This window comes from Streptomyces similanensis (genome assembly GCF_039543625.1).
GTDB lineage: Bacteria > Actinomycetota > Actinomycetes > Streptomycetales > Streptomycetaceae > Streptomyces > Streptomyces similanensis.
Genome location: NZ_BAABKC010000131.1, coordinates 1 through 44,365, shown reverse-complemented (window position 1 = coordinate 44,365; position 44,365 = coordinate 1). Strand labels below are relative to the sequence as shown.

Annotated in this window: 41 protein-coding genes and 2 pseudogenes; 34 read left to right on the top strand and 9 right to left on the bottom strand. The window is 70.4% G+C overall.

The genetic code is table 11. The features are described 5' to 3' along the window. Positions 1-961 precede the first annotated feature (961 nt). The 3 genes and pseudogenes from ABEB07_RS35685 to ABEB07_RS35675 all read right to left on the bottom strand — a co-directional run bounded on the left by ABEB07_RS35685 (position 962) and on the right by ABEB07_RS35675 (position 4,736). The gene (locus tag ABEB07_RS35685) at positions 962-1,966 is read right to left on the bottom strand and encodes a recombinase family protein (protein WP_345672214.1); all 1,005 of its coding nucleotides are present in this window, start codon (positions 1,964-1,966) and stop codon (positions 962-964) included. Beyond that, positions 1,963-3,195: pseudogene (locus tag ABEB07_RS35680) on the bottom strand (MFS transporter); the annotation flags it as partial. The pseudogene ABEB07_RS35680 and the gene ABEB07_RS35685, both read right to left, overlap by 4 nt. Before the next feature lie 137 nt (positions 3,196-3,332). Continuing rightward, a complete protein-coding gene (locus ABEB07_RS35675; protein WP_345672213.1) occupies positions 3,333-4,736 on the bottom strand; it encodes an NAD(P)-binding domain-containing protein in 1,404 nt (467 codons plus the stop codon). Positions 4,737-4,846: 110 nt separating this feature from the next. On the opposite strand from ABEB07_RS35675, the gene ABEB07_RS35670 reads away from it, so the two are divergent. From ABEB07_RS35670 to ABEB07_RS35655, 4 genes are all read left to right on the top strand, one after another. Continuing rightward, a complete protein-coding gene (locus tag ABEB07_RS35670) occupies positions 4,847-5,908 on the top strand; it encodes a flavin-containing monooxygenase (RefSeq protein WP_345672220.1) in 1,062 nt (353 codons plus the stop codon). Between the two features lie 42 nt (positions 5,909-5,950). Next, positions 5,951-6,325: an ArsR/SmtB family transcription factor gene (locus ABEB07_RS35665; protein ID WP_345672212.1), complete on the top strand. Its 375-nt coding sequence runs from the start codon at positions 5,951-5,953 to the stop codon at positions 6,323-6,325. 25 nt (positions 6,326-6,350) lie between these two features. Then, the gene (locus ABEB07_RS35660) at positions 6,351-6,857 is read left to right on the top strand and encodes a GNAT family N-acetyltransferase (RefSeq protein WP_345672211.1); all 507 of its coding nucleotides are present in this window, start codon (positions 6,351-6,353) and stop codon (positions 6,855-6,857) included. Positions 6,858-7,006: 149 nt separating this feature from the next. Continuing rightward, positions 7,007-7,822, top strand: coding sequence for a sulfite exporter TauE/SafE family protein (locus ABEB07_RS35655; protein ID WP_345672210.1), 816 nt, complete (start codon positions 7,007-7,009; stop codon positions 7,820-7,822). Between the two features lie 72 nt (positions 7,823-7,894). Here the strand turns inward: ABEB07_RS35655 and ABEB07_RS35650 are convergent, their stop codons facing one another. Genes ABEB07_RS35650 through ABEB07_RS35640 form a run of 3 tightly spaced genes read right to left on the bottom strand, consistent with a single transcriptional unit; the run spans position 7,895 to position 10,367 of the window. After that, positions 7,895-8,953, bottom strand: a complete 1,059-nt coding sequence (locus ABEB07_RS35650; protein ID WP_345672209.1) for an ArsO family NAD(P)H-dependent flavin-containing monooxygenase — start codon at positions 8,951-8,953, stop codon at positions 7,895-7,897. Continuing rightward, a complete protein-coding gene (arsB, locus tag ABEB07_RS35645; protein WP_345672208.1) occupies positions 8,950-10,062 on the bottom strand; it encodes an ACR3 family arsenite efflux transporter in 1,113 nt (370 codons plus the stop codon). The genes ABEB07_RS35650 and arsB overlap by 4 nt, the downstream gene beginning before the upstream one ends. Next, the gene (locus tag ABEB07_RS35640; RefSeq protein ID WP_345672206.1) at positions 10,059-10,367 is read right to left on the bottom strand and encodes an ArsR/SmtB family transcription factor; all 309 of its coding nucleotides are present in this window, start codon (positions 10,365-10,367) and stop codon (positions 10,059-10,061) included. The genes arsB and ABEB07_RS35640 overlap by 4 nt, the downstream gene beginning before the upstream one ends. A gap of 95 nt (positions 10,368-10,462) precedes the next feature. Between ABEB07_RS35640 and ABEB07_RS35635 the strand changes: the two genes are divergently transcribed. Both ABEB07_RS35635 and trxB read left to right on the top strand, forming a co-directional pair. Beyond that, complete coding sequence (locus ABEB07_RS35635; protein WP_345672219.1) at positions 10,463-10,885, top strand: arsenate reductase ArsC; 423 nt, start codon at positions 10,463-10,465, stop codon at positions 10,883-10,885. Next, the gene (trxB, locus tag ABEB07_RS35630) at positions 10,882-11,856 is read left to right on the top strand and encodes a thioredoxin-disulfide reductase (protein ID WP_345672205.1); all 975 of its coding nucleotides are present in this window, start codon (positions 10,882-10,884) and stop codon (positions 11,854-11,856) included. Before ABEB07_RS35635 ends, trxB begins: the two co-directional genes overlap by 4 nt. 120 nt (positions 11,857-11,976) lie before the next feature. Here the strand turns inward: trxB and ABEB07_RS35625 are convergent, their stop codons facing one another. Beyond that, positions 11,977-12,996, bottom strand: a complete 1,020-nt coding sequence (locus ABEB07_RS35625) for a Tn3 family transposase (RefSeq protein ID WP_345672204.1) — start codon at positions 12,994-12,996, stop codon at positions 11,977-11,979. A gap of 65 nt (positions 12,997-13,061) precedes the next feature. Between ABEB07_RS35625 and ABEB07_RS35620 the strand changes: the two genes are divergently transcribed. Beyond that, positions 13,062-13,592 carry a hypothetical protein gene (locus tag ABEB07_RS35620; RefSeq protein ID WP_345672203.1) on the top strand — a complete coding sequence of 177 codons (531 nt, stop codon included), beginning with the start codon at positions 13,062-13,064 and terminating at the stop codon, positions 13,590-13,592. Between the two features lie 47 nt (positions 13,593-13,639). Here ABEB07_RS35620 and ABEB07_RS35615 read toward each other — a convergent pair whose 3' ends face one another. Next, on the bottom strand, positions 13,640-14,407 hold the full coding sequence (locus tag ABEB07_RS35615) for a site-specific integrase (protein ID WP_345672202.1): 768 nt from the start codon (positions 14,405-14,407) through the stop codon (positions 13,640-13,642). 6 nt (positions 14,408-14,413) lie between these two features. On the opposite strand from ABEB07_RS35615, the gene ABEB07_RS35610 reads away from it, so the two are divergent. From ABEB07_RS35610 to ABEB07_RS35595, 4 genes and pseudogenes are all read left to right on the top strand, one after another. Then, entirely contained in the window at positions 14,414-14,593 is a 180-nt protein-coding gene (locus tag ABEB07_RS35610; RefSeq protein ID WP_345672201.1) for a hypothetical protein, read from the top strand. Then, a complete protein-coding gene (locus ABEB07_RS35605) occupies positions 14,590-15,120 on the top strand; it encodes a MaoC family dehydratase (RefSeq protein ID WP_345672200.1) in 531 nt (176 codons plus the stop codon). The genes ABEB07_RS35610 and ABEB07_RS35605 overlap by 4 nt, the downstream gene beginning before the upstream one ends. 9 nt (positions 15,121-15,129) lie before the next feature. Further along, positions 15,130-16,293, top strand: coding sequence for a GNAT family N-acetyltransferase (locus ABEB07_RS35600; RefSeq protein WP_345672198.1), 1,164 nt, complete (start codon positions 15,130-15,132; stop codon positions 16,291-16,293). Between the two features lie 172 nt (positions 16,294-16,465). Next, positions 16,466-16,540, top strand: a pseudogene (locus tag ABEB07_RS35595) (hypothetical protein); the annotation flags it as partial. A 408-nt stretch (positions 16,541-16,948) separates the two neighbouring features. Here ABEB07_RS35595 and ABEB07_RS35590 read toward each other — a convergent pair. Then, positions 16,949-18,466 carry a hypothetical protein gene (locus ABEB07_RS35590; RefSeq protein ID WP_425589139.1) on the bottom strand — a complete coding sequence of 506 codons (1,518 nt, stop codon included), beginning with the start codon at positions 18,464-18,466 and terminating at the stop codon, positions 16,949-16,951. A 536-nt stretch (positions 18,467-19,002) separates the two neighbouring features. On the opposite strand from ABEB07_RS35590, the gene ABEB07_RS35585 reads away from it, so the two are divergent. From ABEB07_RS35585 to ABEB07_RS35475, 23 genes are all read left to right on the top strand, one after another. Then, a complete protein-coding gene (locus ABEB07_RS35585; protein WP_345672197.1) occupies positions 19,003-19,932 on the top strand; it encodes a conjugal transfer protein in 930 nt (309 codons plus the stop codon). Beyond that, positions 19,929-20,270 carry a hypothetical protein gene (locus ABEB07_RS35580; RefSeq protein WP_345672196.1) on the top strand — a complete coding sequence of 114 codons (342 nt, stop codon included), beginning with the start codon at positions 19,929-19,931 and terminating at the stop codon, positions 20,268-20,270. Before ABEB07_RS35585 ends, ABEB07_RS35580 begins: the two co-directional genes overlap by 4 nt. Further along, on the top strand, positions 20,267-20,833 hold the full coding sequence (locus tag ABEB07_RS35575; RefSeq protein ID WP_345672195.1) for a hypothetical protein: 567 nt from the start codon (positions 20,267-20,269) through the stop codon (positions 20,831-20,833). Before ABEB07_RS35580 ends, ABEB07_RS35575 begins: the two co-directional genes overlap by 4 nt. Then, on the top strand, positions 20,830-23,517 hold the full coding sequence (locus ABEB07_RS35570) for an ATP-binding protein (RefSeq protein ID WP_345672193.1): 2,688 nt from the start codon (positions 20,830-20,832) through the stop codon (positions 23,515-23,517). The genes ABEB07_RS35575 and ABEB07_RS35570 overlap by 4 nt, the downstream gene beginning before the upstream one ends. Next, positions 23,514-23,861: a hypothetical protein gene (locus ABEB07_RS35565; protein WP_345672191.1), complete on the top strand. Its 348-nt coding sequence runs from the start codon at positions 23,514-23,516 to the stop codon at positions 23,859-23,861. The genes ABEB07_RS35570 and ABEB07_RS35565 overlap by 4 nt, the downstream gene beginning before the upstream one ends. Position 23,862: 1 nt before the next feature. Then, complete coding sequence (locus tag ABEB07_RS35560; RefSeq protein ID WP_345672190.1) at positions 23,863-26,613, top strand: hypothetical protein; 2,751 nt, start codon at positions 23,863-23,865, stop codon at positions 26,611-26,613. 35 nt (positions 26,614-26,648) lie between these two features. Further along, the gene (locus tag ABEB07_RS35555; protein WP_345672189.1) at positions 26,649-27,761 is read left to right on the top strand and encodes a C40 family peptidase; all 1,113 of its coding nucleotides are present in this window, start codon (positions 26,649-26,651) and stop codon (positions 27,759-27,761) included. Beyond that, complete coding sequence (locus tag ABEB07_RS35550) at positions 27,758-28,402, top strand: hypothetical protein (protein WP_345672188.1); 645 nt, start codon at positions 27,758-27,760, stop codon at positions 28,400-28,402. Before ABEB07_RS35555 ends, ABEB07_RS35550 begins: the two co-directional genes overlap by 4 nt. Further along, positions 28,402-30,957 (top strand): ATP/GTP-binding protein, encoded by a 2,556-nt coding sequence (locus ABEB07_RS35545; protein WP_345672217.1) that lies wholly within the window; start codon positions 28,402-28,404, stop codon positions 30,955-30,957. The genes ABEB07_RS35550 and ABEB07_RS35545 overlap by 1 nt, the downstream gene beginning before the upstream one ends. A gap of 455 nt (positions 30,958-31,412) precedes the next feature. Then, a complete protein-coding gene (locus ABEB07_RS35540; RefSeq protein ID WP_345672187.1) occupies positions 31,413-32,009 on the top strand; it encodes a hypothetical protein in 597 nt (198 codons plus the stop codon). Further along, positions 32,003-32,854, top strand: coding sequence for an ATP/GTP-binding protein (locus tag ABEB07_RS35535; protein WP_345672186.1), 852 nt, complete (start codon positions 32,003-32,005; stop codon positions 32,852-32,854). Before ABEB07_RS35540 ends, ABEB07_RS35535 begins: the two co-directional genes overlap by 7 nt. Positions 32,855-32,875: 21 nt before the next feature. Then, on the top strand, positions 32,876-33,580 hold the full coding sequence (locus ABEB07_RS35530) for an SAF domain-containing protein (protein ID WP_345672185.1): 705 nt from the start codon (positions 32,876-32,878) through the stop codon (positions 33,578-33,580). After that, positions 33,580-34,410, top strand: a complete 831-nt coding sequence (locus ABEB07_RS35525; protein WP_345672184.1) for a hypothetical protein — start codon at positions 33,580-33,582, stop codon at positions 34,408-34,410. The genes ABEB07_RS35530 and ABEB07_RS35525 overlap by 1 nt, the downstream gene beginning before the upstream one ends. After that, positions 34,400-35,881 carry a CpaF family protein gene (locus ABEB07_RS35520; RefSeq protein ID WP_345672183.1) on the top strand — a complete coding sequence of 494 codons (1,482 nt, stop codon included), beginning with the start codon at positions 34,400-34,402 and terminating at the stop codon, positions 35,879-35,881. The genes ABEB07_RS35525 and ABEB07_RS35520 overlap by 11 nt, the downstream gene beginning before the upstream one ends. Beyond that, complete coding sequence (locus ABEB07_RS35515; protein ID WP_345672182.1) at positions 35,878-36,828, top strand: type II secretion system F family protein; 951 nt, start codon at positions 35,878-35,880, stop codon at positions 36,826-36,828. Before ABEB07_RS35520 ends, ABEB07_RS35515 begins: the two co-directional genes overlap by 4 nt. After that, the gene (locus ABEB07_RS35510; RefSeq protein WP_345672181.1) at positions 36,825-37,709 is read left to right on the top strand and encodes a type II secretion system F family protein; all 885 of its coding nucleotides are present in this window, start codon (positions 36,825-36,827) and stop codon (positions 37,707-37,709) included. The genes ABEB07_RS35515 and ABEB07_RS35510 overlap by 4 nt, the downstream gene beginning before the upstream one ends. 182 nt (positions 37,710-37,891) lie before the next feature. Further along, on the top strand, positions 37,892-38,071 hold the full coding sequence (locus ABEB07_RS35505; RefSeq protein WP_345672216.1) for a hypothetical protein: 180 nt from the start codon (positions 37,892-37,894) through the stop codon (positions 38,069-38,071). Further along, positions 38,071-38,496, top strand: coding sequence for a TadE/TadG family type IV pilus assembly protein (locus tag ABEB07_RS35500; protein WP_345672180.1), 426 nt, complete (start codon positions 38,071-38,073; stop codon positions 38,494-38,496). The genes ABEB07_RS35505 and ABEB07_RS35500 overlap by 1 nt, the downstream gene beginning before the upstream one ends. A 5-nt stretch (positions 38,497-38,501) precedes the next feature. Then, the gene (locus ABEB07_RS35495; RefSeq protein ID WP_345672179.1) at positions 38,502-38,954 is read left to right on the top strand and encodes a TadE/TadG family type IV pilus assembly protein; all 453 of its coding nucleotides are present in this window, start codon (positions 38,502-38,504) and stop codon (positions 38,952-38,954) included. Continuing rightward, positions 38,954-39,400 (top strand): pilus assembly protein TadG-related protein, encoded by a 447-nt coding sequence (locus tag ABEB07_RS35490; protein ID WP_345672178.1) that lies wholly within the window; start codon positions 38,954-38,956, stop codon positions 39,398-39,400. Before ABEB07_RS35495 ends, ABEB07_RS35490 begins: the two co-directional genes overlap by 1 nt. Then, positions 39,400-42,822, top strand: a complete 3,423-nt coding sequence (locus ABEB07_RS35485) for a hypothetical protein (protein ID WP_345672177.1) — start codon at positions 39,400-39,402, stop codon at positions 42,820-42,822. The genes ABEB07_RS35490 and ABEB07_RS35485 overlap by 1 nt, the downstream gene beginning before the upstream one ends. Positions 42,823-43,630: 808 nt before the next feature. Further along, on the top strand, positions 43,631-43,906 hold the full coding sequence (locus ABEB07_RS35480; RefSeq protein ID WP_345672176.1) for a hypothetical protein: 276 nt from the start codon (positions 43,631-43,633) through the stop codon (positions 43,904-43,906). Positions 43,907-43,935: 29 nt separating this feature from the next. Next, a complete protein-coding gene (locus ABEB07_RS35475; protein WP_345672175.1) occupies positions 43,936-44,256 on the top strand; it encodes an SH3 domain-containing protein in 321 nt (106 codons plus the stop codon). Positions 44,257-44,365: the final 109 nt, after the last annotated feature.

Genomic DNA, 44,365 nt, shown 5'->3' with positions numbered 1-44,365 from the left:
CCGAGGATCGCTCATGTGGTTGAAGCACCTCACCTCAACCACATGATCCGAACCTCAAACAGCCCCTAGGTGGCTCAACAGCTCTGCATCTATGAGTTTTTGGTGCGCTGCGTGTTTTAGGACAGGCTGGGTTTCCATCTCCATGTATGGCAGTAATGGCCGGGATATGATCCAAGGGGCGGTGCGGGCCGTAGTTCAGACGAAGCAGACTCCACCATTCCGGACAGTGGCTCTCGGGTTCGCGGTCTGCGCCGGGTGGTGCCGGTCTGTGCGGCATCGCATGCCGAAGGGCGAAGCTCGAGGCCATACGTCACGCGGACGCTTGTGATGCGGCTGCGTAACCCATCTTCCGCCGGATCGATCGCCCGGGCGCGTCGGTGGCAGCAAGTCAGAAACGAGGTGCCCCCGGGAGACGCCAGTCAGTTGGGGGCGGTGCGGGACGGCCACGGCTCAGCCAGCATGTCCACCAGCCCGGGGCGGATCCTCCTGACGAAATGTCCGGAAGAGACGTCTTGACGAGGCGGCGACCGAGCGCCGGACGGCGGCGCCCGCACTGAGTTCACGTGGCTACGTGTCGCTTGTCGTCCGCGGACGACAAGCGACACCACACCCGTCTTCTTGTCTCTCAAGCCATGAAAGTCGCCACTGCTGTGCGCTCGCGACCAGTGCCAGCCGGACGCTCACGGCGGCGTGCTCGCTGAGCATCGCCGCCAATACGGCCGTCTCGGTCTGCCCGCTGTTCCCCATGCCTGGCTCCCCCGCCCCAGTGAGGTTCCCACGAGATGCGGGAAGTGGTGACAGCAGGTCAGAGGGGGCTGCGGGCGCGGGGAGCACAGGGGCATGCGAGCCCATCGGCACGTGTACGTGGGACCATCCCCGCGGGCGCGGGAAGCACCTCACGCGCTTGGGGTCCGGGTGTGAGCAGTTGGAGTACAGGAAATCCCGGTGAGAACGATCATGGTTACGAGCTGAGCGCCACGGCGTCCGGACTGGGCCGGGGGGCGTCGCCGGCCTGGAGGGCGGCGAAGTCGGCGTGAGCTTGCTCGACGGCTTCGGGGTACGCCTCGCGCTTGGCGTGCTCGGCCAGCGCCCGGTAGATGCTGGCCACCGAGGGGTTCTGTCCCTTGCGCTTGCCGGTGGGGATGATCAGGTCGGGCTGGATCTGCTCGACGGACTCCCCGTTCGCCCGGCGCCGCAGCACGGTGTGGAGCATGTCCTCGGTGATGACGGGCGGCCGACCTCCGTGCTTGCCTTTGCGGGCCGCGGTGTCGAGCCCTTCGAGCGTCGATTCCCGGATGTTCTCCCGCTCGGTCTCCGCCATCGCGGCGAAGAACGCGAACAGCAGCTTCCCCGGACCTGTCGGGTCGTAGATTCCGGGCAGGGGCCCGGCCAGCATCTCCAGCACCAGGCCGTGCGCGGTGAGGTGATCGGCGAGCGCGGTCAGCTCGGCGGCGTCCCGCCCGAGCCGCTTCATCTCGTACACGGTGAAGATGACCCGGCAGTGCGGGGCGTGTGCCTTGACCTCCCGGGCCGTCCTCAGCGCCTCCTCGAACTTCGGGCGGACCCGCACCCGGGTGCTGATCTTCTCGCTGAAGATCTTGTCGCGGGGGATGCCGTGCCCCGCGAGCGCGTCGAGCTGGGAGTCGAGTTCCCGCCCGAGGGTCGAGCACCGCGCGTAGCCGATGCGGATGTCCGCGCTCGGCAGGTCCGGGTTGATCGGCGCTGGCGGCGGGGTGCCCGGCCGCCACGGGCGGCCTGGGCCTCGGTCGGCCGGGGTCGGCACCCGCAGCTCCTTCTTCAGCCGGGGCACCATCGTGAAGCGGCGGGTGTGGTAGGCGGAGGCGACCGCGCCGCCGCGCGAGCGGCACGGTGAGCCGGGCTGGGTGTCGCACTTCGGACAGGCGTGCTGCTCGACGTCGTCGGCGTCCGACCGGTGGTTCGGAGAGGGTGGCTGAGGGCCCGTCATGAGCCCAGATTTTCGCACAATGCAAGTCTCAGAAGGCGGTCCATCCCGCTTTTGAGCGAGAACAGGTTCTGAGAGCAAACCCGGATCCGGCGGCGGCCGGGCAGCCCGCAAGTGATCTTGCTCGCGCAAAGGACCGTTTGTGAGAGTTCCTCAGTGGCGTGCGACGGTGCCTGTCCATGGCGAGGCAAGGGCGGCGGCCACGGAGACGATGGCCAGAAGGAAGAACAGTGGCTCGTAGCCGCCGAGGGCACAGCCAGGGCGGCGCTGGCGAACGGCGCGAGGGCTGCGGCGGTGGTCGCTGGTGCTGCGAGGAGGCCGGAGAGGCGACCGTAGTGGGTTGCACCGCAGCGGTAGGTGATGGCGGTGGCCTGGAGCAGGGTGAGATTGCCGCGGACCATGCCAGCCACGACCGACACCGCGATGAGCAGGACGTACGGGCCGGGAACGGCGGCGAAGGCAGCGGTGGTCAGGCCGCCGAGCGCTATCAAGATCGTTGTGCGGGCCGTTGGGGTGGTGCGGCGGGCGAGGGCGGCGTACAGGGTGCGGCCGAGGGTCTGTCCGGCGCCGCCGATGCCGAGCGCCCAGGCGGCCTGGCTGGTGGTGTACCCGCGTTCCAACAGGAGCGGGACGAGCGCGACGACGACGGCGTACATCGCGAAGCCGGACAGGGTGACGGCGGCGGCGAGCAGCAGGAACGGCCGGCTGCGCCTGACCCCAGCAGCGCCTTCGGCCTTGTGGGCCGGGCTGGTGGGGGTATCGGGCCAGGGTGCGCGCAGTGCCAGGGCGTGAGCGGGGATGGTGACGACGGCGAGGATGGCGGCGAGCGCGAGGTAGGTGTGGCGCCAGGACAGGTGGTCGGCGAGGGCCGCGGTCAGGGGTGCGAAGACGGTGGAGGCGAGTCCGCCGGCGAGGGTGACGATGGTCAGGGAGCGGACGTGGTCGGGGGCCCACCAGCGGGTGAGGGCGGCGAAGGCGGGCTGGTAGAAGGTAGCCGCCATCGCGAGTCCGGCCAGCGCCCAACCGGCGATGAAGACCAGGATGTTCGGGGCCGCGGCTACGATCAGCAGGCTGATCACGCCGAGCACGGAGCCGACGGTCATGACGGTGCGCGGGCCTCTTCGGTCGAGGATGCGGCCGACGCGGATCCCGGCAAGGGCGGAGACGACCAGACCGAGCGAGAACGCCGCGGTGGTCGTCCCAGTCGGCCATCCCGTGGCGGCGGTGATCTGCGGATTGAGGACGGGAAACGCGTAGTAGACGATGCCCCAGCTCACGATCTGTGTGGTGCAGAGGGCGGGCAGGGCGGCGCGGGGCCGCGACCGGTCCCCTGTTCCGGTCGCGGCCCCGTCGTGGGTACTGAGGTCGGTCACGAGCCGCAGCAGCCGCCCGCCGGGGCTTCCTCGGCCGCCGCCCCGACCGTGGCGGGAGCGCCGAGCTGGACGAGCTGCGGCGCGGGCGCGCAGCAGCCTCCGCCGTCGCCCTCCTGGGTGTCGGGGGCGTCGAACAGGCCTGCGCCGCCACAGACTCCGGTCTCGGGCAGGGTCAGTTCGACACGGTCGGCCGCGTCGAGGTCGCCGGCGATGGCGGCGGCGACGGAGCGGACCTGCTCGTAGCCGGTCATGGCGAGGAAGGTCGGGGCGCGGCCATAGGACTTCATGCCCACCAGGTACACGCCCTGCTCGGGGTGGGAGAGCTCGCGGTGGCCGTGCGGGTAGACGGTGCCACAGGAGTGCTGGTTGGGGTCGATCAGCGGCGCGAGCTCGACCGGGGCCTGGAGGCGCTCGTCGAGCCCGAGGCGCAGCTCGTCGAGGAAGGACAGGTCGGGGCGGAAGCCGGTCAGCACGATCACCTCGTCGACCGGGTCCAGGCGGCGGCCGTCCTCGCCGACCAGAACCAGGCGGCCGTCGTCTGCCCGCTCGATCGCCTCGGTGCGGAAGCCGGTGACCGCGTCGGCGTGGCCCTCGTCGACGGCGGCCTTCGCCGCCAGGCCCAGGGCGCCGCGCGCCGGGAGCTGGTCGGCTTCACCGCCGCCGAAGGTGGAGCCCGAGATGCCCCGACGCAGGATCCACACGCCCTTCGTGCCCGCTCCGTCGTCGGACTTGGCGAGGTCGGCCAGGTAGGCGAGGGCGGTGAACGCGGAGGCGCCGGAGCCGATCACTGCGGTGCGCTTGCCCGCGTACCGGGCTCGGACGGCGGGGTCCTTCAGGTCCGGCACGCGGTACGTGATCCGGTCCGCGGCGGCCTTCTCGCCGAGCGCGGGCAGTCCGCTGCCGCCGGCCGGGGACGGCGTGGCCCAGGTGCCGGAGGCGTCGATGACGGCGCGGGTGAAGAGGCGCTCCTCACGGCCGTCGGCGTGGGCGATGTGCACGACGAACGGCTGGGCGTCGCGGTCGGCGTCCACGATCCGGTCCCGGCCGGTCCGGGAGACGCCGGTGACGGTGGCGCCGGTGCGGACGCGGTCGCCGAGGACATCGGCGAGCGGCTGCAGGTAGGACTCGGCCCAGTCGCCGCCGGAGGGGTAGGCGGCCGGGTCCGGCCTCGTCCAGCCGGTGGGGGCCAGGAGCTTCTCGGCGGCCGGGTCGACGACCTCACCCCAGGTGGAGAACAGGCGCACATGGCTCCACTCGCGCACCGCGGCGCCGGCAGTGGGCCCGGCTTCCAGGACCAGGGGCTCGATGCCCTGGTCGATGAGGTGGGCGGCGGCGGCCAGACCGGCGGGTCCGGCCCCGATCACGACGACGGGCAGCTCGGTGGTGGCGGGCGCGTTCACGGCGACTCCTTGCGTATTTCGACATCTGTCGATGGCTTGCGCGGCCCAGCATGACACCTGTATTGATGAGCGTCAACATAGACATTCGTCGAACCCAGGGGGATCTGCTGATGGAGTACCTCGACGTCGCCGTGATCGGCGGCGGCCAGTCCGGCCTCGCCGCGGCCCACGCGCTGCTGCGACGCGGGCTGCGGCCGGTGGTGCTGGAGGCGTCCGACCGTGCGGCCGGGTCGTGGCCCCACTACTACGACAGCCTCACACTGTTCTCGCCCGCCCGGTACAGCTCCCTGCCCGGGATGCCGTTTCCCGGCGCCGACCGCGACCGCTACCCGCACCGCGACGAGGTCGTCGCCTACCTCACCGCCTACGTCGGCCGCATGGACGCCGAGATCCGCACCGGCTGCCGCGTCACTGCGGTCCGCCGCACCGGCGACGGCTTCGCAGTGGAACTGGAGGGCGGCGGCCGGCTGTCTGCGCGGGCCGTCGTGGCGGCCTCCGGAACGTTCGGACACCCGCACCGGCCCGCCCTGCCGGGCCTTCAGGAGTTCACCGGGCAGGTGCTGCACGCCGCCGACTACCGCAGCCCAGCCCCCTTCGCCGGCCGCCGGGTCGTCGTGGTCGGGGCCGGGAACTCCGCCGTGCAGATCGCCGCCGAACTCGCCGAGACCGCACGCGTCACGCTCGCCACCCGCGCCCCGGTGAAGTTCGCAGCCCAGCGCGTCCTCGGCCGCGACCTGCACTTCTGGACGGCCCGCACCGGCCTGGACACCGCGCCCCTCGGCCGGTTCCTTGCGCGTCCACCGGCGCAGCCGGTCCTCGACGACGGCCGCTACCGGGCCACCCTGGCCGCCGGACGGCCGGACCGGCGGGGGCTGTTCACAGGCATGGACGGGGTCAAGCTCGTCTGGCCGGGCGGAGAGCAGGAGGAGGTCGACGCGATCGTTCTCGCCACCGGCTACCGCCCCGACCTGCCCTACCTTGCCGGCCTCGACGGCGCTCTCGACGCCGACGGGAACCCACGGCACCGCGAGGGCCTGGCCATCGGGGTGCCGGGGCTGGCGTTCGTGGGGCTGGAGTGGCAGCGCAGCCTGTCGTCGAACTCGCTGCGCGGCGTCGGACGGGACGCGGAACGGATCGCCCGACGCCTGGCCGCCCACCTCGCACGCCGGTGACGGACCTCCCCACACTGGTTCGACATGTGTCAACATAGACGCATGTCGAATGCGAAGGTGCTGCCGCTGCTCGAACCCGCCGACGGTCAGAGTGTGGCCCCGTGCTCCCCGCCGCTGACCGAGCGCCCGATGACCGCCGAGGAGGCCGAGAGGGCCGCGCGGATGTTCAAGGCGCTCGGCGACCCGGTGCGCCTGCGGCTATTCTCCGCCGTGGCCTCCCACGAGGGCGGCGAGGCGTGCGTGTGCGACATCTCCGATGTCGGCGTTTCCCAGCCCACCGTCTCCCACCACCTGAAGAAGCTCAAGGAGGCCGGGCTGCTCACCTCCGAGCGGCGTGGCACCTGGGTCTACTACCGGGTCGAGCCGTCCGTGCTCGCCGCGATGGGCAAGCTGTTGGCCATGCCGGCCGCAGCCTGACCGGGACGGGGAAGGGCACAGCGTGGTGAGCGGATTGGCGAGCGCGGTGATCGTGCCGCTGGAACCGGAGCATGCGAGGCAGGTGCTCGCTATCTATCGCGCCGGGATCGATGAGGGGAACGCCACCTTCGAGACCGTCGCGCCGGCCTGGGAAGCGTTCGACGCGGCGAAGCTGCTCGGCCACCGCTTCGCCGCGGTCGACGCCGACGGGACGGTGCTGGGCTGGGTCGCTGCGAGCCGGGTCTCCGACCGGTGCGCGTACGCGGGCGTGGTCGAGCACTCCGTCTACGTCCACCCCGCCGCCCGCGGCCGCGGCGTCGCCTCCGCCCTGCTGAAGGCTCTGGTGGACTCCACCGAACGGGCCGGGATCTGGACGATCCAGTCCGGGATCTTCCCCAAGAACACCGCCAGCCTCGCCGTCCACCAACGGGCCGGCTTCCGTGTCATCAGCACGCGCGAGCGGATCGGGCGCCACCACGGCGTCTGGCGCGACGTCGTCCTCGTCGAGCGGCGCAGCCCGGCGATCGGCTGAACGCAGACCGCCCCAATGCGCATGCGGTGGCAGCGCGGATGCCGCTGCTCGGAGATCCGGACGAACCCGGACCGGGCACCCGGTGCCTTCGCCCGAAGGAGACGTCGTGCCGTAGCGGGCGGGGGCGGCTGACAGCGAAGATGCCCGGCATGACCACTGACCAGAGCCTTGTTCCGCTGCGCGCGACCCAGTCCATACCTGCGGTGTTCGCTGCCGGAGGGGCCATCGGAGTGCTGGGCGGGGTGATCGGCCTGGGCGGGGCGGAGTTCCGCCTGCCGCTGCTGATCAGCCTCTTCGGGTTCGCCGCCCTCTCCGCGGTCATCCTGAACAAGGCGATGAGCCTGGTCGTCGTCCTGGTCGCACTGCCCGCGCGACTGGCAGCGGCCTCGGCCGCCGAGCTGGCCGCACGCTGGCCCGTCGCGGTCAACCTCCTGGCCGGCAGTCTGATCGGCGCGTGGGCCGGAGCGAGCTGGGCGGTGCGCATGCGCAGCTCCACCCTCTACAAGGTGCTGGCGGCGCTGGTGGTGCTCATGGCAGCCGCTTTGGTGGCCACCCACGTCACCTCCCTGGGCACTCTCTCCCTGCCGCTGTGGGCCCAGGTGCCCGCTGGCGTCGTCGCCGGGTTCGGCATTGGCGTGGTCGCCGCGATCATGGGTGTCGCCGGAGGCGAGCTGCTGATCCCGACGATCGTGCTGCTGTTCGGCCAGGACATCAAGACCGCCGGAAGCCTCTCCCTGCTGGTCTCCCTGCCGACCATGCTGGTCGCCTTCGCCCGCTACAGCCGCGACGGCAGCTTCGCCGTCCTGGGCGCCAACCTCCGCTTCACCCTGGTCATGGCCGCGGGGTCCACCGTCGGCGCCGTCCTCGGCGGACTGCTGCTCGGCGTCTTCCCGGACCTGGTGCTCATCCCCCTGCTGGCCGTGATCCTGCTCGTCTCCGCCATCAAGCTCGCCCGCCATCACTGACGCTGCCACGTCGGTGGGGGCGCCGTCGGCACTCGTGCTGTGCGGGCAGGACCACGGCAGCAGCGCCCGCGCTCACAGGAGCCCGGCGATCTCGCCGACCGCATCCCGGGCCGGGCGGCCGACGCCGATGAGGGTCGCGGAGGCCGGACCGGTCCAATCGCCGTACCCGAGCAGGTGCAGCCGCGGCTCGTCTAGAGCCCGCGTGCCGTCGGTGGGGATGTGGCCGCGCGCACCGCGCAGGTTCAGCGGGGCGAGATGGGCCAGGGCCGGGCGGAAGCCGGTGCACCAGATCACCACGTCGGCGTCGCTCTGGCTGCCGTCGGCCCACCGGACACCGGTTGCCGTCAGCTGCGCGAACATCGGCTTCGCGGTCAGGCGTCCGGCGTCGCGGGCGGCGCGGACCGGTGGCACGGCCACGATGTCGCCGAGTGAGGCGACCCCGCCGGTGTCCGTGCGGCCTGCGTCCAGGGCGCGGCGGCGGGCGGTGGCAACATCGAACAGGGCCCGGCCGTCAATGTCGTCGGGGAGGAACCGCGGTGGGCGCTGGGTCATCCACGTCACCCCGGCCCGGCCGTCCAGGGCGAGGTCGGCGGCGATCTGCGCGCCGGAGTTCCCGCCGCCGACCACGACGACGCGCTGGTCGGCGAAGTCGGCCGGACAGCGGTAGTTCACCGTGTGCAGCTGCCGGCCGGTGAAGACCGATCGGCCGGGGACGGCGGGCAGGAACGGCCTCGACCAGCTGCCGGTCGCGCTGATGACCGCCTTCGCCCGCCACGTGCCGGAGTCCGCTTCGACCAGGAGGCGGTCTGCGTCGCGGCGTACGGCGTCCACGCGGGTGCCGTGCTGGACGGGCAGGTCGTAGCGCTTCTCGTAGTCGGTGAGGTAGTCCACCACGTGCCCGGCCTCCGGGTACGTCTCACCCGGCTGGGCGGGCATGAGTCGGCCGGGCAGCGAGGAGTACGGCGCGGGGGAGAACAGGTGCAGCGAGTCCCACATGTGCCGCCATGCCCCGCCCGGCGCCGCCTCGGCGTCCAGGATCACGAAGTCGAGACCCTGGCGGCGCAAGTGGTAGCCGGCGGCGAGCCCTGCCTGGCCGCCGCCGACCACCACCACGTCCGCGCGCCACGTCACGGGGCCGTCGTCACCGCGTCGGTGGCAAACTTCTTCCGCCAGGCGAGCGCGACGTAGACCAGGCCGATCAGCACCGGCACTTCGATGAGCGGGCCGACGACGCCGGACAGGGCCTGGCCGGAGGTGACGCCGAAGGTGGCGATGGCGACCGCGATGGCCAGCTCGAAGTTGTTGCCCGCCGCGGTGAACGCCAGGGTCGTGGTGCGGTCGTAAGCGAGTCCCAGGCCCTTGCCGAGCAGGAAGGTGCCGAAGAACATCACCGCGAAGTACACCAGCAGCGGCAGCGCGATCCGGGCGACATCCAGCGGCTGGGAGGTGATGGTCTTGCCCTGGAGGGCGAAGAGGATGACGATCGTGAACAGCAGTCCGTATAGCGCCCACGGGCCGATCTTCGGCAGGAACTTCGCCTCGTAGTCGGCGCGGCCCAGCTTCTGCTCACCGATGCGGCGGGTCAGGAAGCCGGCCAGCAGCGGGATGCCGAGGAAGATGACGACGTTCAGCGCGATGTGCCAGACGGACACGTCCAGGCCCTGGCCGTCGCCGAGGTTCATCCAGCGCGGCAGCAGGTCGAGGTAGAACCAGCCCAGCAGGCCGAACGCGAGAACCTGGAACACCGAGTTCAGGGCGACCAAGACGGCGGCAGCCTCGCGGTCGCCGCAGGCGAGGTCGTTCCAGATGATGACCATGGCGATGCAGCGGGCCAGGCCGACGATGATCAGGCCGGTGCGGTACTCCGGCAGGTCCGGCAGGAAGATCCACGCCAGGGCGAACATCACCGCCGGTCCCACGATCCAGTTGATGACCAGCGAGGAGACCATCAGCTTCTTGTCGCCGGTCACCCGGTCGAGCCGGTCATAGCGGACCTTCGCCAGCACCGGGTACATCATCACGAGCAGGCCGAGCGCGATCGGCAGGGAGATCCCGCCGATCTCGATCTTCGCGAGCGCGTCGTTCATCCCCGGAATCAGGCGGCCCAGGCCCAGACCGATGGCCATGGCCAGCAGGATCCACACCGCGAGGTAGCGGTCTAGCGTGGAGAGCTTCTTGACGATCGAGTCGTCCCCACCGCCAGTCGGAGCGGGGGCGGTGGTGGGCTCGGTGGAGGTCACGGGCAGGCCCTCTTGTTGTCGGCGGCGGTGCGGGCGGAGGCGGCCAGCTCGGCGAACTGCTCGGACAGGCCGGCCAGGACCTCGGGCTTGAGCTTGTAGTAGGTGAAGCGGCCACACGGCTCGGTCTCCACGATCCCGGCCTCGCGCAGCACCTTCATGTGGTTGGAGAGGTTGGTCTGCTTGGCTCCGGTCTCCTCGACCAGGTGCGTCGTGCAGAGCGTCTCGCGCGCCAGCAGGGTCACGATCTGAAGGCGGAGCGGATCGCCCAGCACCCGGATCACATCAGGATCGACTGAAGTCAGCATGCACTGATACTCTCACATCAACGCTCGCTGATACCAGCGGGGGCTGAAGTCATTGGTGGCTGGGTTCCGCCATGCGACGAGAGAGAACGATCACCATGGCCGACAAGCCGTCCGTCCTGTTCGTCTGTGTCCACAACGCCGGCCGCTCCCAGATGGCCGCCGCGTGGCTGACCCACCTGGCCGGCGACCGCGTCGAGGTCCGCTCCGCCGGCTCCAACCCCGGCGACCAGATCAACCCGGCCGCCGTCGAAGCGATGGCCGAGGTCGGCATCGACATCTCCAAGGAGACGCCGAAGATCCTCACCATCGACGCGGTGAAGGAGTCGGACGTGTGCATCACCATGGGTTGCGGCGACACCTGCCCCGTCTTCCCCGGCAAGCGCTACCTGGACTGGAAGCTGGACGACCCGGCCGGCCAGGGCGTCGAGGCCGTCCGCCCGATCCGCGACGAGATCAAGACCCTGGTGGAGGGCCTGATCGCCGAGATCGCCCCGGCGAAGCCGGAGGCGACGGCGTGAGCGAGATACGCGAGGTCGTCATCATCGGCTCCGGCCCTGCCGGATACACCGCCGCGCTCTACAGCGCCCGCGCCCAGCTCAAGCCCCTGCTGTTCGGCAGCTCCATCTTCGTCGGCGGCTCGCTCACGACCACCACCGAGGTCGAGAACTTCCCCGGCTTCCCCGACGGCGTCGACGGCCCCGTCCTCATGGAGAACATGCGGGCCCAGGCCGAAAAGTTCGGCGCCGAGATGATCGACGACGACATCGTCGAGGTGGACCTCACCGGCGACATCAAGCTGCTCACCGACTCCGCCGGCACCGTCCACCGCGCGAAGACGGTGATCATCGCCACCGGCTCCGGTTACCGCAAGCTCGGCCTGCCGAAGGAGGACGAACTGTCCGGCCGGGGCGTGTCCTGGTGTGCGACCTGCGACGGGTTCTTCTTCCGTGACCGCGACATCATCGTGGTCGGCGGCGGCGACACCGCCATGGAGGAAGCCACCTGCCTCACCCGCTTCGCCCGCTCGGTCACCGTCGTCCACCGCCGCTCCACCCTGCGCGCCTCCAAGGTCATGCAGGACCGGGCCTTCTCCGACAACAAGATCTCCTTCGCCTTCGACAGCGAGATCGCCGAGATCAAGGAGACGAACGGCATGCTCGCTGGCGTCGTCCTGCGCGACGTCCTCACCTGCGCCACCCGCGACCTGGACGTCACGGGGCTGTTCATCGCCATCGGGCACGACCCGCGCACCGAGCTCTTCAAGGGCCAGCTCGCCCTGGACACCGATGGCTACGTCACCGTCGCGTCCCCGACGACGCGCACCAGCCTGCCCGGCGTGTTCGCCGCCGGCGACGTCGTCGACCACACTTACCGCCAGGCCATCACCGCCGCCGGAACCGGCGCGGCAGCCGCCCTGGACGCCGAGCGCTACCTCGCTGCGCGCGGTACCGCCGAGACCGAGCCGGAGACCGTCGCAGTCCCTGTCTGATCCGCACACAACGACGGCGTGGCCCGCTCCCACGAGTTCTCGGGGACCGGCTCACGCCGTCACCGTTCCCTTCCGGGACGGCCTGGTCGTGCGTTCGCGCACGACACCGGTTGCCCGGCGTCAAGGCAGAGGTTGCCCGACGCGTGCACTGTGCGAGAGACGCGGGCCGGGCACTGCCGCCGCGCGGGCGGCCGGATCCAGGTCGAGACGGCTGTTCATGTCCAGCTCGAACCGGCCGTAGGGGTTCACGTGCGTCCAGAACAGCGGTGACAGGGCCCACCGGTCGGCGTCGGTGAGCATGTCGGCCCACTTCTCCTCGGCGAGGAGCTGCTGCATCAGCAACGTGTTGACGTGCACGAGGGCGGACTGCAGCAGGTGTAGGGCGAGCATGGACACCTCCTGGGACTCCTTGTCCGCCCCGGCCAGGTCGCCGTCCTTGCCGTAGAAGAGGTCCTTGTTCGCCGAGTTCCAGTTCTCCACCACCTGCAACCCTTCGTGGATCTCCTGCCGCAGCTCGGCGTCGGCCAGGTAGTCGCAGACGAACGCCGTCCGCACCGCCCGCCCGAGCTCCTCGATCGCCTGGTACGTGGGGTGCTTCGGGCCGCCGCGGGTGAAGCGGCGCAGGACCTGCTCGGCCTCTGCGGTGCCCAGGCGCAGCGCGGTGGTGTACTTCACGATCTGGTCGTACTGCTGGCGGATCAAGTCCCAGTTGATCGTCTTGGTCGAGAGCACCGGCGCGAGGTGAGGCCACCTCTCGTCCTCGCCTGCGGCCGGCCGGTACAGCTTCGCGGAGCCGATGTTCTTCAGCCTCGGCATGAGCTTGAAGTCGAGCATGTGGGCGAAGGCGAAGCCGACGATGGACGCGCCATGGGTGTCGGTGTACTGCCGACCGATCTCCATGTCGGTGCAGTGCCGCAGCACACCCTCGATCATCGAGGCGACCTCGGAGGCCGAACAGGACTTGAGCTGGGAGTAGATGCATACCGACTTCCGCTCGACGTGCCAGTAGATCATCACGCCGGGGCCGGAAGCGCGCGGGTTCGTGGATTCCTGGATGAGCCTGGCCGGTAACCCACGGGGGATGCGGTGGCTGAGCGGGAAGTCCCGCGCGTGTTCGCGCTTTGGCGGAGAGCCGTCCATTCATCCGCCAGAGGGCGTCAGGGGACCCTCTGGCGGATGACGGACGGCTTGGACAGAATGCCGCAGTGTCTGTGCTTCAGTTTGCTTCGTCCATCGCGTGGCCGCTCGTCGCGCTCTGTGCCCTTGGCCTGATCGGCTTTGCCATCCGAAGCCTCAGTCCGGACACGGTGCGCACGGCGTTCCTCACCAGAGATCTGAACCTGAAGGTGCCGGGCGGCTTGGAGGTCGGCTGGTCGGTTTCGCCGGAAGCCTTGCGAGCAGCCACGGCGACGGACGAGTCCTTGGCACTTACGCAGAGCGGACAACCCCTCGTCTCAACAAGCGAGCTCCGCCGAGAGGCTGTTGAGCAGATCGTCGCGGGGGCTCTGCGAGCGGGCTGGAGTTGGGGGCGTGGTGCCCTCGGATCGGCCGTTGCTCCCCCAGAGGTGCGAGTGGACTGGACAAGTGATATGCCCCAGGTCACGGTCGACTTCGCATTTCCTGAGTCGTATGACGGCGAGGATTCACAGGTGGCTGCGTCTCGGGCCGCTCTTGCCCGAGCACTCGCCGGCAGGGAGATCAGCATCACCGTGGCGCCGCCGAGCAGCAACGGATGACCCTCCTTGGCGGACAAGGCGGAAGCGATTTTCAGGGGCCGTGATGGTCATCGCCAGAGGGTGGACCGGCGTTCGGGATGGGCGGTGTCGATGTACTTCATCGCGGTCTCGGCGGCGAGACCGAAGACGCCCATGAGGTGGACGGGGTCGGCGGTCTGGCGGGCCTCGTCGAGGATGCGGTCCTGGCGGAGCTTGGACAGGGTGAGGCCGAGTGGCCGGAAGATGTCGTTCATGACCATGGTGGAGACGGGCGGCAGACGGTCGTCGGCCACGGTTTGCTGGCTGACCAGCAGGTAGGGGTTGGCCGTCAGGGGCCACCGCTGGTGGCGGTCGCGGAGCCAGTCGCTCGCGAGGATGTGGGTGACTTCGTCGAGGTAGACGGTGTGCCGTAGGTCCCGCCGGACCGTCAGACGACCGCGAGCGAGGTCGAGATCGGTCAGGAGGAGGAAGCGGGTCTCACGCCGGCCGAGCGCGTGGATGGCGACGAGCGCGACGACGAACTTCGCCATCGGAGTATCGGCCCGGCCAATCAGGCCGCGGAGGCGGTCGGTGGGGATGGGCACGGGCAGGCGTTCGGAAGTGGACAGCGAGACGCTGCGGGTGGGGTCGCGGAAGATCACCCGCTCCTGCTTGAGAGCCTGGAAGAGACTGCGAAGAGCGCTGAGAAGGTCCCGCCCCGTAGAGCCGGGTCGTTGTTCGAGGGCGTCTTGGACATCATTCTTGGTGATCTCGCGCAGGCTGGTGACGCGGGTGGCCCAGTCCGTCAGGACCGGGTGGAGGTAGCCGAGGTACTTGCGGATCGTCTCGAACGGCATCGCGGGGTGTTCGCGGCGGCCGACGTCTTCACACCCACCACCGAAGAGATCGCCCAGGCCCGCGCCATCGTCGCAGCCGCCGACGCCAGCGGCGGAACGGTGACCACCGTGGACGGGCAGATGCGCGGCACCCCCTTCTTCAACGCCGCCCGCGCGCTCGTCGCCGAAGCGGACCGCACATCATGAGCACCATCCTGCCCCACGGATACCGCCAGATCGGCGAGGACCGGTTCCGCGAGAGCGTCGGCCTCTCCTACCCCGAACTCGCCCCCGGCCTGGTCATCAAGCACCGGCCCGGCCGGACCGTCACCGAACTCGACAACCTCCTCGGCGCCGCCCTGAGCGGCAACGTCGCCCCCCTCCACACCGACGCCCACTACAGCGGCCAGACCCCGTGGGGCCGCATCCTGGTCTGCTCCGGCGTCACCCTCAACCTCGTGGCCGGCATGACCGTCCGCAGCATCAGCGGCCTGACCACCGCCAACCTCGCCATCGACCGGGTGCGCTTCATCGCCCCGGTCCACATCGGCGACACCCTGTACGCCGAAACGAGGATTCTCACCCGCCGGGCCTGCGAGGGCCGTCCCGACACCGGGGTCATCACCTGCCACACCACCGCCCACAACCAGGCGGGCACCGGCGTCCTGACCTTCACCCGCGCCTTCCTCGTGCCTCTGGACGCCGATGCCGCCCGCGACGCCACCCACTACTGAAGGCGGACGATGAACCAGCTGACCTTCGACCCAGCCAACGACGGTCGGTGGGAGCAGTACGACCAGCTCGCCACCCGCGCCTACGGCCACCCGATCGGCGACATCACCCACCTGCGCGAACACGCCGACCTCCAGGTCGCCGTCCGCGGGGGCCGGGTCGTCGCCGGCGGCCTCGGCCTCCTCGTCGACCAGTTCTTCGGCGGCGCTCCCGTCCCCAGCGCCTGCCTCGGCGACGGCTGCGTGGCCCCCGAGGAACGCGGCGAGCACCTGGCCACCGACATGACGGCCGCACGACTGCGCCCCCTGCCCGAGCGTGGAGCGGTGATCTCCACGATCAGCACGTCGTCCACCGGCTATGCCCGCCGCCTCGGCTGGGAAGCCCCCACCCACGTTCTCGCCTGGGCGGTGGCCACCGACGACCTCCAGCGCTGCTTCGCCGCTGAGGACTTCGAGGTCGAGCACGGACTGACCGACGAAGCCGAAGTCCTCCAACGCGACCTCGCCCGCCAGTGGAACGGCCCCGTCCATCGGCCCACCTGGTGGACCCGGTGGAAGCAGGACAAGGACAACCTCACCACCTACCGCTTCGCCCGACCCGGTCACCCCACCGCCGACCTGCTCAGTCTCACCACCAAACGGCATGAGCGCCACGGCACGAGCCTGACCGTCCACGACTTCTGGGCCGCAGGCCAGCCCGCCGCCGCCATGCTCGCCTTCCTCGCCCGCCACAACACCCGCGCCCGCACCATCACTTTCCGGCGCGGCGCCCTCCCCCCTTACCCGACCCTCCTTCACGGACTCCGCCACCACCGCATCACCGCCGAAGCCTGGCACCCCTGGATGCTCCGCATCCTCGACATCCCCGAGGCCATCCGGCTCCGCGGCTGGCCTGCCGACCTCACCACCGCCGTACCGATCGAGATCGAAAGCGAGGACGGCGACCGGGGCCGGTGGATGCTCCAGATCAAGGCCGGAGCGGCCGAGATCGTCCTTACCCGCGTCCGGGGGCAGGTGACCTTCACGCGGCGCCAGCTCGCGATCTGGTACGCCGGCGGCTACCGGTCCACCACCTCGGCACGCATGGCAGGAGTCCACGCCGTATCGGAGAAGGCGCTCGCGATCCTCGTCCACAGCACGACACAGTTCGAACCCTGGCTACCCGACCACTTCTAGCACCCACGGCAGCACTCCGACTGATGCCCAATGCGGTCCAGGGCCGGGACTGCTGCAGGATCGGGTGACAGTGGGGTTTGTGCAGCCAGGGCTGCGGCTGGGGTCATGATGGTCTCGTACTCGGTGGAAGGCCCGCTACGCGGTCCGCTCCGGAGTCGAGGGCACGGTCAACGAGTTTGCCCACGTGCACGGCATGCGGCGCTGCCGCTACCGAGGACAGGAAAAGCTCACGTCCAGCAGGTCCTGACAGCCATCGCCGTCAACATCGAGCGCCTCAGCGGACTGCCACCAGCCGTGGAAGCACCCACGCCTCGTCAGCCGACTTCCTTCCAAAGGTACCTCGACCGACGGGAGGCTCATCGCCTGAAGTCCTGGCGAAGCCTGAGCACTTGACCTCGACGGCTCCAAGATCCCCGACAGAGTCAAGCTAAGCCGATTGGATGCAGTCGCTGAGCTCGTCAACGGCGGCAGCGTAAGCGCGTCTCGCAGTCCATAGGCACCGGCGGTCGCTGCCACGGCCACTGTGCAGTAGGCGTGTGCGTCTGCCTCCCACCGGCCCGGGGACGGCGGTGAAGGGGCACCGATGCTATGTGTCCGCGGTCGGCGCCGGAGTGCGGCAGGTGGCAGTCATGGGCTGTTCCTTCAGGTTGGCGGTTCAGGCGGAGGCGCAGGTCGAGCAGCGGCCGTCGCCCTCGGGGTGGGCGCGCTTGCGTGTGGGGCCGGGGCAGGTGCGGCACGTCGGCCAGCCGAGGCAGGCCGGGCAGAGGTTCTCACCGGGTGCTGTGGAGGGCAGGCCGCAGTCGGCGCACTCGACGAGGGCCCGGTAGGTGAGGGCCTGGGGAACGGAGCGGGCTGCGGCCGCCGTCGACGACCGCTCCGGCACCGCCACTGTGAACGGTGCGTCCGGCGAGGCGGTTTCGCGGCGGGCGGTGGTGGGGGCAGGCGGAGGGTAGGTCTGGGCGGTGCGAAGTCGGGCGGCGATGATCGCACCGACCGAGGTGCGTACTGGAGTCGGCAGGGGGCGGCCGGTGATGATGTGGTGCAGTTGTTCGGTGCTCCAGCCGGTTTCCATCATCACGGTCGCCACGCGGCCCTGGTCGGTCAGCGCCCGGCCGGTCAGCAGCAGTTCGGGGTGGCTCGCTCCGATCTGGAGCAGGAGTCGGATGCCCGGGTGCATCGCGTCTGCCCGAGGCGGTGGCTTGGGAGTCGTTGTCGCGTGCGAGGGGACCGTCCGTCCATGTGTGTGTGCGGGCTTGCTGCGGTCGCACGGACGGAGGGGGTTGGTCTTCTGCTTGTTGGTCTTCTTGACGATGGTGTTCTTAGTGACGGGATGGGCCAACACTGGCTCAGCCAATCCTGGATAGCCCGACTCTGGCGATGAGCTGGTGTTTCGCTGGGCGGGCAGGTCGGTGATGAAGTACAGGGCCTGGCCGAGCGTGCCGTCGGGGCTGCGGTCTCGCTCGCGCAGGAGGAATCCGTGCTGCTGGAGTTGTGTCAGGCCGGTGGTGATGGCGTCGACGCGTTCGCAGCCGTGCCGGGCCAGGTTGGCGAGGGTGATCTGCCAGCCGTCCCGGTGCGTGCTGAGGTAGCCGAACAGGCCCTTCGCCTTGAAGGAGAGCCGGCTGTCGCGGAACAGCGCGTTCGCGATCTGGGTGAAGTGGTCGTCGGCCATCACGCCGCGACGGATCCCCGCTCGGCAGCCGGTGTCGCCGACGGGTTTCCGGACGGCCGGTGCCGGGCCGGTCGATGGATCGTCCGGAGCGGCGGGCCGGTCGGTGATGCTGTAGACGATCTCTCCCAGGGTGCCGTCGGGGCGGCGCACGCGATCACGGACCAGGTAGCCGAACTTCTCCAATTCTTTCAGCCCCTTGCGTACCGCGTCGCGACCGTCGGGACCCAGCGCGACGAGGCCGGTGACGGTCACCCGCCATCCGTTGCGGTGGGTGCTGATGCAGCCGAAGATCCCCTTGGCCCGGTACGAGATCCGGCTGTCGCGGAACAGCCCGTTCGCGATCTGGGTGAACTGATCGGCCGCCATCACCCCGCGGCGGACACCGGATCCATAACCACTCACCGCGCCGCCCCCGGGGATGTGGCGGCCGCGGGAGCGCACCGCGCCCGCCGGGGCGGTACGACCGGTGGGCACGGGTGCGACGAGAGACGTACGTTCCATCCGGTCAGCTCACCGACCGGCCCCAACCAGGTCGGCGGCCACGATCCCCGACCATTGATCACAATCCAGCAACGCAACCGCCTAGCCGCCGTGGTCGGGGTTGTGGTCAGGCCGGACACGCCTACTCAGTAGGGTGCGCATGCCCGTTGCGCAGCCAAGTGAGCGCGTGCGCAGCCAAATCGCGTGCGCCGAATCCGCAGTTCGGCCCGTGAGCCCGATATCTTCCTGCGCGAATCCGGTGGTGCGGTCGCGAAGGGTGCCCCAGTGCACAAGGTGGTGTCCTTGTGCGTACTTGAGTGCAAGGGGCAGGTTTCGGTCCATCCCGTCGGCAGGATGCTGTCGCAGAGCAACGAGCAGAGCACCGCCTACGCTCCTCGGCATCGTGGTCGGGTCTGTGGTCGGGCCGACCACAGACCCGACCAGGGCTTCGTATCCCCATTGTGACCGTGGTCGGGGTCTCATGGTCGGTGGTCAGGTCGGGGGCGACGGGTCTTCTCAAGGTCAGCAATCACACGTTCTGACCTAGGAGTTTGACCATGTCCTCTGGCAAGCAGGCCTCACGGAAAGAGGCTGCTGCTCCGACCGCGGGCAGCATCCGGCTGGAGGCGATGCGGCGCCGTGTCCGCCTCTCGCGCCTGGCGCTCTGGACAGTCATCGCCGCCGGTCCCGTCGCCCTGACCGTCGCCGTCGCCTCTGGCCCGACCACGGTGGAGGCGGCTACCCCGTCCAGGCCGACCGCCGTGCGCATCGCGGCCGCCGCCGATCCGGGCGGCTATGCGCAGCTGTTCCTCAGCGCGTGGCTGCGCAGCAGCGCCGGCGACGCGGCGAGTGCGCAGGCGCGCCTTGTCCAGTCGATGGCGCCGGGTGTCGACCTGCCTGACCTGGCAGCGGGTGCGCAGTCGAGGCCCGTGTCCGTGACGGCGGTGCGCAGCGCACAGCGCGAGGGCGGTGCGTGGTCGGTGACGGTGGCTGCGCAGTGGGCCGACGGCACGGTGCGCTACTACGCTGTGCCGATGGCCGTCGGTGCCTTGGGCGGCTCGTTCACGGTGACCGGGGAGCCTGGTGTGGTGGCCGGTCCGGCGCGCGTCTCGGTGTCCAAGTCACCGTACGGCGTCACCGTCTCGGAGGGTGACCTTTCCTCCGCCGTCGGGGAGTTCCTCGCCGCGTACCTGACGGGTGCCGGGGAGGTCGGCCGCTATCTCGCTCCCGGCGTGCGGCTGACCGCCGTCTCGCCCGCCCCGTATACGGCGGTGTCCGTCGTGGGGGTGTCCGCCGTGGAAGGGTCTGCGGCCGGGCAGGAGGTGCCGGCCGACGGTGCGGCGGCGCGCGTCCTCGTCCAGGTGGAGGCCCAAGACGCCGGCGGCCGGTGGCCTCTGGCGTACGAGCTCACGCTCAAGGCCCGTTCCGGCCGGTGGGAAGTGGCCGCGCTTCAGTCCGGGAACGCCCTGGCCGGGGGTGGCCGGTGAACACGGTGCACAGCTTCATGCTCGCCGGGCAGCTCCATGACCTCGGCGACTCGTGGATCAACATGTTCAGGGAGTGGGCGACCAAAGGGCTGCAGGCCGGTCTTGTCTGCCTGGTCGTCGTGGTCATGGTCACGAAGTTCAGCATCAAGGCCGGGATCGGCGCCCTGCTGCTGATGATCATTGCGCTCGGGTTGTACAACTCCCGCGACAGCCTCTCGCACATGTTCGAGGACGAGGTGAAGAACCCGTCCAAGAGCGCACCTGCCGTCCCGGGCGTCGTCCAGTCGGAGCGGCCCGCTTCCACTGACCGATCGCCTGGTGTTAGGGGCCGGCTGTGACCGCGACCGCCGTACGGGTGGGCCGCTTCTACACCGCGGCCCGCCGTCATCCCTGGGTACTGGGCAAGGTCGCCGACTGGCGGATCCCTCTCGGCCCTTACACCCCCGCGCAGATCGCCCTCGCCATCGGCGGCGGCTTCCTCTTGGTGAAGACCATCGGCTGGTGGTCATGGATGGGGCCGGTCCCTCTCGTCGCGTGGGTGCTGGCGATCTGGGCGGTGCGCCGGCCAAAGATCCGGGGCCGTGCGCCGATGCAGGCCGCTGTGGGCTGGGTGCTGCTGGGCTGGCAGCCACAGGGAGGGCGGATCGGCGGGCGGGCTGCCCGCGACCGCGCTGCCCGGCCCCTGCTCGGCGGCTTCACCGTCGAGGGCGCACCCGCGCCAACCGTTACGACGAGAAAGGCGGCGCCGCTCGCTCGCCGGCAACGCCATCGGGCCTCGCTCCCGCGACCGACCACCGGCGACGCACCCGCGCGCCAACAAGCGGAGCCGCCGGGACCGAAGGGACCGGCATCCGGAGTGCAGACATTGCTCGCGCGTGCCCAGCAGGGGGATGCCCGGTGAGAGTTCCGATCCGTCACATCGCCGGGCACCTGGTGTGGTCGGCCCAGGGCAGCGTGTGGGCCGTCTACCGGCTCCACCCGGGCCCGGACGCTGAGGGCCGGCGGGAGGAGACCGTCCAAGGCACCTACGTGCCTGCCCAGGTCCGCGACGAACAGCTCGCCAAGGTCACGCATCTGGTGCGGTCACTGTCCGGGGCGCCGCGGCTGTTCGGACTGTGCGCACAGGTCGATCCCGGTGAGATCGCCCTGAAGATGATCGAGGGGATCCAGCCGGCTGAGCAGGCGCCGGCGATGGGGCCGCATCCGTGGGTGGAGAACGTCGAGGCCGCCCTGGACCTGCTGGACGAGCAGGAGATGCACCGCCGCACCCTGTGGCTGGCCGTGCCCCTGCAGACCGAGGCCGGCACCTTGCGGGTGGCGGCGTCCCTCGGTACGGCGTGGGCCGAGATCGCGCCGATCCTCGGCATGCGCCCCGCCCTCGTCGACCGGCGTGAGGTGACGGCCTATCGCGAGCAGGCCTTGCGGGTGGAGGCAGCGCTCGCGGGCGGCATCGCGTTCCGCCCGGCCCGCCCGGCGGAGATCGTGTGGATGATCCAGCACGCCCTGCACCGCGGCCTTCCCGAACCCCTGCTGACCGAGGCCGAGACCAGCGGCCTGTACGGCGGACAGGTCCGCGAGGGTGTGCTGCGCTCCCCCAGCTACGCCGACCTGGGACTGATCCGTCTGCAGGAAGGCGGCATTGAATCCGACATCGACGACGTCGACGAGTTCAAGAGCACGGGTCAGCTCACGCGGTCGGGCCGCAGGGCCTGGTGGCGGCTGAACACCGCCTCGCCGCTCGGCCGACGCTGGCTACAGGTCGAGTCCGACACGGGTATCGGCTACCAGGCGCAGCTGGCGCTGGCCGAGTGCCCGCCCGTCGTGCGCCAGGAGGCCGCGGACCTGTTCGCCCAGCTGGAGACACTCGACTTCCCCGTCGACTACACCGTCGACCTCACCCTCGTGCCCGCGGAGAAAGCCCGCGACCAGGTGCGGCGCAAGAAGAACGAACTCATCGACCAAGCCGATCAGTACGACGCCCGCCCCACCGGCATGCCCGCCTCCCTCACCGAGGCCGCACGCGATCTGGGCGAACTGGACGCCCGCCTGTCGCGCACCAGCGTGGAGGTCGAGGTGCAGTCGGTGACGGTGCTGACGGTGTGGGGGCCGACCGCCGCCGTCTGCGACGCCCGGGCCCGTGCCCTGACCGCGCTGCTGGGTGGCGCCGACTACCGCGCGGTGCGGCCGGCCGGCCTGCAAGAAGCCCTCTTCACCCTGGGCCTGCCCGCAACGGTCCGCCCCGGCGTGGCACGGGAGTTCACCCAGCACCAGATCAGTGAGGACTGGGCGTTGGGCGGCGCCTTCACCGTCGGTGAGGTCGGCGACCCCAACGGCATGGTCCTCGGCGTCGACCTGGACTGCGGCACCGCCCGCCCCGTCCTGATCAACGTCGCGGATGCGCCCAAGGTCGACGCGTCCGCGTCGATGGGCATCGTCGGGGATCTCGGCGCGGGAAAGAGTGTGCTGCAGAAGCTGATCGCTGAGGCGGTGTGGGCGCGCGGCGGCCGCGCGATCTGCATCGACCGCACCCCGGTCCGCGAGTGGGCGACCTTCGCCCGCGCCGCGGCCAGGGGCCGCGCCCAGATCATCGACGCCGCCCAGGCCGAGGTGTCCATCGACCCACTGCGCATGTTCGATGGGCCAGAGGGCCGCCACTACGCCCTGTCCTACCTCACCTTGCAGCTCGGCATCGGTCCGATGAGCACCGGCGGCGAGGTACTGCACCATGCCGTCGAGCAGGCCGCCGCCGGCCCGGAGCCGTCCATGCACCGCGTCCTCGAAGTACTGGAGGAGATGGCCGCGAACGAGGGCGGCAAGCGGAAGGAGACGGCCGCCAGCCTGGCCGGACTCGTCCGCGTCGTCGCCACCAACTCGCTGGCCCGGATGGTCTTCGACCCGGCGCTGCCGCCGGTCCGGTTGGACGCCTCCCACGCCACCGACATGATCGTGATCACCACCGCCGGCTTGAAGCTGCCGCCCAAGGCCGCCTTCGACAAACCGGAGGTCCTGCACCAGCAGCCGCTGGAGGCGCTGATCGGGCGCGCGGTGCTCTATCTGATCGCCGCGCTCGCCCGGCAGACCGCGTTCGAGGATCCGACACGGTTCACGCAAGTGGTCGCCGACGAGCTGTACTGGCTCACTTCCTCAGCCGAGGGAACCGCCCTGGTGCACGAGATCCTCCACGACGGCCGCAAGCACGGCGCCGGCCTGCTCGCCGCATCCCACGACGCGGAGGAACTCGGACCCGACCGCGGCCTGATGGCCTACCGCGCGCTCGCGCGCACCGCCGACCGCGAACGTGCCCGCCGCGGCCTTGAGTTCGTCGGACTCGACCCGAACGACGACGAGCTGCTGCGGCTGGTCACCACCGGCTTGTCCCCGGTCGGCCAGACAGGCCGGGAGGGTGAGTTCCTGCTGACCTGCCCGCGGCAGAACACCGGCCGCGTCAAGGTCTCCATCCCCCGCATCCCGCGGATCGCCGCCTCCATCACCACCACGCCCGGACGGCGCGCTGCCTCGCTCTCCGTCCTTAAACCCCTCGCCGCTGAAGCCGGGCATACCCGTCCGAAGGAACACACCTCATGATCACGACTTTAGGGGACCGCTCCCGGCGCCGCGCCGCAGCCGCCAGCATCCTCACATCGCTCGCCGTGGCCGTCGGCGCAATCGTGCTCACCGTCGCAGCGGGCGCACCGAAAACGTGGTGGCCGCACACCGGACAGGCCTTCACCGCCGGCACCAGCACCAGCCACCGTAGTCCCTGCACCCGGATCCACGGCCCGGCCAAGGCGTACTGCGAGCGCGACGCTGCGGCCACCGCCGGCCGACGCAACGCGTCCGGTGCGGCGTGGAGGCTGGGCACCGCCGGCGCGGGTGTGGCCGCCCTGGTGGTGTGGCGGCAGCGGGCCGGTGGGCCAGGGCGGTACTGACGTGTTCCGTCCCATCTGTGGGGCCCTGCGTTCGGCGGGCTTCGTTGTGCTGCTCACCGGCGTGTTCCTCCTGGTGAACACCCAGGTCGTGTACGCGGCTGGCAGCAGCGGCGAAACCGGGGATCTGCTCGCCCCGCTGAACATCCACTCCTCCGAGGGCGTGCCGATCGACGGGTACGACCTGAACGCTTCGGGCGGCTCCATCGTCGCCTTCAGGACACAAGCCCTGGCCTTCGCTCTCAGCGGCCTGTTCACCCTGATCCGGCTGCTGGTCGGTCTGGCGGGATGGGCGATCGAGGTCGCCTTCCGGTTCCCGCTGCTCAAGATCCTCGCCCGTCCGGCGCAGAAGGCCGCCGACACATACGACAACGTGGTGGTCGACACCCTCGGGATCAAGGGATTGCTGCTGGCCTGGGCGTTCGTCTTCGCCGGTTTCATGATCGTGCGCGGGCGCGTCGGCCGCGGTCTCGGTGAAATCTTCCTCACCCTGCTCATCGGGGCGATCGCCGCCTCGGCGCTGATCCGCCCCGACACCCTGCTGGGCACCGACGGTCCTGTGGGCCAGTCCCAGCAGGTCGCCGCCGAAGTGGCCCAGCAGAGCGTCAACTCCTACCATTGGGGCGGGAAACTGGCCAGCCGCAGCCCGTGCGACGGCCTGGCCGGCAACGCCGAGGTCACATGCGAGGCGCGGCAGGGTGAGGGCCCGGTCTCCGCCGCCGAGGTCGCCCGGCCGATCCAGGACTCGATCACGAACGCGCTGATCGTCAAGCCGTACATGCTGCTGCAGTACGGGCAGGTCCTCGACCCGGCCAAGGACGCGGACCGCAAGGCTTACGCCGTCCACCTGAAGTGGATCACCGGCGGATATCTGCCCAGACCGGCCCCCTCGGACAAGGCGAACAACACCTGCCGCAAGATCCACGGCGGGGCCAAGAAGTACTGCGAGCGAGACGTCGACGGCAGCACGCCGAGTGGGAGCACCGATCTTCCCCAGTACACGCCCGGAGGCGAACTCCTCGACGCCTCCAACGCGATCGTCACCGACGAGGACCAGGCGTTCGCCGCGTTCCTCACCGACATGAAGAAGGCCGGCCCGGTCGGCGCGTCGTGCGCCGCCTACGCCGCAAAGCCCACCTGGTGGCGGCTCGGAGGCGCCCTCCTGCTGCTGATCGCCGCCCTGTTCATCTGCGGCATGCTGCTGTCCAGCGCCATCGTGCTGCTCGGCATTCAGGGCATCTGCGCGGCCGCGGCGGCCGCCGGCGGGGTCACCTTCGTCGCGGGCATGCTGCCCGGGCCCGCGCGCCAGAGCGTGTGGAAGTGGCTGTCACTGTGGGGCATCGCGGTCCTGGCCGTGGTCGGCGTCTGCGCGTTCATCCCGTTCTTCGGGATCGCCGTCGACGCCACCATCACCAACGGGCCCGACCTGATGGTGGAGCGGATCCTGCTCATCGACGTCCTCGCCATCGCCGGCGCGGCCGGGCACCGCAGGCTCCTGGCCTCCCTCACCTCCTTCGGCCATCGCATGGCCATGCGGATGCGCTACGCCAAGGTCGGGGGCACCCACATGCCGGGAGACACCTCCGAACTCGGTGCCGCGCTCGCCATGAACTCCCCCGCGGCGATGGGCGCCTACAGCAGCGGGCTGCGCGCCTTCACCGGCGGTGGCGGCGGCCGCTTCGGGACGCTCGGCACCCGGCACCGCCTGATGGGCGCGCTCACCTCTCTGGCCGACGGCACGGGCATGCCGGTGGACACCGGCCACATCCTCGCCGACGGCACCGCCGAGGCCCGGCGCGGCCTGGCCCCGCTGACCGCGGCCGCAGCGGTGGGCGGGCTGGGCGCTCGGCTCGGCGCCAAGGGCACGCACTGGCTGCTGATCGGCCGCCGCCCGGACAGGGAGCAGCTGGCGAAGTGGCAAAAGCCCACCGCCGAGGGCGATCCGGGCTCGACCGCCGCAGGTGGCCCGCTGGCCGGAGGTCCAGGCGGTGCGGGCGGCAGGGGGCCGCTGCGGCCGTCCGGTCCTGCCGACCGGTACCGCAACGAGGAAGGCCAGGTCATCGACCGCGACACCGGCCAGGTCCTGCACGACCAGAGCAGAGACCGCACGCTGTTGTCGACCCGGGCGCACAACCGGCTGGTCCGCTTCCGCGGATACCGCATCCTCAACCGCGGCGGACGAGCCGCCTACGGGGCGACCATCGGCCTGCCGGCGAATATGCGACGCGCGCGCTCAGGTGCCTCGCGTTACTCCCAGGACGCCCGGCAGCAGGTGCGGGTCTGGGGCAACACCGTCCGCGAGGACGGCCGCGCCTGGACGGATACCGGGCATCATGTGGCCCGGGTGCTGCGCGAGCACACCGACGACAGCGGCGGACCCGGCCCGTTCACCGGCCGCCGCCTGCCCACCACAGACACTCCGACCACGCCCTCACACCCGCTCACGCCTGCGCGGCCTGCGCCTCCCGGGTCTGATGTGAGCCCAGCCCCGGCCCCCGCCCGGTCGGCCGCATCGCGGGGCGGCTCCGCGGCGAATGCGTCTGGGGCAGCGCTCCCGCGCGGGGACGGCCCCGGGCATGGGTCCCAGACTGACACCGACAGGCCCGTGCTCCCTGGCGGCGGAGGCGCCCGAAGCCAGGCGCGGGACGAGGCGCGGGCCCGGATGCAGGAGCTGATGCGGCGCACCGCTCCCGAGGCCGACCGGCTGCGCGAGGAGCGCGCCCGGCGGCGGAACGAGGGCGGTGAGGACGAGTGAGGCCGTCCGGACGCCGCATGCGGTGGTGGGGGTGCATGGTGGCGCTGCTGATGTTCGCCGCCGTGTGCTGCGCCGCACCGGTGGGAAACGCGATCAGCGCCTACCTCGCGCTGACAACGGGTGCCCGCAACGACCGCGGGACCGCCGACGGGGGCAGCGCAGCCGACATCCCCGCCCGCATGCTGACCGCCTACAAGAAGGCCGTCCAGCAGGCCGGAAAGGACGTGCCGAAGTGCCAGGGCATGGGCTGGCCGGTCCTGGCCGGCATCGCTAAGGCCGAATCCAACCACGCTGCCGGACGCAACATCGCCGCCAACGGCGACATCCGCCCCAAGATCTACGGAGTGCTCCTCAACGGCTCCGGCCAGGGCGGCAACACCACCGGCGTCCCGGACACCGACGGCGGCAAGTGGGACGGCACCGCGAACGGGGAGCGTGCCGTCGGCCCCTTCCAGTTCCTGCCCTCCACCTGGAAATCGATCGGCAAGGACGCAAGCGGCGACCAGGTCGCCGACCCGCACAACGCCGACGACGCCGCCCTCGGCGCCGCGATCCACCTGTGCGGAAGCGGCCGTGACCTGTCCAAGCGAACGCAGTTGGCGGGTGCCATCTGGAAGTACAACCACTCCGCCGAGTACGTGGCGAACGTATTGGGATGGATCGATCAGTACGCGGCAGCCGCCGAGAGCCCGGATCTGGAGAACGTCACGGGCAATGCCCTCGGCGTCATCCAGGCCGCGCTTTCCCAGCGCGGGGTCCCCTACTCCTGGGGCGGAGGCACCGTGCACGGACCCTCAAATGGGATCTGCTGCTCACCCGGCGGCAAGAGCGGCGCCAGCATCAAGGGCTTCGACTGCTCGGGACTGACCACCTACGCCTACGCGAGGGCCGGCATCAGCCTGCCGCGCACCGCGGCCGCGCAAGCCGGCGTCGGCAGGCGCATTCCCGCCGGCCTCGGCACGGCCGCCCTCAAGCCGGGCGACCTCGTCTTCTACGCCTACTCCCCCGGACGCGATTCCACGATCTACCACGTCGGCATCTACACCGGCAGAGGCCAGATGATCAATGCTCCCCGGCCTGGCACCGTCGTGCGGCTGGACCCGGTGAACGCGGTGTCCGGCTACGCGGGAGGAGCACGCCTGCTGTGACCACGCCCCCGCGCTCCCCGCGTCTGCTGATGCTGAGCACCGCCATCCTCACCGCCACGGGCGGCATCGCGCTCCTGGGCATGCCGCACCGCCAGCAGGCGCCGTTCCCGGCGCCCTCAAGCACATACGCGGCCGCACAGCCGTCATCGGCCGCTGCGCCCTCGGTCAGTCAGCGGGACACGCCCACGGAGCTCACTGCGGCATCCGGTGCATCGACTCCTTCGGCCCTCGCATCCGCGCTGCCGCCGCACGGCGAGGGCGTTGCCGCCGACCAGGCCGTCCAGCACTCCCTCGAGGAGGCCTGGCCGGCCGATCTGCCCGCCGCCGACGAGCGGACGCTCCTCGCCGCCGGCCGCGCCCTGCTGCACGCGGACGCCACCGGCGTCGGCCGCGCCCACTGGCCAGACGTCTTTCCTCACTCGGACGGGGCGATGGCGCCGGCGTTCGCCACCGCTCGCTTCCGGATCCAGGCCGCGGTGGCCCGCCGCGGTACCAGCCCGGACCAGGCGGTGGTCCACCTTGTGTGGGCGGGAATAGACCGTGCCGGCACCTTAACCGATCTGCGGATCACCGACTGGCACTTCACCCGAACGACTCAGAAGAGGGGAGCAGCAAGGTGGATTCCGTACTCGGCCTGGTGATGGGCCTGATCGGTGCCGCCGACCGGCTCTACGCGTACTGGTACCTGGCCGCCGTGGCCATCGGCGTGTGCTGGGCCACATGTGAACTGGTGGTGCGTTTCCTCGCGGTGAAGGCTTCGGCCCAGCGGATGGCCTTGGAGCTCGTCTCCAACCGGCACTTCTCCCCAAACCTGGAAGAGATCTTCCGCCAGGGTGTCCAACTCGCCCGCGCTTCCACGGCCGTGCCCTGGTGGGCACCCCGCCGATCGAAGGCCGTGCAGATCCGGCTGCGTGCGGACGGCACCGCGCCGTTGCGCTATCGCATCGAGGGGCCGGTCGGGGGCCAACGACTCCTGTCGATCACTCCGTTCGGGCCGGACGTCACTGTCAACCGAGCCCGGCCGACAGTCGATGAGCCGCGCGAACACACGGTGCGCGCGGAATTCATCCTGCGCGGCAAGCTCACGGCGCCGCTGCGCGAGGTCCCCCTCACTCCCGATCCTCTTCAGCCCCTGGTGGACGCCGTGGCCGACCTGCGCGCCGAGCTCGGCGACCTCGCCGAGATCCGCCTCGACATCCAGCGTGCCCCGAAGTGGGCACTGCGGGCGCGCCGTCTGCAGCTGATGGGTGCCGCGCGCCGGTCCGAACGCCGCGAGGCCCAGCGGGCCGCGCGCTGGCTGCGCCAGGACGCGAGCGGCATCGAGGACTCCCTCACCTGGCAGCTCCAGCAGCTCCTCAGTGACAAGCCGGCCGCGGGCGCCGGACGGCGGTTGGTCATGCCGCCGGTACCGCGCCGGGTGGATCCGGCCCTGGCGCTGGGCAAACTCGCCGACGACGACCACCTGGTCCGGGTCCAGCTGCTGGTGATGTGCGCATCGAACACCGAAGGCCGTGCTCATGCGAGGCTTGCCCAGCTCCAGGCTGCGCTGGACGTCTTCGGCGGCCGCTCCCGGTGGGCCATGCGCGGCTGGCGGCTGGGCCCCTGGCGGATCGGGGCCGACCAGTGGCCCACCAAACGTGGCTTCGAACGCCGCTGGAACCGGGGGCACTGCCAGCCGCCCCAGGCGAACTGGGCGCGGCTGGAGGAGCTGACCGGGCTGCTCAAGCCTCCCACAGCACACTGCCGTCTGCCGGTGCTGGCCGGTGACCTTCCGACGTTCGCGTTCGGCGATCCCGACTTGCTGCTCCAGGGCATCTACCGGGGCACCGACGGCCGCGAGCGCCTGGTCGCCACCTACGCCGAGGAGACCCTCTTCGAGGTCGGGGTGGGCAAGGCCGGCGGAGGCAAGACGGAGAGGGCGCTGGCGCAGGCGATCGGCTGGGCCCATGCCGGGGGCGGCCTGATGTTCGTCGATCCTCACCGTGACTCCTGGCCTCGGGCCACCACGTTCCTGGCGCACGAGCACCTCATGCACCGGATCGCGCTCGTCGACCTCAACGGTCTCGGTCCCAACGCGCGCGTGAGTTCGTGGAACCCGCTCGGCATGCATCACGGCCAGGCGGCACACGAGGTCGTAGAGGCGGTCACCGACGCCTATGCCTCCGCCCTGGCCTGGGACGACGCGACGGCCCCGCGTGCCCTCACCATCCTGACCGCCGCGATCTCCGCCCTGGTCGCGGTCAACGCGGCCGCCTGCCAGGCCGGCCGCCCCGAGGACCAGGCCACGATCTTCCACGTACGGGCACTGCTCACCGACCCCGCCTTTCGGAGGGGAGCGCTGGCCGCGGTGGCCGACCGGCTGGACGAGGAGACCCGCGCATGGTGGAACGGGGTGTTTCCGACCCTGCCGCCGGACTCGTTCGCCGTGGTCCTCAACCCGATTGCCCGGCTGGCCGCCAACCCCGTCACCCGCGGCTTCCTTGGACAGCCCGTCGGGGTGTACAACATTCGCGCGGCGATGGACTCCAGGATGATCGTGTGGGTGTGCCCGGGCGGCAACGGGCCCACGGACCGGCTTGTGACCGCTCTGCTCGCCCGCGATCTGCTGCGGGCCGTGCGCTCCCGACGTGACACCCCGGAAGCCAGGCGGGTGCCGTTCCGTCCGTACTTCGACGAGTTGATCACCCTGACGGGTGCGGCGCCGGAAACCATCGCGGCCATGTTCGAGGACTTCCGCAAATACAGGTGCCAAGTCCACGGGATGACGCAATTGTTGGCCCGGCTTCCCTCGCCGGTGCGGCTGTCTCTGCTGCAGAACGCCTCCACCCTGGCCACAACCGCCGGGTCGAAGTCCGCGATCGCGCCGATCACCGCAGAGTGGGGCAACAACCCCAGCCCGGATCGGGTGGCCACCATGGAGCGTTTCGAGCACTTCGTCTCCATGAACGTGCACGGGCGCCGCGTCGGTCCGGTCCAACTGCGCGGACCCCATCTCGACGTGGTCTTCGCAGCTCAGGCCCGCCCACGGAAGGTTCCCGCACTGGAGCACGCCGCCCTCGCGAACGCCGGAGCGCTCCCGTTGGACCAGCTCACCGCACGCGCAGCCGAACAGATCGCCCGTGTCGCCGACTTCCTCACCGAACGCTCCCGCAGCGAGACCGGCGCCGGACGTCTGGCGAAAGAGGAGTACGAGTGATCCATCCCCGGATCGCCCGTGGACCAGCCTTGTCCAGGCGGCCGCGGCCCAGAGATGAACGGAGCGCTGACCGCCTTCTCCACGCACCCGTCCCGTACCCGTCAGCCCGCTGCGTCACCGGAACAGACCATCAGCAGAACCGGCGGCCGGTCATCTCGTTGGCACAGACGGAGGAAGCGCACGAGGTGTCCCACGCGACGAGAGGTCGGCGAATGTACGGTCGCGACAAGCGAATACACAGAATTACAAACCGATATCCCGATCCGACAGTAACCGGATGCGCCCACTTCTCAACGCCGAACTGCCCCAACAAGTTGGAGGGTTGGCCGTCCTCTGCGTAATCTTGCGATCACGCAAATGGATCACCGCAGACAAAACAAGCCGTGATGCTGAACCGCCGTACGGCAGGCCTCAAGGACGGCGGCCTACCGCACCGCGCAATACGGGGAGACAACGTGACCAGACCACAGCACTCATTACGGCTGAACACCGCCGCAATCCGCACCCGGAAGCATGCAACGGCACTGCTCCTCCTTGGCAGCCTGGTGACGCTGGCCGGATGCAGTGAAAGCAACTCGAACACGTCGTCCAAGTCCCATTCCGGTCCGACGGCTGTCTCGCCATCCGCCAGCGCCGGCGCCAGCCCCGCTTCTGAAAACGCTGCCGTCCTCTCGGCCAGTTCGTGGGATGCGCAGACCGCGGCATACAGCAAGGCATCCTCGGCGGGTACCAGTCTGAAGTCGACCACCACCCTGAGGGCCCTGTTCGACATAGAACACGACCTCGCGGTCATGCGGAAGGCCGGCGAGGTGACCACGGGCAAGCCGGTGATCCATCCGCGGGTCGTGAAGGTGACCAACGTCAAGATCCCCACGGCCACGATCACTGACTGCGTCGACACCACGCACTGGACGCTGATCGACAAGACCTCGAAGAAGAAGGTCCAGCTGCCCGCATCGCGGTTCGTCAGATACGTGAGCACCGCGACGCTCGAAAAGTGGGGGACAAAGTGGATGGTCACGAAGTTGACCGCTCAAGAGCAAGCTTGCTAGCCCAGCACCTCGCTCCGCTCACCGGTGTCCTGGTCCTGGCCTCGGTGGGCGTCGCGCACTCTGACGGTGATCCCGACGTCGATGCAGGCAAGTGCGAGGTCATCAAATTCTGTGTCCACGTCGGCACCGATGAGCGAACCAGCGGAATCGCCCGGCAGGTGGGCGACTCACGGAGCGCCAGCGACCACGGCAGCAGCGGAGTGGCCTGCAAGTACCTCAAGGTCGATCCGAAGCCTCCCGCCGAATTCCCAGGCTGGAAGGGCGCCGACCCTCAGAAGAACGACCTGTACTTCTACGGGTGCTCGGACGGCGGTCAGGACAACCCGGACGGCTTCGTCGTGGAGGCGGCGGGCCAGCCCCCTGTGCCGCAGGTCGACCCTCGGGAGCTGGCCCAGCGTGCAGTCGACTCCATGACGCTGTTGGGCCCGGACATCGCCAGCCCGCGCGCGGCCGGGAAGTACACGGTCGGTGTTCCGATGTGGATGTGGGTCAACCGCAGCGCGACGACCTACGGACCGAACACCGCATCGGCCTCTGCGGGTGGCATCACCGTCACCGCGACCGCAAAGGTGTCGAGAATCGTCTGGGCGATGGGCGACGGCGCCTCCGTTGCCTGCGCCGGCCCCGGCACGCCCTACACGTCATCCGCGGGTATGGCCCAGTCTCCGACCTGCGGACATGTGTACTCCAAGGCCTCGGCCGGTGCTCGGAACGGCAAGTTCCCGGTGAACGCGACTTCGACGTGGACGATCAACTGGCAGGGCGACGGACAGACCGGTCAGCTCAACGAGGTCCGGCAGACGAACGTGCAGGTGGCGGTCGGCGAAGTACAGGTCGTCAGGTAACGCCGCCGGAAGGACAGAACCGTGAGCAAGACCCAAGAACGTGCAGAGACAGCCCCGAACAGCGCCTCCCAGCAGGGACGCACTGCCGGACCCGTGGCGCCGCCCCGGGTGTCGGCGCGCAGGCGACGCCCAGGTGTCATCGCCCTCTCGCTGGCGCTGATCGCGGCCGGCGGCGCCGGCGTGGCCGTCCTGCTGCTCCAAGTAAGCGACCGTACCGAGGCAGTGACTGTCACCCGTAACGTCCAGGTCGGCCAGGTCCTCACCGAGGCCGATCTCGGAACGGCCTCCATCGCTTTGGACCCGGCCGTCAAGTCGGTACACGCTGACGACCTGAAGTCGGTGGTGGGCAAGCGGGCCGCCGTGGAACTCAAGCCCGGCTCCCTGCTGACTCCTGCACAGGTGACGAAGGACTCGCTGGTGAAGGCCGGCGAGCAGCTGGTGCCGATCGGTCTGGAGCCCAAGCAGATCCCGGCCAGCACTCTTGTCCCTGGCCAGAGGCTCGAGTTGGTGCACGTGCCAGCCCCGGGGACGACCGACACCGGCAGGACATCCGACGACGCGCCGCAGACCATCGGCGGCCGTGTGGTGAAGGCGTCCGGCGCCGCCCCCGGTACGGGCGTGGTGGTCGTCGATGTCGCCGTCTCCGCCACTGACGGCCCGGCGGCCGCCGCTTGGGAGGCGGCCGGCACTTTGCGGCTGGTCCTCGCTGCCCCGGACGGTCACTGATGGCTGTGATCGCCCTTGCAGGTTGCAGCGGTGCACCCGGCGTGACGACGAGCGCCTTGGCCCTGCTTCTGTCGTGGCCGCTGGAGGCGAACCGGCGGATGATCCTCGCCGAGTGCGACCCGGACGGCGGGGCGGTGCTGCACGGCCTGCTGCAAGGCACGCTCGGGGACCGCTACGGGCTGCGTAACCTCTCGGTCGCCGCTCGCAAACCCGGTGAGTTCAGCGACGCGTTCTGGCGACAGCTGATCGACCTCAGCGGCACGGACAGCGAGCGGGGGTCACCGCGTGACCGGCTGCTGCTGCCCGGCACCACCGACCCGACGCAGTCGGCGAGCCTCACCTCGGTCTGGAAGATCCTCGCGCGGATGTTCCGCGGCATCGAGGCCGAGAGCGGCCACGACGTCCTCATCGACCTCGGCCGCCGGGGCGCCTACGGCCCGTCCGGGGTTCTGGCCGAACAGGCCGACGCCACTTTCGTGGTGGTCCGCAACAGCCTGCGCTGCCTCCAGGCGGCGGAGGGCCGGGTGCGTGCGCTGCAGGAGCGGGTGGGCGATATGGGGCTGATCATGATCGATGAAGGGCCCTATCCGGCGGGCGAGGTGCAGCGTGTGCTGCAGGTACCGGTGATCGTCACCCTGCCGTACACGCCGAAGGACGCCCGCGTCCTTTCGGACGGCGCCGAACAGCCGCGGCACTTCACCAAATCGCCGCTCATGAGGGCCGCTCGCACGGGCAGCACACTGCTGGTTCAGCGGGCAGCGCTGCGCCGTGCCCGCCTCGACCCGCGCGGCCTGCACACGGCAGGCGGGGAGGTGACCCGTGCGCGCTGAGCCCCTGCACCCCGACCCCACGGTGGCGCCGCCGCCGCGGGCGCCCCGGGAGGGCAGCGCACCGGCGGCCGCGGGTGCCGCATCGAGTACCGGTGTCCTGGGCACGGCCGCTCCCCAGATCACCGTCGACTACCGGATGGCACGGGGCATTGCGTCCCAGGTCGCCAAGCAGCGCGAGGAACTGCTGAAGATCAAGCCGGACATGGACCGGGCCAGTGAGGAACAGCGGTGCCTGAACTGGATCGCCGAGGCGGTCGCGGTGTGGTCGGACGCCCAGGCAATGACGCCGCAGGAGGACGAGGCGCTGCGGCGCGCCGTCTACGATCTCCTCTTCCGGGCCGGCCGGCTGCAGCCGTATCTGGACGATGCCCGGGTCGAGGACATCATCATCCAGGGCCCGCATGAGGTGTGGCTCGACTACGGCGACGGTGAGCGCCGCCGGGTCGGCCCGGTCGCCGACACCGAGGAGGAACTGCTGGAGCTGTTGCGGGAGCTGGCCCGGGGGTCCGAGCACAGCGAGCGGACCATCTCCACCGCGAACCCCACCCTGGCTCTGTCCCTTCCGGACGGCTCCCGTCTTCAGGCCATCACCGGGTTGGGGCCGATGACTTACGCGGTCATCCGCCGCCATCGGGTGGCGCACGCCGGTCTGGACGAACTGGTGCGGCTGGGGACCATCGACCCGGTTCTGCGTGCGTTTTTGGGCGCCGCTGTGCGCGCCGAGAAGAACATCATGATCGCGGGGAAGCAGAAGGCGGGGAAGACCACGCTGATGCGGGCGATGCTCAAGGAGTTCGACCCGGAGTGCCGGTTCGCGACCATTCAGACCGAGGACGAGCTGTTCGCCCACGCCAACGGCTACCACAGGCAGGTCGTGTCACTGGTCGGGCGTGAGTCCAACGGGGAGAAGGACGTCACCGGCCGCGGAGCCGGTGAGGTCACGCTACTGGACCTGATGCATCCGGCGCTGCGCATGTCGCTGGAGCGGATCGTGGTCGGCGAGGTCCGCGGCCCCGAGGTCGTCGCGATGATGCAGGCGCTGACCAACGGTTCGGGCGGCAATCTGTGCACCATTCACGCGCGGCGCCCGGACATCATCTTCGACCGAATCGCCGAGCTGTACGCGCTCGCCCAGGACAACCTGTCCGAGCAGCTCGCCTACCGGCAGACCGCCAACGGTCTGGACTTCATCGTCTATGTCGACATGACGGACGAGACACAGATCGGCGGGCGCCGCCACCGATACGTCTCCCATGTCCTGGAGCTCACCGGGATCGGCGAGAACGGCCGGCCCGCCACCAATGAGATCTTCTCTCCCGGCCGCGAGTGGGGGGAGCTGCGGGCGGTGCCGCGGATGGACCCGTCCTGCATCGACGACCTGCGCCGCGTCGGCTTCGACTCCGGCCTGCTGCGGGAGCCGTGCGGGACCTGGCCGGCACCGCTGCCGCTGAAGGTGGGGGGCAGCCGATGACCCTATTGTTCGCCCTGTTGTGCGGCATGGCCGTCGTCGGTGGACTGATCGGTGTCGTGGCAGGCGTCGTTGGCACGACGGCGCCTCGGCGTGCTCCGCTTGGCCAGCGCTGGACTGCTCTGCGCGGCGGGAGGACTCAGAGCGAGGAAGTCCGGATGCGACGGCGGAGCCTCAGCGTCGCGGCCGCCGTGGTGTTCGTGGCCGCGTGGCTGGTCTCCGGGAACTTCGTCGGCGGTGCACTGCTCGGCGCGGCCGTCATCGGCGTACCCTGGCTGATCACCCCGGCGCAGATGGCGCAGGAGCGCATCGGCCAGCTGGAGGCGCTAAGCGAGTGGACCCAGCGGCTGGCCGGCCTGCTGCGGCTGGGCATGGGCCTGGAGCAGGCGATGATCACCAGCCGTCAGGGGGCGCCGGACGAACTCGCCCCGCAGATCAACAACCTGTCCGACCGGCTGCGCCTGGGCTGGCGGCCGGACAAAGCGCTGCGCGCGTTCGCCGACGACCTGGACGACGTCACCGCCGACAAGGTGACCGCGGCGATCATCCTGTCCGTCAACGACCGCGGCCCGGGTCTGGCACAGGCGCTGGAGGACCTGTCGGGCACGGTGGGCGAGGAGGTCGCCCGCAAGCGAGCCATCGAGGCGGACCGGGCCAAGCCGCGCACCACCGTTCGCTGGATGACGATCATCACCGTCGGGGTCGTGGTGGCCGGGTTCTTCGTACCCAGCTACACGAAACCGTACTCAACGCTGCTGGGGCAGCTCGTACTCGCCTTCCTGACAGCCGGGTTCGTCGGCGTCCTCGCCTTGATACGGCAGCTGGGCTCCTTCCGCCGCATCCCGCGCTTCCTGGTCACCGACCCGACCAGCACCGTCCGTCTGCCGGCGCCCGCAGCGGACCCGGACCCGACGGCCCCCGCTCGCGAGGCGGAAGGAGTTACGCCATGAATTGGCTCCCTGTTGTCCTGACCGGCGGCACGGTCGGCGCCGGCGTCGCGCTCCTGGTCAGGGAACTGCTCGCCCCTCAGCCCGCGTTGGGGCCAGCTCTGAAGCGCAGTGCCCCGGCCGCGCTGACGATGCCCGAGCCGGAACTGCTCCGCGAGGAAATGTGGGGCCGGTGGCTGCTGGTACGCCTGGAGCGGGTGCCCGGCGTGAGGGTTCCGACCACGAACCTGGCGCTGCTCGGGCAGGGACCGGGCCAGTTCATACTGAAGAAAACCGCGCTCGCCGCGCTGGGCCTGCTCTGCCCGGTGATCGCGACGATCCCGTGGATCATCGCTGGCGTGGACCTGCCGTTCTCCGTACCCGCCGGCGTCGGGCTCATCATCGCGGTGCTGTTGTTCATCACCCCGGATCTTGCTGTGCGGGACCAGGCCAAGCGGGCGCGGGAGGAGTTCGCGCACGCCCTGTCCGCCTACCTCGACCTGGTCGCCCTCAAGCGGGCCGCCGACGCCGGCCCCGCCGAGGCCCTGGAGAAGGCGGCGGCAGTCGGCGAGGGCTGGCCCTTCCTGTACCTGCAGGGAGCCCTGCGCCGGGCCCGGCTGGAAAAGATCCCGCCCTATCAAGCACTCACGGAACTCGCCGCCGAGTACGAGCTGCCCGTCCTGGACGACGTCGCCGACATCATGCGCGGCTCGGCCACCGACGGCGCCGCCGTCTACAAGGCGCTGCGCGCCCGCACCGCGGCGCTCAACGCCGAGCTGCTGGCAGCTCAGGCCGCCGAGGCGAACACGGCGAGCGAGAAGATGACCGCGCCCGGAGCCCTGCTGGCCGTCCTGGTGATGCTGCTGATGGCCTTCCCCGCCGTGATCCGCATGCTGACCGTGTGAAAACCCCCTTCGACCAACACCCCAAAGAGGAAGAGAACATGAAGCACATCGCAGCCCGCACGCGCCGTGCCGCGCCCCGGGCGGCCACGGCCCCGCACCCCGGCCCGTACACCGCTTCTTCCCGCGGCCCGCAACACAGCGGCCGGACAGCTCGGGCACGGGCGCGCGCCAACGGTGCGGTCCTGCGTCTGACCGCGCGCGTGCACCAGGGCCTCGAGGAGGCCGCCCGCCGGCCGGACCGCGGTGATATCTCCACCACGACCGTCATCATCTGGGTGGCCGCCGTCACCGGTGCCGTCCTCATCGCCGGGACCATCGCCATGGTGATCTCCAAGTACAACGGCAAGCTGTCTGGGCTGTGATGATCGAGCCCGAGCGGCCGAGCAGCTGGTGGCAGAGACTCAGGTGGCGCGACGACCGCGGTGACACATCCGTCCAGATCGCGATCGTCTTCCCGTTCGTGCTGGTCGCCGCGATGGCCGTCATCCAGACGTCCATGTGGTACTACGCCCGGCAGACAGCCCTGACCGCGGCCCGCGAGGGCGCCACCACGGCCCGTGCCTACCAGTCGAGTCCAGCCGACGGTGCAGCTCAGGCACGGGCCGTGCTGAACCGCACCGCCGGCGACAGCCTGCGCGGCTACAGCGTCATTGCCAGCAGCGACGGGCAGCGCGTGCGGGTCCAGGTGTCCGGCACGGCCATGTCCATGATCCCCGGTCTGTCAGGCCTGCGGGTCACGCAGTCGGCGTCCGGCCCGGTGGAGCGCTGGACGGTTCCGGGAGGGTGAACAACATGCGATACAGGGCCTGCCGGGCTCGCAAGCTGCGCAGCGACGAGGGCAGTGCCGCGATCGAGGCGGCGGTCATCCTTCCCTCCCTGATCATGTTCCTGTGTCTGGCCATCGCCGGCGGCCGGATCGTCACCTCCGGCGCGAAGATCGATTCTGCCGCTGAGGATGCCGCCCGGGAGGCGTCCATCCACCGCACGGCGGCCGCCTCTCAGGGTGCCGCGCGGGCCGCCACCGCAGAATCCCTCGACGACCAGGGCATCCGGTGCGCCTCGACATCCGTCCAGGTCGACATCGGCGGACTGAGCGTTGCGGTCGGGCAGGTCGCAACGGTCACCGTGACGGTGAGATGCACCGTCAGCCTGTCCGATCTCCTGGTGCCGGGCGTGCCGGGAACCAGGACCCTCTCAGCGACAGCGACCTCAGTGGTGGACCGGTACAGACAGCGAGGTGACTGATGATCGTGCGTTGGCTGCGGCAGACCCGAGGTGACGACCGGGGCGGCGTCACCGTCTTCGCCGCCGTGTGCGTCATCGCCCTGATCGGCATCATCGGCATCGCCATCGACGGCGGGAGCAAGATGCGTGCCACCGAGCGCGCAGACTACATCGCCGGCGAGGCCGCCCGGGCCGGCGGTCAGGCCATCGACCCCGCCGACGCCATCAGCGGCACCGCGATCGACATCGATCCCCAAGCCGCAGCCGCCGCGGCACAGGCCTACCTGAACTCCGCCGGTGCCACCGGCGCGGTCAGCGTGTCCGATGACGGCAAAACCCTCAGCGTCACCGTCACCAGCTCGTACGACACCAGATTCCTGTCAGTGGCCGGGATCGACTCGTTGTCGGTAACCGGCCATGGCAAGGCCACCCTCCTGCATGGCGTCACCGCTCCCGAAGGAAACTGATGCGCACCACCACCCGCTCCCCCGCGGCAGTGCTGGCCCGGGTCTTCAAGGCCGTGCTGAGCCTGCACGTCCTGGCCGCCGCGGTCATCGGGCTGCCGGTCCTGCTGGCCTGGGCCACCCCGGTCATCTGGGCTGCCAGCTACGACGACCTCGGCCACCTGCTGGACCGGCAGGACACGGGCGCAGCCTTCCTGCTGCTGCTCGTCGCGGTGGGCTGGATCGGGTGGGCGCAGTTCAGCTTCTGCGCCGTACGCGAGCTGGTCGCGCAGCTGCGGGGCCATCGGTGGCAGGCCGCGCGCGGTCTGGGTGCCTCACAGCGCGCCGCGGCCCTGCTGATCGGCAGCATCCTGGTGCTGCTGCCCGCGAGTTCGGCCCTGGCTTCCAATGCCCAGGCCGCGCCGGCGGCCTCGGCCGGCCGAGTGCCGGGCCACGCCGCCACGGCCGACGCCCTTCAGGACGGTGCCGGAGCCGGACCGTCCCTCTCCACGCGCTTCACGCCGTCGCCAACGTACACGGTGCGCGATACTCGGCCGGCGGAGAACTTGTGGGGCATCGCCGAGCGGGAGCTGGAGGACGGCGAGCGGTGGCGCGAGATCGTCCATCTGAACGACGGCCGGGCCATGACCGACGGCACCATCTTCCACGCGAGCAGTTTCCTGCAGCCCGGCTGGAAGCTCCTCATGCCACAGTCCGGCCCGGCCGCGGGGGGACGACGTGCGCAACTGGAGACAAACGCCGCGGCAACCGGCGACACGGATGCGCACGTCACCACAGTCCACTCCGGCGACTCCCTCTCGAAGATCGCGGAGGAAGAACTCGGCGACGGTGAGAACTGGCCGCGGCTGTTCGAGGCCAGCCGGGGCAAGCCGCAGCCGCACGGCCTGCCCGCAATCACCGACCCCGACGTCATCTACACCGGGCAGCAGATCACCGTCCCCGAAGCCCGGCCCGACCGGACGCCCCACAGCCGTAGCGAGGCCCCGGGCGGCCAGGAGACCACTCCCCCGGCCAGCCACACTCCCCACGGCGCGAAGAAGCCGGGCGGCAGCACGAGCGAGAAGCCGACAGCCACGCCAGCGACCCGTCAGGCCGCTCCCCCTACCCCTTATCCATCGGCGTCGGCCGGAGTGTCAGTACCATCTGCTCCGGCCGAGCGGCCGGAGCGCGACGGGTCCTCCCCGTCCACTTCGCCCGAGGTGTCCGGCCCGGCCGGTGTCTCCGCCGCCCCTCAGGCCCCGGCAGCATCTCCGGCCGACAACCCACTGAATCTGCGCATCGTGCTCGGCGCCGGTGCGCTCCTCGCCGCCAGCGTCACCGGTGCGCTCGCTCTGCGCAGGACGCTGCAACGCCGGCGCCGCAGGCCCGGCGAGACGATCGCCATCGCGGCAAAGACGTCGTCCGCGGAGGCCCAGTTGGCGGCGGCCGCCGAGCCCGGCGGCGCTGCCCGGCTGGACGTGGCGCTGCGGACGCTGGCTCACCATGTCGCCCAGCAGCAGAAAGAGGAGGCCGCGGCCTTGCCGCGGCTGCGCGCCGCCCGGATCGCGACCCGCGCGCTGGAGGTGCTGCCCGAGGACCTCACTCAGGAGCCGGTGGTGCCCTTCACCGCCGGGCGGCCCGGCTGGTGGACTCTGCCCGCTGAGGCCGTCCTCCTGGACGACGAGGCCGCCCGCGACGTGCCGGCACCGTATCCGGGGCTGGTCACGATCGGCACCACCGAGACGGGCGACCTGCTGCTGCTCAACCTCGCCGGACTGCCGGCGCTGCTGCTGGACGGCAACCCGGTCCACATCACCGAGGTCTGCACCTCGATCGCGCTGGAACTCGGGATGAGCCCGTGGGCGGCCGACGTCGAAGTCGTCACAGTGGGATTCGGCGAAGACCTGCCGCATCTGCTGCCCACCGCGCGGATCGCCCACATGCGCCAGACCGCGCACGCGCTGCGCGACCTGGGCGAGCGCCTGCTCGAGGCACACCAGATGCCCGAAACCCAGCATCAGCCATACCTAATGCTGTGCGCCGCCGCCCTGGACGAAGACACGGCCTGGCAGTTCGCCGACCTCATCGACCGGGCGAGTACGGTGCCCGTCACCCTGATCGCCCCGGCGAGCACCGCGGCCGCCCACTTTCCCGAAGCCGAGATCATCAACGCCTCCCTCACGAAGCCGCAGCCCCTCGACCACGTCGGCACCGACATCACGGTGCAGCGCCTGGAGCACGCCGCCTACCAGCAGATCACCGCCGCGCTGACGGTGTCCGGACAGCCGTCCCACCCGGCCGAAGGCCTCTGGCAGGACATCCCGGACGAGCCCGACACCACGCCCCAGCCCGAGCGAGCAGCACCAGAAACAGCCGCGCCCACAGCCCTCGTCTCGATCACGTCTGCGACGGCAACGACGGATGTCAGCAGCGAGGTCTTCCCGGCCCTGCTCGCCGCCGACACCGATCCCTCCGGGCTCCGCCTTCCTTCCCCTACCGCAGCATCGGCACGGCCCGACGGCCAGACCGGGCCGGACACCACCGCAGCGGCCCCGGCGGACGGGGCTGAACAGGACTCCTCCGGCGCGGCGGAGACACCCAAGACGGATACCCCGGCCACGGCCGCCCTGGAAGCGCGCGAGGCGCAGGATCCGCATGCCCCGGAAATCAGGGTGCTGGGGCCGGTCGAGGTGACGGGCGTGAACAGCACCGGCCACGGCCCGAGGATGGCACAACTCGCCGCACTGCTGTACTTCCGGCCCGGCCGGAACGCGGACGCCCTGTGTGCCGACATGGACCCCGTCAGTCCCTGGTCGACAAGCACCCTCAACGCGCGGATACAGGGCCTGCGCTCCTCCCTTGGCAGCGACCCCTGCGGCAACCCCTACGTACCGCGCCGCAAGTCGGGCGAGGACCCCTACCGGCTCACCCCGGCAGTGCGCTGCGACTGGACGCGCTTCCTGCAGCTCGTCGAACGCGCCCTGCCGCTGGGACCGCCCGGTCTGCCCGACCTGGAGAAGGCACTCTCCCTGGTACGCGGCCGACCGTTCGGCGGCCGGCCGCTGCCCTGGGCCGAGCCCTGCCAGCAGGAAATGATCACTCGGATCATCGACGTCGCGCACACCGTGGCCACCTACCGGACCCCCGCAGGACCCCACCACGACCTCCACGCCGCACGCCAAGCCGTCGCAATCGGCCTCGAGGTCGATGAGACGGCAGAACTCCTCTACCGGGCCTGGATGCGTCTCGAGGCCGCGCGCGGGAACCGCTCCGGGCTCCACACCGCGATCACCCGCGTGCAGCAGGTCAACCACGAACTGGACTGCTCGCTGGAACCGGAGACCACCGAACTCATCAACAAACTCCTCCACTCCTCAAACACGGCCGCGCGCACGGCGCAGTCACCGAAACCGCACGTGCGCCACCGGCACGACACAGCCTCTTGAGCCACGCACGCAAGCAGTTCCCTCCTCGCCGCCCGCCGCGCCAAACGCGGACGACCTGCGGATTGAAGGCAGTATTCCTGCGGCCCACCTCCGCCTGCGCGGGTGGACATGCCGAACCGGCAGATTCGGCGCTCGACCTTCGGCTCACCCCCGTCCGAGCGGAGGTGAGCCGACGCCACCCGGTTCATACAGACGCGGGCGGGCCTCCTCGTTGCGTGAGCTGCAACTGCTGACCGTCCGTCTCCATGCTTCCTACCTGCGCAAAGGCCTGGCGAAGGACAGCGCCGAGCGCGGGGCGCGGGGCCATCTGACCCTCAACCGGATGGCCGCCCACCGGCCTCAACCCGAACAGCGCGCGGACTCGATACGGGTGTGCGCCCCCCTTCCTCCTCCCGCAGCGACCCGACCAGCAAAGGCCCATGCGTCCGCGAGTCCGGACCGCCGAGCGGAGGCAGATGACCGGAGCACACTTGCACCCGTCGCTGACCGCCCAGCGTGAGACCTCCGCAAGTTTGGGCCACGCGCGGGCCGGCGTGCTCTACAGGATGTTCGAGTAGATCCTTACCGAGCACCCGCCGCTGGCCCAGGACCTGCAGGACGCGCCTGCAGCGTTCGAGGGGACCACCGCGGGCTGAGCCGGCGGCCGGACTGGGCCGCAGGCCCGCGTCGCCACTGTGGGTATCAGGCCCGGATCCACCCGCTCTCGCCGAAACGCCGGTCCTGTTCGGCATGTGAAGTGCCGGCGGCCGGGACGTGCGCTTGGATCCGTCGAGGTCCGAGGTGCGGTAGGGGCTTCTGTCGAAACTGCGTGGACGCCGTGAAGCCTGAACGGTGCGGTCGCTTCTGCCTGACCGACTACTCGGGTAGCCAGGCGGTAATGCAGGGCTGGTGCAACGACCGGGCGGCCGCGGACCAGAAGTCCGCCGGCTGGGTGGGCGAGTTCGAGTCTCTGCCGGCCGCGCAGGTCTTCCTCGCCGATGGCGAGACCGGGCAGGAGCTGGACAGCTGGCCGGCCGCTCTTCCGGGTGATCCCAACCGTCGACCCGTGACTTCAAAGCTGCGCACAGCAGTTGGTCGGGTATGAAGCGACGACTGATCAGCACGGTGGCTGCAATGGTCTCCGTCCTCGCCACCATGATGTGCTCATCCCCGTCCGCGACGGCCGGCCCGTGGCCGCCCAAGCCCAAGGCGTGCAACACCGACGGTGCCGGCGCGCAGCTACACACCATCGAAGCCGTCCGGCTGCGCGCGGGCAAAGGCACAAGCTCCCGTGTCGTGACCGTCCTGTCGAAGAACACCGACTTCTACGCGGAATGCTGGGGTGTCACGGCCGATGACGCGTGGTGGGCCTACGGGCGCGTCCTGTCCGGTCCCGACCGTGAGCGGTACGGGTGGGTGGCTGGCGCCTACACCGCTACCGGCTACCGACACTGATCGGCGGCCACCGGGTAGGCGTCGAGCAGGTGACAGACCACGGCGACCGAGTCGGTCATCGACGTGGTGAGCCCGCGCGGGTCGACGGCGGTGTCGTAGGAGTAGGTGG

What these genes read in the sequence shown, in the direction of transcription:
- ABEB07_RS35685 (WP_345672214.1), bottom strand. Translation starts at nt 1,966, where the DNA reads ATGACGGGCCCTCAGCCACCCTCTCCGAACCACCGGTCGGACGCCGAC.
- ABEB07_RS35670 (WP_345672220.1), top strand. Translation starts at nt 4,847, where the DNA reads ATGGAGTACCTCGACGTCGCCGTGATCGGCGGCGGCCAGTCCGGCCTC.
- ABEB07_RS35665 (WP_345672212.1), top strand. Translation starts at nt 5,951, where the DNA reads ATGTCGAATGCGAAGGTGCTGCCGCTGCTCGAACCCGCCGACGGTCAG.
- ABEB07_RS35655 (WP_345672210.1), top strand. Translation starts at nt 7,007, where the DNA reads ATGACCACTGACCAGAGCCTTGTTCCGCTGCGCGCGACCCAGTCCATA.
- ABEB07_RS35640 (WP_345672206.1), bottom strand. Translation starts at nt 10,367, where the DNA reads ATGCTGACTTCAGTCGATCCTGATGTGATCCGGGTGCTGGGCGATCCG.
- ABEB07_RS35635 (WP_345672219.1), top strand. Translation starts at nt 10,463, where the DNA reads ATGGCCGACAAGCCGTCCGTCCTGTTCGTCTGTGTCCACAACGCCGGC.
- ABEB07_RS35625 (WP_345672204.1), bottom strand. Translation starts at nt 12,996, where the DNA reads ATGGACGGCTCTCCGCCAAAGCGCGAACACGCGCGGGACTTCCCGCTC.
- ABEB07_RS35615 (WP_345672202.1), bottom strand. Translation starts at nt 14,407, where the DNA reads ATGCCGTTCGAGACGATCCGCAAGTACCTCGGCTACCTCCACCCGGTC.
- ABEB07_RS35605 (WP_345672200.1), top strand. Translation starts at nt 14,590, where the DNA reads ATGAGCACCATCCTGCCCCACGGATACCGCCAGATCGGCGAGGACCGG.
- ABEB07_RS35600 (WP_345672198.1), top strand. Translation starts at nt 15,130, where the DNA reads ATGAACCAGCTGACCTTCGACCCAGCCAACGACGGTCGGTGGGAGCAG.
- ABEB07_RS35590 (WP_425589139.1), bottom strand. Translation starts at nt 18,466, where the DNA reads ATGGAACGTACGTCTCTCGTCGCACCCGTGCCCACCGGTCGTACCGCC.
- ABEB07_RS35585 (WP_345672197.1), top strand. Translation starts at nt 19,003, where the DNA reads ATGTCCTCTGGCAAGCAGGCCTCACGGAAAGAGGCTGCTGCTCCGACC.
- ABEB07_RS35565 (WP_345672191.1), top strand. Translation starts at nt 23,514, where the DNA reads ATGATCACGACTTTAGGGGACCGCTCCCGGCGCCGCGCCGCAGCCGCC.
- ABEB07_RS35555 (WP_345672189.1), top strand. Translation starts at nt 26,649, where the DNA reads ATGGTGGCGCTGCTGATGTTCGCCGCCGTGTGCTGCGCCGCACCGGTG.
- ABEB07_RS35545 (WP_345672217.1), top strand. Translation starts at nt 28,402, where the DNA reads ATGGGCCTGATCGGTGCCGCCGACCGGCTCTACGCGTACTGGTACCTG.
- ABEB07_RS35525 (WP_345672184.1), top strand. Translation starts at nt 33,580, where the DNA reads ATGGCTGTGATCGCCCTTGCAGGTTGCAGCGGTGCACCCGGCGTGACG.
- ABEB07_RS35515 (WP_345672182.1), top strand. Translation starts at nt 35,878, where the DNA reads ATGACCCTATTGTTCGCCCTGTTGTGCGGCATGGCCGTCGTCGGTGGA.
- ABEB07_RS35510 (WP_345672181.1), top strand. Translation starts at nt 36,825, where the DNA reads ATGAATTGGCTCCCTGTTGTCCTGACCGGCGGCACGGTCGGCGCCGGC.
- ABEB07_RS35500 (WP_345672180.1), top strand. Translation starts at nt 38,071, where the DNA reads ATGATCGAGCCCGAGCGGCCGAGCAGCTGGTGGCAGAGACTCAGGTGG.
- ABEB07_RS35495 (WP_345672179.1), top strand. Translation starts at nt 38,502, where the DNA reads ATGCGATACAGGGCCTGCCGGGCTCGCAAGCTGCGCAGCGACGAGGGC.
- ABEB07_RS35490 (WP_345672178.1), top strand. Translation starts at nt 38,954, where the DNA reads ATGATCGTGCGTTGGCTGCGGCAGACCCGAGGTGACGACCGGGGCGGC.
- ABEB07_RS35485 (WP_345672177.1), top strand. Translation starts at nt 39,400, where the DNA reads ATGCGCACCACCACCCGCTCCCCCGCGGCAGTGCTGGCCCGGGTCTTC.
- ABEB07_RS35475 (WP_345672175.1), top strand. Translation starts at nt 43,936, where the DNA reads ATGGTCTCCGTCCTCGCCACCATGATGTGCTCATCCCCGTCCGCGACG.